The sequence below is a fragment of the Geodermatophilus sp. SYSU D00700 genome, from assembly GCF_054050255.1.
On record NZ_JBJGZA010000001.1, the window covers coordinates 1 to 56,801 of the forward strand.

General features: G+C 77.3%; 50 protein-coding genes and 1 riboswitch (1 of these 51 running past the window's edge). Of the genes, 25 read left to right on the top strand and 25 right to left on the bottom strand.

What is annotated here, in order from left to right; translation table 11 throughout:
- Window positions 1-173: 173 nt before the first annotated feature.
- From ACI79V_RS00005 to xylA, 5 genes are all read right to left on the bottom strand, one after another.
- Entirely contained in the window at window positions 174-1,454 is a 1,281-nt protein-coding gene (locus ACI79V_RS00005) for a hydroxyacid-oxoacid transhydrogenase (RefSeq protein WP_456885654.1), read from the bottom strand.
- 95 nt (window positions 1,455-1,549) lie between these two features.
- Window positions 1,550-2,455, bottom strand: a complete 906-nt coding sequence (locus ACI79V_RS00010) for a hypothetical protein (protein ID WP_456885656.1) — start codon at window positions 2,453-2,455, stop codon at window positions 1,550-1,552.
- Window positions 2,456-2,560: 105 nt separating this feature from the next.
- A complete protein-coding gene (locus tag ACI79V_RS00015; protein WP_456885659.1) occupies window positions 2,561-3,364 on the bottom strand; it encodes a sulfite exporter TauE/SafE family protein in 804 nt (267 codons plus the stop codon).
- A 105-nt stretch (window positions 3,365-3,469) separates the two neighbouring features.
- Complete coding sequence (gene xylB / locus ACI79V_RS00020) at window positions 3,470-4,867, bottom strand: xylulokinase (RefSeq protein WP_456885661.1); 1,398 nt, start codon at window positions 4,865-4,867, stop codon at window positions 3,470-3,472.
- The gene (gene xylA, locus ACI79V_RS00025) at window positions 4,867-6,054 is read right to left on the bottom strand and encodes a xylose isomerase (RefSeq protein ID WP_456885666.1); all 1,188 of its coding nucleotides are present in this window, start codon (window positions 6,052-6,054) and stop codon (window positions 4,867-4,869) included. The genes xylB and xylA overlap by 1 nt, the downstream gene beginning before the upstream one ends.
- A gap of 103 nt (window positions 6,055-6,157) precedes the next feature.
- On the opposite strand from xylA, the gene ACI79V_RS00030 reads away from it, so the two are divergent.
- Complete coding sequence (locus ACI79V_RS00030; protein WP_456885669.1) at window positions 6,158-7,390, top strand: ROK family transcriptional regulator; 1,233 nt, start codon at window positions 6,158-6,160, stop codon at window positions 7,388-7,390.
- Here ACI79V_RS00030 and ACI79V_RS00035 read toward each other — a convergent pair.
- The 3 genes from ACI79V_RS00035 to ACI79V_RS00045 form a co-directional block, all read right to left on the bottom strand.
- A complete protein-coding gene (locus ACI79V_RS00035; protein ID WP_456885672.1) occupies window positions 7,378-8,346 on the bottom strand; it encodes a hypothetical protein in 969 nt (322 codons plus the stop codon). The two genes, ACI79V_RS00030 and ACI79V_RS00035, sit on opposite strands and share 13 nt — an antisense overlap.
- Window positions 8,347-8,599: 253 nt before the next feature.
- Window positions 8,600-8,753: riboswitch (cyclic di-AMP (ydaO/yuaA leader) on the bottom strand.
- A gap of 127 nt (window positions 8,754-8,880) precedes the next feature.
- Window positions 8,881-9,477 carry a DNA-directed RNA polymerase subunit alpha C-terminal domain-containing protein gene (locus ACI79V_RS00040; protein WP_456885676.1) on the bottom strand — a complete coding sequence of 199 codons (597 nt, stop codon included), beginning with the start codon at window positions 9,475-9,477 and terminating at the stop codon, window positions 8,881-8,883.
- Window positions 9,478-9,502: 25 nt separating this feature from the next.
- Window positions 9,503-11,437, bottom strand: coding sequence for a protein kinase domain-containing protein (locus tag ACI79V_RS00045; protein ID WP_456885679.1), 1,935 nt, complete (start codon window positions 11,435-11,437; stop codon window positions 9,503-9,505).
- Between the two features lie 248 nt (window positions 11,438-11,685).
- Here ACI79V_RS00045 and ACI79V_RS00050 point away from each other — a divergent pair, with 248 nt between their 5' ends.
- Window positions 11,686-12,564 carry a bile acid:sodium symporter family protein gene (locus tag ACI79V_RS00050; protein WP_456885682.1) on the top strand — a complete coding sequence of 293 codons (879 nt, stop codon included), beginning with the start codon at window positions 11,686-11,688 and terminating at the stop codon, window positions 12,562-12,564.
- On the opposite strand, the gene ACI79V_RS00055 is transcribed toward ACI79V_RS00050, so the two are convergent.
- The 3 genes from ACI79V_RS00055 to ACI79V_RS00065 form a co-directional block, all read right to left on the bottom strand.
- Window positions 12,477-17,093: an HAD-IC family P-type ATPase gene (locus tag ACI79V_RS00055; RefSeq protein ID WP_456885685.1), complete on the bottom strand. Its 4,617-nt coding sequence runs from the start codon at window positions 17,091-17,093 to the stop codon at window positions 12,477-12,479. The genes ACI79V_RS00050 and ACI79V_RS00055 overlap by 88 nt on opposite strands.
- Window positions 17,094-17,206: 113 nt before the next feature.
- On the bottom strand, window positions 17,207-18,223 hold the full coding sequence (locus tag ACI79V_RS00060) for a serine hydrolase domain-containing protein (protein WP_456885687.1): 1,017 nt from the start codon (window positions 18,221-18,223) through the stop codon (window positions 17,207-17,209).
- Between the two features lie 130 nt (window positions 18,224-18,353).
- Complete coding sequence (locus tag ACI79V_RS00065; protein WP_456885689.1) at window positions 18,354-19,997, bottom strand: bifunctional 3'-5' exonuclease/DNA polymerase; 1,644 nt, start codon at window positions 19,995-19,997, stop codon at window positions 18,354-18,356.
- A 61-nt stretch (window positions 19,998-20,058) separates the two neighbouring features.
- Between ACI79V_RS00065 and ACI79V_RS00070 the strand changes: the two genes are divergently transcribed.
- From ACI79V_RS00070 to ACI79V_RS00080, 3 genes are all read left to right on the top strand, one after another.
- The gene (locus tag ACI79V_RS00070) at window positions 20,059-20,340 is read left to right on the top strand and encodes a hypothetical protein (RefSeq protein ID WP_456885691.1); all 282 of its coding nucleotides are present in this window, start codon (window positions 20,059-20,061) and stop codon (window positions 20,338-20,340) included.
- Between the two features lie 67 nt (window positions 20,341-20,407).
- Window positions 20,408-21,244, top strand: a complete 837-nt coding sequence (locus tag ACI79V_RS00075) for a helix-turn-helix domain-containing protein (RefSeq protein WP_456885693.1) — start codon at window positions 20,408-20,410, stop codon at window positions 21,242-21,244.
- A 98-nt stretch (window positions 21,245-21,342) separates the two neighbouring features.
- Entirely contained in the window at window positions 21,343-21,762 is a 420-nt protein-coding gene (locus ACI79V_RS00080) for a nuclear transport factor 2 family protein (protein ID WP_456885695.1), read from the top strand.
- Window positions 21,763-21,804: 42 nt separating this feature from the next.
- Here the strand turns inward: ACI79V_RS00080 and ACI79V_RS00085 are convergent, their stop codons facing one another.
- Window positions 21,805-22,704, bottom strand: a complete 900-nt coding sequence (locus ACI79V_RS00085; protein WP_456885696.1) for a hypothetical protein — start codon at window positions 22,702-22,704, stop codon at window positions 21,805-21,807.
- A gap of 166 nt (window positions 22,705-22,870) precedes the next feature.
- Here ACI79V_RS00085 and ACI79V_RS00090 point away from each other — a divergent pair, with 166 nt between their 5' ends.
- The 7 genes from ACI79V_RS00090 (at window position 22,871) to ACI79V_RS00120 (ending at window position 30,336) form a co-directional block, all read left to right on the top strand.
- Window positions 22,871-23,563, top strand: coding sequence for an IclR family transcriptional regulator (locus tag ACI79V_RS00090; protein ID WP_456885698.1), 693 nt, complete (start codon window positions 22,871-22,873; stop codon window positions 23,561-23,563).
- A gap of 112 nt (window positions 23,564-23,675) precedes the next feature.
- Entirely contained in the window at window positions 23,676-24,638 is a 963-nt protein-coding gene (locus ACI79V_RS00095; RefSeq protein ID WP_456885700.1) for an MBL fold metallo-hydrolase, read from the top strand.
- A gap of 5 nt (window positions 24,639-24,643) precedes the next feature.
- Window positions 24,644-26,248, top strand: a complete 1,605-nt coding sequence (locus tag ACI79V_RS00100) for an FAD-dependent monooxygenase (protein WP_456885702.1) — start codon at window positions 24,644-24,646, stop codon at window positions 26,246-26,248.
- Window positions 26,249-26,263: 15 nt separating this feature from the next.
- Window positions 26,264-27,469 (top strand): cupin domain-containing protein, encoded by a 1,206-nt coding sequence (locus ACI79V_RS00105; RefSeq protein WP_456885704.1) that lies wholly within the window; start codon window positions 26,264-26,266, stop codon window positions 27,467-27,469.
- Window positions 27,466-28,305, top strand: coding sequence for a hypothetical protein (locus ACI79V_RS00110; protein WP_456885706.1), 840 nt, complete (start codon window positions 27,466-27,468; stop codon window positions 28,303-28,305). Before ACI79V_RS00105 ends, ACI79V_RS00110 begins: the two co-directional genes overlap by 4 nt.
- The gene (gene fahA / locus ACI79V_RS00115; protein WP_456885707.1) at window positions 28,302-29,501 is read left to right on the top strand and encodes a fumarylacetoacetase; all 1,200 of its coding nucleotides are present in this window, start codon (window positions 28,302-28,304) and stop codon (window positions 29,499-29,501) included. The genes ACI79V_RS00110 and fahA overlap by 4 nt, the downstream gene beginning before the upstream one ends.
- Window positions 29,502-29,574: 73 nt before the next feature.
- The gene (locus ACI79V_RS00120; protein WP_456885710.1) at window positions 29,575-30,336 is read left to right on the top strand and encodes an alpha/beta fold hydrolase; all 762 of its coding nucleotides are present in this window, start codon (window positions 29,575-29,577) and stop codon (window positions 30,334-30,336) included.
- On the opposite strand, the gene ACI79V_RS00125 is transcribed toward ACI79V_RS00120, so the two are convergent.
- On the bottom strand, window positions 30,267-31,796 hold the full coding sequence (locus tag ACI79V_RS00125) for a peptide ligase PGM1-related protein (protein ID WP_456885712.1): 1,530 nt from the start codon (window positions 31,794-31,796) through the stop codon (window positions 30,267-30,269). The genes ACI79V_RS00120 and ACI79V_RS00125 overlap by 70 nt on opposite strands.
- A 134-nt stretch (window positions 31,797-31,930) precedes the next feature.
- Here ACI79V_RS00125 and ACI79V_RS00130 point away from each other — a divergent pair, with 134 nt between their 5' ends.
- Window positions 31,931-33,283 (top strand): cytochrome P450, encoded by a 1,353-nt coding sequence (locus tag ACI79V_RS00130; RefSeq protein WP_456885714.1) that lies wholly within the window; start codon window positions 31,931-31,933, stop codon window positions 33,281-33,283.
- Between the two features lie 12 nt (window positions 33,284-33,295).
- On the opposite strand, the gene paaZ is transcribed toward ACI79V_RS00130, so the two are convergent.
- From paaZ to paaK, 3 genes are read right to left on the bottom strand one after another with little or no spacing between them, the layout of a single operon-like run.
- A complete protein-coding gene (gene paaZ, locus ACI79V_RS00135; protein WP_456885716.1) occupies window positions 33,296-35,353 on the bottom strand; it encodes a phenylacetic acid degradation bifunctional protein PaaZ in 2,058 nt (685 codons plus the stop codon).
- Complete coding sequence (locus ACI79V_RS00140) at window positions 35,350-35,967, bottom strand: TetR/AcrR family transcriptional regulator (RefSeq protein ID WP_456876142.1); 618 nt, start codon at window positions 35,965-35,967, stop codon at window positions 35,350-35,352. The genes paaZ and ACI79V_RS00140 overlap by 4 nt, the downstream gene beginning before the upstream one ends.
- Window positions 35,964-37,304 (bottom strand): phenylacetate--CoA ligase PaaK, encoded by a 1,341-nt coding sequence (gene paaK, locus ACI79V_RS00145; protein WP_456885718.1) that lies wholly within the window; start codon window positions 37,302-37,304, stop codon window positions 35,964-35,966. The genes ACI79V_RS00140 and paaK overlap by 4 nt, the downstream gene beginning before the upstream one ends.
- A 222-nt stretch (window positions 37,305-37,526) precedes the next feature.
- Between paaK and paaA the strand changes: the two genes are divergently transcribed.
- From paaA to ACI79V_RS00175, 6 genes are all read left to right on the top strand, one after another.
- Window positions 37,527-38,492 carry a 1,2-phenylacetyl-CoA epoxidase subunit PaaA gene (gene paaA / locus ACI79V_RS00150; RefSeq protein WP_456885720.1) on the top strand — a complete coding sequence of 322 codons (966 nt, stop codon included), beginning with the start codon at window positions 37,527-37,529 and terminating at the stop codon, window positions 38,490-38,492.
- Window positions 38,489-38,857, top strand: a complete 369-nt coding sequence (gene paaB / locus ACI79V_RS00155) for a 1,2-phenylacetyl-CoA epoxidase subunit PaaB (protein WP_456885722.1) — start codon at window positions 38,489-38,491, stop codon at window positions 38,855-38,857. The genes paaA and paaB overlap by 4 nt, the downstream gene beginning before the upstream one ends.
- Before the next feature lie 102 nt (window positions 38,858-38,959).
- Window positions 38,960-39,871: a 1,2-phenylacetyl-CoA epoxidase subunit PaaC gene (gene paaC, locus ACI79V_RS00160; protein ID WP_456885723.1), complete on the top strand. Its 912-nt coding sequence runs from the start codon at window positions 38,960-38,962 to the stop codon at window positions 39,869-39,871.
- A 5-nt stretch (window positions 39,872-39,876) separates the two neighbouring features.
- The gene (paaD, locus tag ACI79V_RS00165; protein ID WP_456876147.1) at window positions 39,877-40,383 is read left to right on the top strand and encodes a 1,2-phenylacetyl-CoA epoxidase subunit PaaD; all 507 of its coding nucleotides are present in this window, start codon (window positions 39,877-39,879) and stop codon (window positions 40,381-40,383) included.
- Window position 40,384: 1 nt separating this feature from the next.
- The gene (gene paaE / locus ACI79V_RS00170) at window positions 40,385-41,461 is read left to right on the top strand and encodes a 1,2-phenylacetyl-CoA epoxidase subunit PaaE (protein WP_456885725.1); all 1,077 of its coding nucleotides are present in this window, start codon (window positions 40,385-40,387) and stop codon (window positions 41,459-41,461) included.
- Window positions 41,458-41,853 (top strand): thioesterase family protein, encoded by a 396-nt coding sequence (locus ACI79V_RS00175; RefSeq protein WP_456885727.1) that lies wholly within the window; start codon window positions 41,458-41,460, stop codon window positions 41,851-41,853. The genes paaE and ACI79V_RS00175 overlap by 4 nt, the downstream gene beginning before the upstream one ends.
- Before the next feature lie 77 nt (window positions 41,854-41,930).
- Here the strand turns inward: ACI79V_RS00175 and ACI79V_RS00180 are convergent, their stop codons facing one another.
- The gene (locus tag ACI79V_RS00180) at window positions 41,931-42,797 is read right to left on the bottom strand and encodes a DivIVA domain-containing protein (RefSeq protein ID WP_456885729.1); all 867 of its coding nucleotides are present in this window, start codon (window positions 42,795-42,797) and stop codon (window positions 41,931-41,933) included.
- On the bottom strand, window positions 42,794-43,918 hold the full coding sequence (locus ACI79V_RS00185; protein WP_456885731.1) for a globin domain-containing protein: 1,125 nt from the start codon (window positions 43,916-43,918) through the stop codon (window positions 42,794-42,796). Before ACI79V_RS00185 ends, ACI79V_RS00180 begins: the two co-directional genes overlap by 4 nt.
- 193 nt (window positions 43,919-44,111) lie before the next feature.
- On the opposite strand from ACI79V_RS00185, the gene ACI79V_RS00190 reads away from it, so the two are divergent.
- On the top strand, window positions 44,112-45,353 hold the full coding sequence (locus ACI79V_RS00190) for a globin domain-containing protein (protein ID WP_456885733.1): 1,242 nt from the start codon (window positions 44,112-44,114) through the stop codon (window positions 45,351-45,353).
- 100 nt (window positions 45,354-45,453) lie between these two features.
- On the opposite strand, the gene ACI79V_RS00195 is transcribed toward ACI79V_RS00190, so the two are convergent.
- Window positions 45,454-46,749 carry an FAD-binding oxidoreductase gene (locus ACI79V_RS00195; RefSeq protein ID WP_456885735.1) on the bottom strand — a complete coding sequence of 432 codons (1,296 nt, stop codon included), beginning with the start codon at window positions 46,747-46,749 and terminating at the stop codon, window positions 45,454-45,456.
- A 164-nt stretch (window positions 46,750-46,913) separates the two neighbouring features.
- Here ACI79V_RS00195 and ACI79V_RS00200 point away from each other — a divergent pair, with 164 nt between their 5' ends.
- Window positions 46,914-49,814, top strand: coding sequence for a BTAD domain-containing putative transcriptional regulator (locus ACI79V_RS00200; RefSeq protein ID WP_456885737.1), 2,901 nt, complete (start codon window positions 46,914-46,916; stop codon window positions 49,812-49,814).
- Window position 49,815: 1 nt separating this feature from the next.
- Here the strand turns inward: ACI79V_RS00200 and mug are convergent, their stop codons facing one another.
- Window positions 49,816-50,334, bottom strand: a complete 519-nt coding sequence (mug, locus tag ACI79V_RS00205; RefSeq protein ID WP_456886244.1) for a G/U mismatch-specific DNA glycosylase — start codon at window positions 50,332-50,334, stop codon at window positions 49,816-49,818.
- Window positions 50,331-50,690, bottom strand: coding sequence for a hypothetical protein (locus tag ACI79V_RS00210; protein WP_456886259.1), 360 nt, complete (start codon window positions 50,688-50,690; stop codon window positions 50,331-50,333). The genes mug and ACI79V_RS00210 overlap by 4 nt, the downstream gene beginning before the upstream one ends.
- A gap of 216 nt (window positions 50,691-50,906) precedes the next feature.
- On the opposite strand from ACI79V_RS00210, the gene ACI79V_RS00215 reads away from it, so the two are divergent.
- On the top strand, window positions 50,907-51,611 hold the full coding sequence (locus tag ACI79V_RS00215; RefSeq protein WP_456885739.1) for an alpha/beta fold hydrolase: 705 nt from the start codon (window positions 50,907-50,909) through the stop codon (window positions 51,609-51,611).
- A gap of 9 nt (window positions 51,612-51,620) precedes the next feature.
- Here the strand turns inward: ACI79V_RS00215 and ACI79V_RS00220 are convergent, their stop codons facing one another.
- Window positions 51,621-52,373, bottom strand: coding sequence for an alpha/beta hydrolase (locus ACI79V_RS00220; protein ID WP_456885740.1), 753 nt, complete (start codon window positions 52,371-52,373; stop codon window positions 51,621-51,623).
- Between the two features lie 62 nt (window positions 52,374-52,435).
- Between ACI79V_RS00220 and ACI79V_RS00225 the strand changes: the two genes are divergently transcribed.
- Complete coding sequence (locus ACI79V_RS00225; RefSeq protein WP_456885742.1) at window positions 52,436-53,638, top strand: MFS transporter; 1,203 nt, start codon at window positions 52,436-52,438, stop codon at window positions 53,636-53,638.
- Window positions 53,639-53,654: 16 nt separating this feature from the next.
- On the opposite strand, the gene ACI79V_RS00230 is transcribed toward ACI79V_RS00225, so the two are convergent.
- Both ACI79V_RS00230 and ACI79V_RS00235 read right to left on the bottom strand, forming a co-directional pair.
- Complete coding sequence (locus ACI79V_RS00230; RefSeq protein WP_456876157.1) at window positions 53,655-53,822, bottom strand: hypothetical protein; 168 nt, start codon at window positions 53,820-53,822, stop codon at window positions 53,655-53,657.
- Window positions 53,823-53,923: 101 nt separating this feature from the next.
- Complete coding sequence (locus ACI79V_RS00235) at window positions 53,924-55,117, bottom strand: FAD-dependent oxidoreductase (RefSeq protein ID WP_456885743.1); 1,194 nt, start codon at window positions 55,115-55,117, stop codon at window positions 53,924-53,926.
- A 130-nt stretch (window positions 55,118-55,247) separates the two neighbouring features.
- Between ACI79V_RS00235 and ACI79V_RS00240 the strand changes: the two genes are divergently transcribed.
- Window positions 55,248-55,991 carry a dienelactone hydrolase family protein gene (locus ACI79V_RS00240; RefSeq protein WP_456885744.1) on the top strand — a complete coding sequence of 248 codons (744 nt, stop codon included), beginning with the start codon at window positions 55,248-55,250 and terminating at the stop codon, window positions 55,989-55,991.
- Here the strand turns inward: ACI79V_RS00240 and ACI79V_RS00245 are convergent.
- Entirely contained in the window at window positions 55,981-56,460 is a 480-nt protein-coding gene (locus tag ACI79V_RS00245) for a VOC family protein (RefSeq protein ID WP_456885745.1), read from the bottom strand. The genes ACI79V_RS00240 and ACI79V_RS00245 overlap by 11 nt on opposite strands.
- Before the next feature lie 100 nt (window positions 56,461-56,560).
- On the opposite strand from ACI79V_RS00245, the gene ACI79V_RS00250 reads away from it, so the two are divergent.
- Window positions 56,561-56,801, top strand: the start of a protein-coding gene (locus tag ACI79V_RS00250) for an AAA family ATPase (protein ID WP_456885746.1). 2,573 nt of this gene lie beyond the right edge of the window; 241 of the gene's 2,814 nt are visible here — the first part of the coding sequence; its start codon is at window positions 56,561-56,563; its stop codon lies beyond the right edge, outside the window.

Sequence of the window (56,801 nt, forward strand, 5' to 3'; positions counted from 1 at the left end):
CCCCCCCCCCCCCCCCCCCCCCCCCCCCCCCCCCCCCCCCCCCCCCCCCCCCCCCCCCCCCCCCCCCCCCCCCCCCCCCCCCCCCCCCCCCCCCCCCCCCCCCCCCCCCCCCCCCCCCGGCGCGGGGTCGGGGCGCGGGGTCGGGGTCGGCCGCGCTCAGCCGGGCGGCGTCGTCACCACAGCGTCATCGAGCGGCGGAAGATGCCCGCGACGTCGTCCTCGGTCACCTCCCGGGGACAGGTGGCGAGCAGCCGCTGCTGCTTCATCGTCCCCGCGACCAGGTCGGGTACGTCGCCGTCGTCGAAGCCGACCGCGGCGATGCCGTTGGGCATGTCGATGTCGCGCATCAGGTCGGTGAGCACGGTCGGCAGGAACTCGGCGGGGTCGTCGGGCTCGCCGGCGTTGGGCGCGAGCAGCTGCGCGGCGCGCACGTGCCGCTCCGGCGCGGCCGCGAAGGTGAACCGGAAGGCCTCCGGCGCGGTCAGGGCCACCGACATCCCGTGCGGCACCATCGGCTCGCCGGCCGGGTAGTCCTTCGGGTGGAAGTCCTTCACCTGCCCGGCGATCGGGTAGGCGTTGGCGTGCGGGACGTGCACCCCGGCGTTGCCGAACCCCATCCCGGCGAAGGTCGCGGCCATCGCCATGTCCCCCCGCGCCTGCCGGTCGTCGCCGTGGCGGACCGCCCGGCGGAAGGACCCGGCCAGCAGCGACAGCGCCTTCTCCGACCACATGTCCGAGATCGGGTTGGAGCCGCAGTAGGGCACCCGTTGCTCGGCGGTCTTGCGGTCGTAGGTGGTGTACCAGCGCGCCGTGTAGCTCTCCAGCGCGTGGCAGAGGATGTCCATGCCCGACGCCGCGGTCACCCCCGGCGGCTGGGTGAGGGTCAGGTCCGGGTCGACGACGGCGAGGGTCGGGCGCAGCCGGGCGTGGCTGATGCCGGTCTTCACCCGCTGCGCGAGCACGTCCATCACGCAGATGGTGGTGCTCTCCGACCCGGTGCCGGTCGTGGTCGGGACGGCGACCAGCGGCTTGAGCGGCTCGGTCGGCGCCTTGCCCCTCCCCACCGGCACGTTGACGTAGTCCAGGAGCTCGCCGGGGTTGGTGGTGAGCAGGTCGACGGCCTTGGCGGTGTCGATGGCCGACCCGCCGCCCACGGCCACGAACGCGTCCCACGGCCCCGACGCGCGCGCCTCCTCCGCCGCCGCGGTGAGGCTGACGTCGGTGGGCTCGACGTGCACGCCGTCGTACACCCGCGCCTCGATGCCGAAGCGGCCCATCTGGTCGGCCACCCGCTGCGGCAGCCCGGTGGCCGCCACCCCGGGGTCGGTCACCACCAGCACGCGGCGCACGCCGAGCCGGCTGAGGTCGAAGCCGATCTCCTCCGACGCGCCGCTGCCGAACTTGAGCTGCGGCGCTCCGTAGGTGAAGACGGACTCGGGAACGGGGGCGCTCACGGGGACCTCCGGGACGGCCTGGATCGGGGACGGTCGTCGGTGCGTCGATGGTGCCCGCCGGTCGTGCCCGGCACCACAGCGCGGCGACGCCCCGGTCAGCCGGCCGTCTCCGGCGCCGAACTCGTACCGCCGCGCCGGGCGGCCCGGGCGGCGCGGGCGCCGACGGCGCCGGTGACGACGACCGCGACCAGGAACAGGCCGTAGGCCCACACCCACCCGTCGCCGGTGTCCATCTCGGGCAGGTACCAGACCAGCGCCACGAGCTCGAGCGACCCGAAGACGGTGTAGGTGACGCCCGCGACGAACAGCCGGCCGAGGTCCCGGTCACGGAGGACCAGCGCCGCGGCGACGCCGAGGGCGAGCAGCCAGGCACCGATCACCTGGGAGCTGAGCGGGGTGATCTCCCACGGCCAGAACGACGTGACGGTCTCGACGTGGTGGTGCACGAACAGCCCGCCGGCGAAGAGGACCCCGCCGGCCGCGAGCAGCAGCACCCCCTCGACGGCCAGCAGCCCGGCCAGCCAGCCCGGCACCGGCCGCAGCACCGCCGGCCGCCCGGTGCGGCGGACCTCCTGGGCGAGCACCACCGCCAGGCACAGCGCCGGGACGATCAGGTAGACGGCCAGCCAGGTCCAGGCCGTCACCCGGGCCACCGGCCCGCCGCTGAGCAGGTGCAGGCGGTGGGTGTGGACCAGCGTCGCGACGCACGTGACGACGGTGAAGACGGTGACCGTGAGCACCGGGATCCGGATCCGGCTCCAGCGGTCCTCCCGCAGCGACAGCGCCGACAGCACCGCGCCGACGCCGTAGGCCGCGCCGAGGAACGCGGCGGTCGGCTCGGTGCGGATCGTCCAGGCCCAGTAGCGGTCGGCCACGTCGGCGAGGACGAACAGCTGGTTGACGGCGAGCAGGGTGAGCACCAGGAAGGCGACCAGCAGGCGCCGGGTGCCGGGGCGGACCTCCTCGCCCGTCTCCCGCGCCCGCTCCTCGACCTGCCCCATCGGCTGCCGCCAGCCCCTCGGCCCGGGTCCCCCTCCTGCGCCGGACACCGCGACCGGCGCCCCAGGCTCGCGCGCCCGCCTCACCTGCGCCAGGGCCCATCGGCCTCAGCCGCGCACGTTCTCCGTCCAGACGTCCCAGCCCAGCCGCACGATGAGCGCGCTCACCACCACGAGGAAGACGACCCGGATGAACCCGGTGCCCCGGCTGGTCGCCGTCCGGGAGCCGACGTAGCCGCCCAGCGTGTTGGCCGCACCGAGCGCGAGGCCCAGGCCCCAGACCACCGACCCGTGCGGCACGAAGAACGCCAGCGCCCCGAGGTTGGTGGCGACGTTGACGATCTTGGCCTTGGCGCTGGCGTTGAGGAAGTCGTAGCCGAGCAGCGACACCAGCGCGAAGACGAGGAACGAGCCCGTGCCCGGCCCCAGGACGCCGTCGTAGAAGCCGATGACCGCCCCGACCGCCAGCGCCGTGCCGTGGTGCCGGCGGCCGGTGTGCCGCAGCGCCGTCACCTCGCCCAGCGACGGGCGGAGCGCGGTGAACAGCGCGATGCCCACCAGCGCGACCACGATGACCGGCTTGAACACCTCCGCCGGCAGCAGCGCCGCCACCGACGCCCCGCAGAACGAGCCCACCAGGGCGACCGCGGCCATCGGCAGCGCCGTGCGCAGGTCGGGGTGCACCCGCCGCTGGTAGGTGACCGCGCTGGTGGTGGTGCCGAACACCGACCCCAGCTTGTTGGTGGCCAGCGCCTGCACCGGGGACAGGCCCGGGACGAGCAGCAGCGCCGGCAGCTGGATCAGCCCGCCGCCCCCGACGACGGCGTCCACCCAGCCGGCCGTCAGCGCGGCGAGCAGGACGAGGGCGAGCAGCGGCCCGGTGAGGCCCTCCGGGAGGAACGCGTCGGTCACCGGCAGCCCGCCCGCACTGCCGGCGTCCCCGTCGTCACGGGGACCCAGTCTCCCCCAGGCGCGCGGCTGCGGAACGGGCGGGTCCGGCCGGGCCGCCGGCCGCGGTCAGACGCGGCCGGCGGTCAGGTCGCGGACCTCGGCGTAGCGCTCGCGCACCGCCGGGGTCGGGTCGGCCTCGTGCAGCTCGGTGCCCGGCCGCTCCCACGCCGGCGGCTCAGCGTCCCCGGACAGCACCCAGGCGGCCTGCCGGGCGGCGCCGTCGGCGACGTACTCCCCCGGCGGCGGCACCAGCACCGGCACGCCGAGCACGGCCGGGGCGATCGCCCGCACCGCGGCCGACCGGGCGCCGCCGCCGACCAGCAGCACCCGCCGCACCTGCGCGCCGGTCGCGCGGACGGCGTCCAGGCCGTCGGCCAGCCCGCACAGCAGCCCCTCGACCGCGGCGCGCGCGAGGTGCGCCGGGGTCGACGTCGCGAGGGTGAGCCCGTGCAGCGCGCCGGTGGAGTCCGGCCGGTCCGGCGTCCGCTCGCCCTCCAGGTACGGGACCAGCGCCAGCCCGCCGGCCCCCGCGGGTGCCGACAGCGCCAGCCGGGACAGCTCGTCGTGGTCGACGCCCAGCAGCCGGGCCGTGGCGTCGAGGACGCGGGCGGCGTTGAGCGTGGCCACCAGCGGCAGGTACCGGCCGGTGGCGTCGGCGAACCCGGCGACCGCACCGGTGGCGTCGGCGGCCGGGGTGTCGGACACGATCGACACCACCCCGGAGGTGCCGACCGAGCAGACGACGTCGCCGGGCTCGGCGGCCAGCCCGAGCGCCGCCGCGGCGTTGTCCCCCGTGCCCGGCCCGAGCACCGCGCCGGTGGCCGAGGTGCCCGCGGCCTCGGCCGGGCCGAGCACCCGCGGGACGGCCGGCGTGCGGCCGAGGGCCCGCTCGAGCAGGTCGGGGCGGTACTCGCCGGTGGCCGCCGACCAGTAGCCGGTGCCGCTGGCGTCGCCGCGGTCGGTGACCAGGGCGCCGAGGCCGGGCGTCCCGGCCAGCACCCAGGTCAGCCAGTCGTGCGGCAGGCACACCGCGGCGGTGCGCTGTGCGTTCTCCGGCTCGTGCTCGGCCAGCCAGCGCAGCTTGGTGACGGTGAACGACGCCACCGGCACCAGGCCGACGGCGTCGGCCCACGCCCGCGGGCCGCCGAGCTCACGGGTGAGGTCGGCGGCCGCGCCGGCGGAGCGGGTGTCGTTCCAGAGCAGGGCGTCGCGCACGACCCGGCCGTCCTCGTCGAGGCAGACCATGCCGTGCTGCTGCCCGCCGACGGCCACGGCGGCGACGTCGTCGAGCCCGCCGGCCTGCGCCACCGCCTGATCCAGGGCGGCCGCCCAGGCCGCGGGGGCCACCTCGGTGCCCTCCGGGTGCGGCGCCCGGCCCTCGCGCACGAGGGCACCGGACGCCGCGTCCCGGACGACGACCTTGCAGGCCTGGGTCGAGGTGTCGACCCCCGCGACCAGAGGCATCAGCGGGCGCCGAGCAGGTGCTCGAGGGCGAGCTGGGACAGCCGCACCTGGCCGCCCCGGCGGGCGCCGGCGGACTCGGCGTCGAAGTCCTCGAACGCCGAGCGGTCGGCCAGCAGCTGCTCGTGGGACTCGCCGTCGCCGAGGGTCGGCTGGGCGAGCTCCGGGACGGCGGCGTCGGCGAGGGCCTCCTGGACCTCCGGGTCGGCGCGGAACGCGGCGGCCCGCTCCTTGAGCAGCAGGTAGGTGCGCATGTTGGCCTCGGCCGACTCCCAGACGCCCTTCAGGTCCTCGGTGCGCAGCGGCTTGTAGTCGAAGTGGCGCGGGCCCTCGTAACGGGGACCCCCGGAGGGGAAGCCGTTCTCCAGCAGGTCGACGGTGGCGAAGGCGGAGAGCAGGTCGCCGTGGCCGAACACGAAGTCCTGGTCGTAGCGCGGGCCCTTCTGGCCGTTGAGGTCGATGTGGAAGAGCTTGTCCTGCCACAGCGCCTGGGCGATGCCGTGGGTGTAGTTGAGGCCGGCCATCTGCTCGTGGCCGACCTCGGGGTTCACACCCACCAGGTCGGCGTGCTCGAGGCCGTGGATGAAGGCGATGGCGTGGCCGATGGTCGGCAGGAAGATGTCGCCGCGCGGCTCGTTGGGCTTGGGCTCCAGGGCGAAGCGCAGGCCGTAGCCGCGGTCCTCGGAGTACTGGGCCAGGGTGTCGATGCCCTCGCGGTAGCGGTCCAGCGCGGCCTTGAGGTCCTTGGCACTGTCGACCTCGGTGCCCTCGCGGCCGCCCCACAGCACGTAGGTGGAGGCGCCGAGCTCGGCGGCGAGGTCCATGTTGCGCATGACCTTGCGCAGCGCGTACCGGCGGACGCCGCGGTCGTTGGCGGTGAGCGCACCCTCCTTGAACACCGGGTGGGTGAACAGGTTGGTGGTCACCATCGGCACGACCAGGCCGGTGTCGGCCAGCGCCTGCTTGAAGCGCTCGATGGTCTTGGCGCGCTGGTCGTCGTCGCTGCCGAACGGGATCACGTCGTCGTCGTGGAAGGTGACGCCGTAGGCGCCCAGCTCGGCGAGCTTCTCGACGGACTCGACCGGGTCGATCGCCGGACGGGTCGCGTCACCGAAGGGGTCGCGGGCCGGCCAGCCGACCGTCCACAGACCGAAGGTGAACCTGTCCTCACGGGTGGGCTGCAGGGGCATGGGGATCCTTCCGCCGGGCACCGGGGCGCTCGTCCGGGTGACGCGGGCCACCGCTTTTGTGCTGCGGTAGAACATAAACGATCCACCCGGCTAACCTCAACCCGTGTCCGACGGCCGCGTCCTCACCGGTGCCCGGCAGTCGACGCTGCGGGCGACCAACCTGGCGCTGGTCCTGCGCGCGGTGTGCGCCGACCCCGGCGAGCTGTCGCGGGCCGGCGTCGCGGCGGCGCTGGGCACCACGCGCGGCACGGCGTCCCGGCTGGTCGACGACCTGGTCGCCGGCGGCCTGCTCGACGAGGTCGAGCGCGGGCCGGCGTCGCGCCGGGGCCGGCCGGCCACCCCGCTGGCACCGGGGTCGGGGCCGGCGGGGCTGGGCATGCAGGTCGACGCCGGGCTGGTCGCGGTCCGGGTGGTCGACCTGCGCGGGCGGACGGTCGCCGAGCGGCTGCACGAGGAGGACCTGCGCGGCAGCGACCCGGTCGCCACGCTGGACCGGCTCGGCCGGCTGGGCGCCGAGGTGCTCGGGTCGCTGCCCGCCGGTGTGCGGGTGGTGGGCGCCGGGCTCGCGCTGCCCGGCCTGGTCGACGCCGGGCGGGGCCTGCTGCTGCGGGCGCCCAACCTCGGCTGGTCGCGGGTGCGCCCCGCCGACGTGCTGGCCGACCTGCTCCCCGACGGGCTGGTCCCGGTGCTCGGCAACGAGGCCGACCTCGCCGCGCGCTGCGTCGCGCAGAGCGCCCCGGGCCGGCCGGGGCCGCACCGGGACTTCGTCTACCTGTCGGGGCAGATCGGCATCGGCGGGGCCGCGGTGCTCGGCGGCCGGGTGATGACCGGCAGCTCGGGCTGGGCCGGCGAGATCGGCCACGTCTGCGTCGACCCGGCCGGGCCGGACTGCCCGTGCGGGTCGACCGGGTGCCTGGAGCGCTACGCCGGCCGGCTGGCGCTGCTGGCCGCCGCCGGGGTGCCCGCCGACGCCGGCCCCGCGGAGCTGCGGGCCCGCGCCGAGGCCGGCGACCCCGGCGCCCGCCGCGCGCTCGACCGCGCGGCGTGGGCGCTGGGCGTCGCGCTGGCCGGGGTGGTCAACGTGCTCGACATCCCCACGGTGGTGCTCGGCGGTCACCTCGCCGAGCTGACCGACCTGCTGCGCCCGGGGCTGGAGGAGCACCTGGCCCGGCGGGTGCTCTCGGCCCGGTGGCGCCGGCCGTTCGTGGCGGCGGGCGGCGCCGTGCCGGCCGCGGGGGCGACCGGCGCGGCGCTGCGCGCGCTCGACGCGGTGCTCGAGGACCCGGTGCGCTGGCTGGCGCCCGCGGCGCGGGAGGTCGCGGCTCAGCCCACGTAGTTGACGTGCACGTGGTCGTAGTGGTTGGCCGTGACGCCGCCCCGGTCGGCCATGGTCGACCACGAGCCACCCGGCGAGGAGAGCATCCGCTGCTCCCAGATGAGGTAGTCGACGCCGAGCTCGTCCCAGTGCTCGACGTGGTACTGCACGATCGCGTCGCCGAGGGCGGCGTCGGTCAGCACCATGTAGTCCAGCGCCAGGCCGGAGGGGTGCCCGCCCGGGTCGGCCGCGCTCGCGCGGGTGCCGCCGAGGGTGATCGACGCGGCGCCGGGGACGTTGCTGACCACGGCGTCGGCGGCGGCCTGCACCACCGAGCGCACCGGGCCCGAGGTGTTGGTGATCCGGGCGACGCGGGAGGCCGTGGTCCCCGACGACGAGGACGAGGCCGACGACGAGGCGGCCGGGGAGGACGCCGCCTCCGACCCGCCGGACTCCCCCTCGGCCTCCTCCGCCGCCGCCTGCGCCTCCGCGGCCTCCGCGGCGGTCTGGGCCTCCGCAGCCGCGGCCGCCTCGGCGGCGGCCCGCTCGGCGGCGGCCTGCGCCTCCGCGGCGGCCTGCGCCTCGGCGGCGAGCCGCGCGGCCTCGGCCGCCTGCGCGTCGCGCACGGCCTGGTCGGCACCGGCCTGCGCCTGCGCGGCGGCGGTCTCGGCGGCCTCGCGGCTGCCGCGGCTGGCCGCCAGCTCCTCGAGCACCTGCAGGTCCTGCGGCTGCACCTGCGGGACCTCGGTCGCGGTGCCGGTCTGCGCGGGCAGGCCCAGCGCCTGGGCGACGGTCACGGTCTCCGACGTCCCCGCCTGCGCCTCGGCGGCCGGGTCGGGGCCGACCAGCACGTTGGCCACCAGCGCGCCGGCGGCGGCGACGCCGAGCAGCAGCGCGGGGCGGCGGACGGGGGCGCGGCGGGACCGGCGGGCGGCGCCGGCGGCGGGCCGCGGGATCTCGGCGGTGGGGGCGTCCATCGGAGGGAGGTGCTCCAGGGGTACGGGCACGGCGCGGCCGGCGGCGGCGCCGTGGAGGGGTGCGGGGCAGTGGGCGGCACCGGCCGTCGGGGCGACGCGGGCGCACCGGCGGGCACCACCCGAGGAGCTCGGGTGGGCGCGGTGCGGCGTCGGGACGGCCGGGCGCGGTCAGATGCGGGAGCGCACCCGGGTGCGGCGGAGCCGGCGGGGTGGTGCGGTCGTGCTGCAGAAGCGCGCCATCCGGCGGGCTCTCCGTTTCTCCCGTGGGCCGCCTACCGGGTCAGCTGACGGGTTCGGGCGGGAAGCAGCCCTACCCGCGGCCGGACGGTGTCCGGCGGGCGGGATTCACCCCAGTGGTGCGGTGGGTCCCCGGCTCGCCCGGGAGGGCGACTCGGCGGCATCCGTCCGGACTCCCCGGACGGGGACTGACGGCCGGTCGGACGGCGGCCACGGTAACCGTCGTTACCGCACCGTGACAATCCCGCGGCGGCGGAGCGTGACGAGCATCGCGTGTCGCGGCGGCGTGTCGGGCCGTCAGGCGCCGAGCAGCCGCCGCAGCCAGTCGACCTGGGTGCGCACCGACCACAGCGCGAGGCGGCCGGGCACGGTCACCGCGGCGCGGGCCACCCGCACCCCGAGCCGCACCAGGTCGGCGTACTCGGCCGGCCGGGGTGCAGGCGCCGGGCGGGCGGCGCGGCGCGGGGCGGACGCGGGCGGGGCCGCCGCCGCCTCGGGCTGCGGACCGGGCGCCGTCCCCTGCTCCGGCGGGGGGGCCCCGGGCACCAGCAGGTCGAGGCCGCTGCGCCGGCGGGGGTCCCGCAGCGAGGCGAAGGAGGGGATCTCCGGCGCGTCGGGCGCCCCGTCGTCCTCGGCCGGCAGCGACAGCTGCCCGTCGCGCGCCGCCGTCCCCGATCGGGGCAGCGGCGTGGGCGGCTCCGGCACGACGCGGCGGATCGCCGTCACCAGGCCCGCGCCCAGCCCGGGCACGGCGGCGAGCTCACGGCGGCTGAGGGCGGCGAGCGCGGCGACGTCGGTGATGCCGGCGCGGGTCAGCGCGGTGACTGCCCGGGTGGGCAGGCCCAGCGTCTCGATCGTCCCCGCCGGAGCGTCCCCCGGTGACCTGGTCGGCATGGCGGAGGACCCTAACCGCCCGCGGTCAGCCGGCCGCACCCGTGTCGGGAGCCGCGCTGCCCCCGTCGGGTGCCGACGACGTCGCCGACCCCGGGGACGTCGCGCCCGACGACCCCGACGGCGCGGGCTCCGAGGGCTCGCTCGGGGCGGGCTCCGACGGCTCGCTCGGGGCCGCCCCGGTCGGGTCGGTCGGGGCCGGCTCGGTCGGGGCGCTGTCCGAGGGCGCCGGCTCGGTCGGCGCGGGCCCGGTGGGGTCGGTCGGGGCCGGCTCGGTCGGGACGCTGTCCGAGGGCGCGGGCTCGGACGGGGCGGGCTCCGAGGACACCGCGTCGGAGGGGGCCGCGTCGGAGGGGGCCGGGTCGGAGGGGGCCGCGTCGGAGGGGGCCGCGTCGGAGGGCGCGGGCTCGGCCGGCGCGGGCTCGGGGGACGCTGCGTCCGGGGACACGGCGGCGTCCGACGGTCCCGGTTCCGCGGGCGCGGGCTCGGCCGGCGCGGGCGCGGCCGGGCCGGACCCGGACGGCACCGACAGCGCCGCCTCGGGACCCTCACCTCCCGCGGGCGCACCGCCCTCGGGCGCCGGTGCCGGTGCTGCCGGGGTGACCGCGACGCGCAGCGTCACGGGGGCGCCGGGCTGCAGCGGGACACCGACCGGGTCGAGGCCCGAGACCGTGCCCGGCTCGACGGCGGTCGTCACCTCGTCCTGCCGCTGCACGGTGAGACCCAGCGCGGTGAGGTCCGCGGCGACGTCGTCAGCAGGGCGCCCGACGTGGTCGTTGGCGGCGAGGACCACCGAGCCGGCCGCCGCGGCGCCCTCGCCGGTGCCGGCGCCGGTCTCCGCGGCCTGCGCGGGAGGCTGCCCGCCGCCGGAGCCACCCGGCCAGAGGAGGACCGCGAGCAGGCCCGCGAGCAGCACCGCCAGCACCGGCACCAGCACCGCCGGGCGCCGGCGCGGCGACCGCGAGGCACCGGACACCTCCGCGGTCTCCCCGGGTGGCAGGTCGTCCGGGGACACCGGCTCCGGGGAGGGCACCGTGACCGCGGCCGTCTCGACCAGCGCGGCCGGCGGGGCCGCGGCGACCGCCCGGGAGGGCGACGGCGCCCCGGGGCGCGGCCGGGCGGTCTGCTCGATCGTCTCCTCGACGGCGGTCAGGAACGCGTCCGCGTCGGGCAACCGCTCACCGGGGTCCTTGACCAGGGCGGCGTCGATGAGGGAGCGGACGCCGGGCGGGACGTCCTCGGGCAGTGGCTCGGGAGCCTCGCGCACCTGCTTGAGCGCCACGGTGACCGGGTTGGTGCCGTCGAACGGCGCGTGCCCGGTGAGCGACTCGTAGCCGACCAGGCCGAGGGCGTAGACGTCGCTGGCCGGGCTGACCCGGTCGCCGGCGGCCTGCTCCGGCGACATGTAGCGGGCGGTGCCGATCACCTGCCCGGTGCCGGTCAGCGGCACGCTCTCCGCCGACCACGCGATGCCGAAGTCGGTGAGCTTCACCCGGCCGTCGGGCCGGACCAGGATGTTGGCCGGCTTGACGTCGCGGTGCACCAGGCCCGCGCGGTGGGCCTCGGCCAGACCCGCCGCCGTCTGCTGCAGCACCGAGAGCGCGGCCTCGGGTTCCAGCGGCCCGTCGGCCGAGAGCCGGTCCGACAGCGGCGCGCCGTCGACGAGCTCCATGACCAGGTAGGCCAGGTGCTCGCCGGTCGCCTCGTCGTCGGACTCGCCGTAGTCGAGGACGGCGGCGATGTTCGGGTGGCTCAGCGCCGCGGCGTGCCGGGCCTCGCAGCGGAACCGCTCGAGGAACACCGGGTCGTCGGCGTACTCGCTGCGCAGGACCTTGACCGCGACCGGCCGGAGGAGCAGCCGGTCGCGCCCCCGCCACACCTGGCCCATGCCGCCGCGGGCGATCAGCTCCTGGAGCTCGTAGCGGTCCCCCAGCGTCTGCCGGCCCGTCTCCAGCGAGGTCACGTCCCTGGCTCCGTCCCGTACTGCCCCCGAGGGGCTGTGTCCCCCAGGGCTCCGTCCCCCGATCCACGCGGCCCCCGTCCGGGGGCTCGTGCGGCGTGCCGGTGGTCTGACGCGCCGCTCCCCTGTGGTTCCCACCGGGCACCGTCCTCAACCCCCAGGTGGGACAGCCCTCGCCGTCCGGCAGCCGGTCGGCGAGGATCCCCGGGAAGCCGCGGCACCGGCGCCGCGGAGGCACCCGGAGGTCGCCCGTGGACTCGGCTCTCGCCACCGTCGCCCTGCCCGCGGCCCTGGCCGTGGTCATGCTCGGCCTGGGCCTGTCGCTGACCGTCGACGACTTCGTCCGCGTCACCCGCCGGCCGCGGGCCGCGGTGGTCGCGCTGGCGCTGCAGCTGCTCGTGCTCCCGGCCCTGTGCTTCGGCCTGGTGGTGCTCGCGGGGCTCGAGCCGGTGCTGGCGGTGGGCATGGTGCTGCTGGCCGCCTCCCCCGGCGGGACGACGGCGAACCTGTTCAGCCACCTGTTCCGCGGCGACGTCGCCCTCAACGTGTCGCTGACCGCGGTGAACTCGCTCCTCGCGGTGGTCACCCTGCCCCTGGTCACCAACCTGGCGGTCGCGGTGTTCGACCCGCCCGGCGCCGGGGAGATCGGCCTGCAGTTCGGCAAGACGGTGCAGGTCTTCGTGATCGTGCTGGTGCCGGTGGCGCTCGGCATGCTGGTGCGGCGCTGGTCGCCGGCCTTCGCCGACCGGATGGACAAGCCGGTGCGCGTCCTCTCGGCGGTCGTGCTCGCCCTGGTCATCGTCGGCACCGTCGTCGCCGAGCGGGAGAACGTGGCCGGCTACCTGCGCGAGGTCGGGCTGGTCGCGCTGGCCTTCTGCCTGCTGAGCCTGCTGATCGGGTTCGCCGTCCCCCGGGCGGTCGGCGTCGGGCACCGGCAGGCGGTGGCGTGCGCGTTCGAGATCGGGGTGCACAACAGCACGCTGGCCATCGCCGTCGCGATCAGCGTGCTCGGCAGCGTGGAGCTCGCGGTCCCGGCCGCCGTCTACGGCGTGCTGATGTTCCCGGTGGCGGCCCTCGTCGGGTGGGCCATCACCCGCTCGGCCCGCTCGTCGGAGCGCGTCCCCGCCTGACCGGACCACCGGCGCGCCAGCGCCGGGACGACCTCCGCGCCGGCGGTGCCGGCAGCGGCCCACCCGAGGACGACCAGCCAGGCCAGCGGGTCCAGCGGCGTGCAGCCGAAGAACCGGCTGACCCCCGGGGTCTGCACGACCAGGGCCAGCACCGCCAGCGACCCGGCCGCGGTGGCCAGCACCAGCGGGCTGCGGCGGCCGGCCCAGGCGGTCTGGCCCAGCTGGGTGGCGATCAACGCGGCGAGGCCCATGGTGCTCGCGCGCCGGCGCAGCAGCGGCGGCCAGCCGGTGGCCCACGCACCCACCGCGCCCGCCGCGGTGGCCGCGCCGCGGACGGCGACCTGGTGCCGCACCGCCTCGGTGAAGCCGCGGTAGGGCCCGGCGAGCAGCACCGGCGCCAGCGGGTGGCCGGCCAGCGGCCCGTCGTCCGCGCCCGGGGCGGCCGCCCGCGGCTGGGCGACCGCGACGGCCAGTGCCGGGAACATGTCGGTGAGCAGGTTGACCAGCAGCAGCTGGCGGGTGCCGATCGGCGCGCGCCCGCCCAGTGCGGTGCCGAGCACGGTGAAGGTGACCTCGCCGGCGTTGCCCCCGACGAGGATGGCGACGGCGTCGCGGACGCGGGACCACAGCGCCCGCCCCTCGGCGACCGCGTCGACCAGCCGGGTCAGGTCCAGGTCGGTGATCACCAGGTCGGCGGCGCTGCGCGCGGCGGGCGACTCGGCGCCGGCCACGCCGACCCCGACGTCGGCCAGGCGGATCGCGGCGGCGTCGTTGACCCCGTCGCCGGTCATCGCCAGCGTGGCCCCGGCGCGGCGCAGCGCGGCCACCAGCGTCACCTTGTGCTCGGGGGTGAGCCGGGCGAACACCGCCGACTCCCGCACCAGGCGGGCCCGCTCCCCCTCCGAGGCCCGGGCCAGCTGCGCGCCGGTGACCACCCGGTCGGCGTCGGGCACGCCCGCCTGCGCCGCGATCGCGGCCGCGGTCTCGGGGTGGTCGCCGGTGGCCACCAGCACCCGGATGCCCGCCGCGCCCAGCTGCTCGACCGCCGCCGCCGACGAGTCGCGCACCGTGTCGGCCAGCCCCACCAGGCCGCGCAGGGTGAGCCCGGCCGCCGCCGCCTCGAGGTCCTCCGGCTGCCCCTCGACCGCCCGGTCGGCGACGGCGAGCACCCGCAGCCCGTCGCAGGCCAGCTCCTGCACCCGGTCGGCGGCGTCCCCGGCGTCGGTGCACAGCCGGAGCACGACCTCGGGCGCACCCTTGACCACCAGCCGGCCCGAGCGCAGCGCCGCGGAGAAGCCGCGCCCGGTGGCGAAGGGCACCGAGGCCTCCGGCTCCCCGTCGCACGCCACGCCGCGGTCGTCGGCGGCGGCCACGACGGCGCGGTCGGTCTCGTGCGCGTCGGTGTCGCCGGTGCCCACCCCGGCCGCGGCGAGGCGGAGCAGGCCGTCCTCGCCGTCCCCGCCGTCGGCCAGCGGCAGCAGCCGCACCACCTGCAGCCGGTTCTCGGTGAGGGTGCCGGTCTTGTCGAAGCAGACGGTGTCCACCCGCCCGAGCGCCTCGAGGACGCGGGCGCTGCGGACCACGGCGCCGCGCCGGGACAGCCGCCGGGCCGCGGCCTGCTGCGCCACCGTGGCGACCAGCGGGAGGCCCTCCGGGACCGCGGCGACCGCGACGGCGACCCCCGCGCTGACCGCCTCGCGCAGCGGCCGCCGCCACAGCACGCCGAGCGCGGTCACCGCGCCGCCCCCGGCCAGGGTCAGCGGGAGCACCGACCGGGTGAGCTCGGCCAGGCGGGCCTGCACGCCCGCCGGCGGCGCCGTCCCCCCGGCCGCCCGCGCGGCCCGCCCGGCCTGGGTGGCCGGCCCGACGGCGACGACGACGGCGCGGCCGCTGCCGGCGACCACGGTCGTCCCGTCGAAGAGCATGCAGCGCCGGTCGGCCACCTCGGCGCCCGGCGTCGCGGCCACGGCCTTGGCCACCGCCAGCGACTCCCCGGTCAGGCTGGACTCGTCGACCTCGAGGTCCTCGGCGGCGAGCAGCCGCGCGTCGGCGGTGACGACGTCGCCGGAGCCCACGAGGAGCACGTCCCCGACCCGCAGCGCGCCCGCGGGCACCTCCTCGGACCCGCCGTCGGTCTCCCGCCGCACGCAGGCGTCCTGCTCCAGCAGCAGCGACTCCAGGGCCGTCTCCGCGCGCATCCGCTGGGCGGCCCCGAGCAGGGCGTTGCCGACGGTGACCCCGCCGACCAGGAACGCGTCCGCGGTCTCGCCGAGCACGGCCGTGGCCCCGGCGCCGGCGCCGAGGACGGGGGTGAGCGGGTCGGCGAGCTCGGCGGCGACCGTGCGCCCGAACCGGACCGGCACCCGGACCACCGCCACGCCGGTCCCCCGCCGCCACGCCCGCGCCAGCGGCCCGGGTGGCGCGTCGTCGGCCCGGGGCAGCTCGGCGAGCCGGCGCAGGACGTCGTCGGGGTCGAGGGCGTGCCACGGCGTGTGCACCGACGGCGCGGGCGGCGGGCGGCGCGCGGCCCGGACCCCCGTCACCGTGCCGTCGAGCATGGTCCAGACGGTCGCGGTCTTGCCCGGCGTCGTCGCCCGCTTCTGCCCGCCGCGGGCCGAGCCGACGGCGGCCAGCAGGCTGCCCAGGACGTTGCCGGTCACCGCGCTCTGCACCGCTCGCCGGGCCACCGCCCGCGCGTCGGTCACCGCCCGCACCACCCGGCAGGCGTCGGCCAGGCCGGACCCGGTGACCAGGTCCGCGCCCCAGGCGGGCGACCGGCCGGGCCGGACGGGGGCCACGGCGACGTCGGCGGCGAGCAGGGCGGCGGTGTCGGCGGCGGCGACGAGCAGCACGCCGGGCCCGTCGGCCTGCAGGCGGCGGACCACGTGCAGCAGCGACTCGTCCGCCGGGGCCACCTCGTCGGCGAGCCCGGCGACCTCGCGCGCTCCGGCGTGGGGGGTGAGCACCAGGCGGCACCCGGTCGCGGCCGCGGTGGTCAGCAGCGCCTCGGCGTGCGGGTCGAGCTCGGGGGCGACCAGCACGGAGCCGACCCGGCGGCGCCCGTCGTAGAGGGTCCGCAGCGACGCGCCGGGGGCGTCCGGGGCCTCCCGCGGGTCACCGAGCCGGGTCCCGCGCCGGCCCGCCCCGTCCGAGCCCCCGCCGGTGGCGAGCAGCCGGGCGGCGGCGGTCCAGACGGCGGCGTCGTCCCACCCCTCCGCCTCGGCGGTCGCCTCGAGGACGACCGGCGGGCCGGTGCACAGCGTGCCGCCGTCGACGACCACGACGCCGACGCGGTCGAGGCGGCGGTAGGCCATGCCGTCCAGCGGCAGGACGCCGGCGCGGCACATCAGCAGGTCCAGCGTGGCGGCGAAGCACTCCCGGCCCTGCAGCGCGGCCTTCGGCGAGAGCGCCTTGACCAGGTCGGCCGACCGGCCCGGCCGGCCGGTGAGGGCCAGCACGGTGAGCACGGCGGCGGTCGTCGTCGGCCCGAGCCGGGACTGGTAGCGGCCCACGAGGCCCGGGGCCAGCGGCACCGGCCGCTTCCCGGCGTCGGCGGGGCCGGGGTCGGGGTCGGCCGCGTCCGGCTCGGGGCGGCACAGCTCGTCCTCGCGCCGTTGCCACACCTGGCGCCGGGCGCGCACCTCCAGCACCTGCTGGGCGGAGGCGGCGGCGTTGATCGCGGGCACCGTGGGGCTCTGGGTGGCCGAGTGCAGCACCGCCGAGAGCCCCTCGAGGACCAGCCGGGCGCCGAACCGGCCGACCCGCCGGACGAGGAGGTCGGTGAACCAGTCCTGCGAGTCGAGCAGCGTGACCGCCAGCGTGGCGTGCCGGCTGAGGGCGGGGACGGGCAGTACCCGGCCCGTGAGCGCGGCGGCGACGCCCAGCGCGTCCACCGCCGCCGCGGCCGCCGCGGCCAGCAGCGGCTCGAGGTCGGCGGGGTGGTCGGCCGGCTCGTGGAGGACCCCGCTCCGGCGCCCGGCGGTCTGCACCGCCCGGACGCTCTCGACGACGTCCTCCACGTCGACCCGCCGCTCGTCGACGGCGACCAGCACCCGGCCCAGGACGTCGTTGACCGTCGCCCACTGCACGCCCTCGAGGCGCTCGAGCTGCCGGCGCATCGCGCGGCGGGCGTCGGGCGGGGCGTCCGGGGGCGGGGCGGGGACCTCGACCTGCACCAGCCCCCGGTCGGCCCAGACGCGCGGCGTGTGCCGCCCGCCCACCGGCTCGAACATGCCCGAGGCGACCTCGGCCAGTTCGCGCAGCCGGCCGGTGGGCAGCGGGTCGGCACCGGTCACCAGCGTGCCGACCGCCCGCACGCCGGAGGCGGCCGCCGAGGCGAGGTCGACCGGCCGGCCGGCCACCCGGGAGGTCAGCCCGGCGGCGGTCTTGACCGCGGCCCGCGACGAGCCGACGAGCAGCCCGGTGGTGAGCAGGGCCGGGGCGGCGGCCACCTGCGCGCCGGCGACCGCGAGGCGGGCCGTCGCGCGCAGGGCGCGCCGGGCCGTGGCGGCCCGGCGGAGGACGCTCACCCCGCCGTCCCCGTCCGGGTTCCCCGCCGTCCGGCCACTGTTCGCCTCCCCGTGCCCCAGGTCACAGCATCCACCGGACCGGGTCCGTCCGCATCCCCCTCGACGGATCGGGTTCAGGACCACACGCCGGGCAGGACCCGCCAGATGCGCTCGATGTCGGCCACGCCCGGCTCGTCGCCGTTGCAACTGGCCGCCACCGCCGTGTGCCGGTCGGCCGAGACCCGCATGATGCTGAGGGAGCCGGCCCAGTCGCCAGCGTGCTCGAGCGCGCCGCCCCGGGCGAGCCCGATGCCCGCGCCGTAGTCGACGGTGCCGTTGACCGGCGCCGGGTCGGCCAGCCGGGCGGCGAGCAGCGCCTCGCCCCCGAGCCGGGGCGCGCGGTACTCGTCGGTCCAGCGCACCAGCTCTGACGGCGTCGTCACGACCGACCCGGGGCCGAGGGCCTCGAACCGCGAGCCGGCGACCCGCCACGGTGCCGTGGCCGAGTCCCTGAGGTGGCCGCGCGCGGAGGAGTCGTCGGGCGAGTCGGGATCGGCGACCGTGGGATCGAGCTCCATGGCGAGGCCGAGGGGCTCGAAGACCCGGATGCGGAGGAAGTCCCCGAGCGGCTGCCCGGTCGCCGCCCGCACGACCTCGGCCAGCAGCACGTAGTTCGAGTTCGAGTAGGCGAAGCCCTCCGCCTCCGGCAGCTCCGGATGAGCGGCGATCGCCTGCACCGCCTGCTCCTGCGTGGTCACGTCGGTGGCCGCGGACCCGGCGGCCTCGAGGTCGGCGACGTGGTCGGGGATGCCGCTGGTGTGGTGCACGAGCTGGTCGAGCGTCACCTCCTGCGCCCAGGCGGGCAGGCCCGGCAGCCACCGGGACACCGGGTCGCCGAGGGTCAGGACGCCGTCCTGCGCGAGCAGGAGCACGGCCGTGGCGGTGAACTGCTTGCTCACCGACGCGACGTCGAACCTGGTCTCCGGGGTGAGCGGGCGCCCCGTGCGCACGTCGGCGACGCCCCGGGCGGCCGCCCACACCACCTCTCCGTCGACGCCGACCGCCAGGGAGCACCCGGGCTCGTCGTCGGCCAGCACCTCGTCGACGAGCGCCTCGCTGCGGGCGATCCGCTGCTCCAGGCCGGACGCCACCGTCGCCGCGGCCTCCTCCCCGGAGGTCCCGGTGGACGAGGTTCACGCCCCGAGGACCGCGACCGCGGCCGCCAGGGCGGCTCGGCGGAGCACGGGACGACGGTGGGCCCCCGCACCGGCCGCGGGGAGGTCATCCGGCGTCGGCCCAGGACCGGACGACGGCGACGTCGAGGGGGAAGTCGACCGGGAAGTCGCCGAACAGCAGCCGCCCGGCCGTGCCCGCCGCCGCCCGCACCTGCTCGGTGACCGCGTCGGCCAGGTGCGCCGGGGTGTGGACGACGACCTCGTCGTGGAGGAAGAACACCAGGTGCGGGCGCCGGTCGAGCCGGCCCTCGCCCAGCGACCACAGCCGGTTGCGCAGGTCGGCGAGCCAGCACAGCGCCCACTCCGCGCCGGTGCCCTGGACGACGAAGTTGCGGGTGAACCGGCCCCACGAGCGGCGGGCGCGGTCGGTGTCGCGGCCGCCGGGCTCGGGTGCCTCGCCGAGGTCGGCGTCCCGCTGCGCCCACGCGCCGCCGGGGGCCGGGGAGCCGCGGCCGAGCAGGGTGTGCACCACCGCGCCCCGCTCGCCGGCCCGCGCGGCGTCCTCGACCAGGCCGATGGCCCGCGGGTAGCGGCGGGCCAGGCGCGGCATCACCCGCCCGCTCTCGCCTCGGGTGCCGCCGTAGAGCGCGCCCAGCACGCCGACCTTCGCCTCCGCCCGCGTGCCCACCACCCCGGCGGCGACCATCCCGGCGTAGAGGTCGGCCGCCCGCGCCGCCTCGGCCAGCGCGCCGTCGCGGCTCATGCCGGCGAGCACCCGCGGCTCGAGCTGGGCGACGTCGGCGACGACCAGCCGCCACCCCTCGTCGGCGACCGCCGCCGGCCGCACCTGCACGGGCACCGACAGCGCGCCGCCGCCGGAGGAGGCCCAGCGCCCGGTGACCACGCCGCCGGGGAGGAACACCGGGCGGAACCGGCCCTCGCGCACCCAGGCGTCCAGCCAGCTCCAGCCGTTGGCCGCCAGCAGCCGGGCCAGCCGCCTGTACTCCAGCAGCGGCGGCACCACCGGGTGCTCGAACCGCTCCAGCGTCCACGACCGGGTGTCCTCGACCGGCAGCCCGGCGGTCTGCAGCGCGCGCAGCAGCGCGGCGGGCGAGTCGGGGTTGAGGTCGGGCGCGCGCAGGACCGCGCGCACCTCGCCGGCCAGCCGCTCCAGCACCGGCGGGCGCATCCCGGGCGGTGGCCGGTCGCCGAGCAGCGCGGTGAGCAGCCGGCCGTGTTCGTCGGCGCGCCAGGGCAGCCCGGCCCAGGTCATCTCCGCGGCCGCCAGCGCCCCGGAGGACTCCGCGGCCAGCAGCAGCCCGAGCCGGCCCCGGTGCGCCGACGCGGCGACGGCGGCCTGCTGGCGCCGGTGCTCGGCGACCGGGTCGAGCCGGTCGGCGGGGTCGGCGAGGCAGAACAGCGCCGGGTCGTCCGCGGTCACCGGTTCCAGCGCCGCCCAGCCCGGGTCCTCCGCCGGGCCGGGAGCGGCGAAGGGCGACCCGCGCAGGACGGCGGCACACAGCCGCAGGTCGGTGCACCGCTCCACCCGCACGCCGGCGTCGAGCAGCGCCGGGTACCAGCGGGTGGTGTCGTCCCACACCCAGCGCACCGGGGCCGCCCGCTCCCGCGCGGCGACCCAGCCCGGCAGCTCGCCGGCGGACAGGACGGTGACCGCGCCGGGCGTGCCGTCCTCGGCGCACGCGGTGGCCGTCACCGCCGCGCCGTCGCGGCGCAGCAGCACCCGGTCCACCCGCGCAGTCTCGCCGACCGGTGCGACAGCGCCCGGGACACCGGGCGCGCAGACTGGCGGCGTGCCCGTCTCCGCCGTCACCCGCCGGGGCGTGGTGCGCCTGCTGAACACCTCCGGCGGGCGGGTGCTGGTCCTGGCCGGGGAGGTCGACGCGGCGGCGGTGGAGGCGTTCTGGCGCTGCTATGGCCGCGAGCCGGTGCGGGTCGACGTCGTCGACGCCCGCTCGGTCACCGCGCTGTCGCCCTCGGGCCGGGAGCTGCTGGCCGGCACGCTCGAGTGTGCCGAGCGGTCCGGCCGGCCCGTGGCGCTGCGCTCCTCCCCCGCCGTGCCGGGACCCCGCTGACGGACCCGTCGACGTCGCGGACCGGAGCGGCCACGATCGGCGGCACCCCCGCCGCGAGGAGGTCCCGGTGACCGCACCGCTGCAGCTGCGCCCCGGCCTGACCGTGTCGTCGGTGCGCGGGCCGGTCGGCGAGCGCGCCCGCCCGCCGGCTCCCGAGCACCGGGTGCTGGTCAACGTCGGCCGCCCCTACCGGCTGCTGGAGACCCTCGCCGGGACCGAGCACCGCACGCCCGGCCTGCCCGGCGACGTCGCGGTGGTCCCCGCGGGCGCGCCGTTCGCCGTCCGCAGCCGGGACGGGACGCCGCAGCAGGTCGCCGCGCTCGTCGTCGCGGTGACGCCGGAGCTGCTGGGCGAGGTGCTCGCCGAGGGCGGGGTGCGGCGGGCCGCCGAGCTGCTGCCGGTGGTCGGCGCCCGGTCGCCGGCCGTCGCCGCCCTCGCGGGACTGCTGTCGGCCGGCCTCGACGACCGCACCGACGTCGGCCGGCTGGCCCTGGGGACGTTGGCGCAGGCGCTGGTCGCGGCGCTGGCCCGCGACCACACCACCGCGCCCCCGGCCGCCCCGCGCCCCGGCGGGCTGTCGCCGGCCCAGCTCGACCGCGTGCTGCGGCACGTCGAGGAGCACCTGGCCGGGCCGATCGGCGTCGCCGACCTCGCCGCCCGCGCGCAGGTGAGCGAGTTCCACTTCAGCCGGCAGTTCCGCGCGGCCACCGGCACCAGCCCGCACCGGTACGTGGTGCGGCGCCGCGTCGAGCGCGCCCGCGAGCTGCTCACCCGCTCCGACCTCCCGCTCGCCCAGGTCGCCGTCCGCTGCGGGTTCGCCGACCAGAGCCACCTCACCCGGCACACCCGCCGGGAGCTCGGCGCCGCCCCCGGTGCGCTGCGGGCCGCGGCCCGCGGCCGCTGAGCAGGAACCGACGACCGGACGGCAGGGACGTCCACGCGCACGGCCGGCGCGCCCGGCCAGGCTCGCTGCACCGACACCCGAGAGGACGGAGACCCGCCGTGCAGACCACGACCACCGACCCGCAGGCCGACACCGACGTCGTGGCGGAGGTGTACGCCGCGTTCGCGCGCCGCGACCTCGCCCGCATCGCCGCGCTGTTCGCCGCCGACGGCGTCATCACCCAGTCACCCGCGCTGCCCTGGGGCGGCACGCACACCGGTCCCGAGGGACTGGCGACCTTCCTCGGCACGCTCACCGCGCACCTGGACTCCACCCCGGTGACCGAGCGGCTGTTCGCCGACGGCGCGGGCCGGGTGGTGCAGGTCGGCCGCACCCGCGGCACGGTGCGGGCGACCGGCGCCGCCTTCGACGTCCCCGAGGTGCACCTGTGGACCGTCGCCGACGGGCGGGTGCGGCGGTTCGAGGCCTACGTCGACACCCCGGCCATGCTCGCGGCGCTCGAGCGGCCGGCGTCCTGACCGGCGGGTGCCGGGCACGTCCCCCGCGGGGACGTGCCCGGCTCAGGACCGGTGGCGGGCGGCGTGCGCCGCGCGCTCCGGTACCGGGGCCAGGCGCCAGCCGGCCGCCCCGGTGAGCACGATCGCGACGGCGAAGGCGACGTAGAGCCAGGCGGCCGGGCGGTCCCAGGCCACGTGCTCCCGGTGCAGCAGCACCACGAGCAGCTCGAGGGCGCCGAAGAGGGTGTAGGCGATCGTCGCGGTGCGCAGCCGCTCCAGGTCGCCGGCCAGCGCGGCCAGCGCCGTGGCGATGCCGAACGCGATCAGCCAGGCACCCACCACCCGCGCGGTGAGCGGGGTCAGCGTCCAGGGCCACAGCGTCTCCGAGGTCGTCGGCGACACCGAGATCGCGGCGCCGACGGCCAGGAGCACCACCGACTCGACGGCCAGCGCCGCCCGCAGCACCACCGGGACCGGGAACCGCCGGGGCGGGTCGGTGCCCGGCGCCCGCTCCTGGAAGGCCAGGACGACGAGGATGCCCACCGGGATGAGCACGTAGACGGCGGTCCAGAACCAGGCCGCGCCGCGCGCCAGGGCCGGGGCGTCGGCGAACTCGGCCGCGAAGTGCATGCGGTCGGCGTGCACCAGCGTGGCGACCAGCGTGAGCAGGGTGAACACCAGCACGGTGAGCACCGGCACCCGCGTGTGCGCCCAGACCGGGTCGCGCAGCGACAGGACGACGAGGGTGAAGCCGGCGGCGTAGCCCGCGCCGAGGAAGGCGGCGGTCGCCGGCGGCTGGATGGTCCACGCGAAGCTCTCGGCGGTGCGGCTCGACAGGACGAACAGCGCGCCGAAGCCGAGCGCGGTGAGCACGCTGAAGACGAGCAGCAACCCGCGCATGGCCGGCAGGAGCTCGCGACGACGGTCGGCCGCGGGGCGCACGGCCGTGGTGGCAGGGTCCACCGGGGACCTCCGTACTCGGTTGCCTCCCCCGTGCGCGGCCCATTGCAGCACCGCGGCGGGGCCCTGTCACCGGAGTTGCGCCCGCCTCGCGGACGTGGCCGACGACACGGCCGGCCGGGGCGGCGACCGTAGGCTGGACCGGACCCGACCGAGGAGGCACCCGGGGATGGCGGCCGACGACGGCGCGAGCGCGCCCCAGTCCCAGACGCTCGACCGCGGGCTGCGCATCCTCGAGCACCTGGCGACCGCGGGCTCGCCCCGGCCGGTCGCCGAGGTCGCCGCGGCCGTCGGGCTGCACCGTTCCATCGCCTACCGCCTGCTGCGCACGCTGGAGGACCACCAGCTCGTCGAGCGCGACGCCGCGGGCCACTACCGCCTCGGCCTCGGCATGGCCGCACTCGCCCGCGGGGTGCGCGCCGACCTGCAGACCGCGGCGCTCCCCCGGCTCGACGCGCTGGCCGCCGAACTGGGCATGACGGCGTTCCTCGTCGTCCGCGCCGGCGACGAGGCGGTGACCGTGGTCAGCGTGGAGCCGCACGACACCGCCGCCCACGTGGCCTACCGGCCCGGCACCCGGCACCCCGTCGGCCGCGGCGCCCCCGGGCTGGCGCTGCTCGTGCCGCAGCCGCCCGCGCCGGACGACCGCGCCGCGCTCGTCGAGGCGCGGCGCGTGGGCTGGGCCGCCTCGCACGGCGAGGTCGTCCCGGGCCTCCGGTCGGTCGCAGCACCGGTCCTCGGCCCCGACGGCGGGGCGCGCGCCGCGATCGCCGTCGTCTACGTCGACGACGGCGCCGACGTCGACCGGGTGGGCCGCCGCGTGGCCGCCGCCGCCGCCGAGGTCGCTGCCGCGCTGCGCTGAGCCTCTGCCCTGTGCCGAGTCGCCGCCCGTCCTTGTGCCGGCGACCGCGGCGATCTACGGTCGGACCACAACGTGAACGGTTCGTCCGTTTATCGAACAGCCGGGAGATCCCATGGCCGCCAAGCCCTTCGCCTCCTCCGCGGACCTCGGCGTCAAGGAGCAGACCCTCGAGGTGCTCGCCGACGGCGTCTACGCGCTCACCGCCGAGGGCGACCCGAACGTCGGGGCGATCGAGGGCGAGGACTTCCTCGTCTGCTTCGAGGCCCTGGCCACCCCGGTCGCCGCCCGCCGCTGGCTGGCCAGGCTCCGCGAGCACACCGACAAGCCGGTCCGCTACCTGGTGCTCAGCCACTACCACGCCGTCCGGGTGCTGGGCGCCAGCGCGTTCGACGCGCAGGTGGTCGTCAGCTCCGAGCAGACCAGGCACCTGATCGCCGAACGCGGGCAGCAGGACTGGGAGAGCGAGTACGGCCGGATGCCGCGGCTGTTCGAGGAGCCCGAGTCCATCCCCGGCCTGACCTGGCCCACGATGACCTTCCGCGACCGGCTGACCATCGAGCTCGGCGGCGACCGCGGCGAGCTGGTGCTCGAGTTCCTCGGCCGCGGCCACACCGAGGGCGACATCGTGGCCTGGCTGCCGAAGCAGGAGGTCCTCTTCGCCGGCGACCTCGTGGAGTCCCAGGCCGCGCTCTACACCGGCGACGCGTTCCACTTCGACTGGGCCGCCGGCACCCTCGACCGGGTCGCGGCCCTCGGGGCGCAGCAGCTGGTCGGCGGGCGCGGGCGGATCGCCCGGGGCCGTGAGGAGGTCGGCGCCGCGATCGAGCAGACCCGCGACTTCCTGCTCACCATGCAGCGCACCGTCGGCGACGTGCACCGCGCCGGCGGCACCCTCCAGCAGGCCTTCGAGGCCACCCACGCCGCGTTGGCCCCGGCGTACGGGCGGTGGCCGATCTTCGAGCACTGCCTGCCCTTCGACGTCTCCCGGCTGTGGGACGAGTTCTCGGGCATCGAGCGCCCCGTCGTCTGGACCGCCGAGCGCGACCGCGCCGTCTGGGACCAGCTGCAGGGCTGACGGCGATGACCACCCCGCCGGACGTGCCGGTGCTGGTCCTGGGTGCGGGCCCGGTCGGGCAGACCGCCGCCCTGCTGCTGGCCCGGTGGGGCCTGCCGGTCGTCGTCCTCGACGCCCGCGCCGAACGCGACCCGGTCGGCTCCAAGGCGATCTGCCAGCAGCGCGACGTCCTCGACGTGTGGGACTCCGTCGGCGTCGGCGCCGCGGTCGCCCGCCGCGGGGTCACCTGGACCACCGCGCGGACCTTCCACCGCGACGCCGAGCTGTTCGGCTTCACCTTCGCCGACCGCGGCCGCTCGCCGTTCCCGCCGTTCGTCAACGTCTCCCAGTGCGAGACCGAGGCGCTGCTCGACGAGCGGATCGCCGCCTCGCCGCTGGTCGACGTCCGCTGGGGGCACCGGGTCACCGGCATCGAGCAGGACGACGCCGGCGTCACCGTCACCTGTGAGACCCCCGGCGGCGAGGTGCGGCTGGCCGGCTCGCACGCCGTCGCCTGCCCCGGCCCGCGCAGCGACGCGATCCGCTCGATGCTCGGGCTGACCTTCCCCGGCGAGTCCTTCGACGACTCCTTCCTCATCTGCGACATCCGCACCGACCTGCCCGGGTGGCAGACCGAGCGCCGGTTCTACTTCGACCCGGCGTGGAACCCCGGCCGGCAGGTGCTGATCCACCCGTGCCCGGACTCCACCTTCCGCATCGACTGGCAGGTGCCGCCGGACTTCGACCTGGCCGCCGAGGAGGCCTCCGGCGGGCTGGACCGGCGCATCCGCCAGGTCGTCGGCGACCGGCCCTACGAGGTCGTGTGGAAGTCGGTCTACCGCTTCCACTCGCGGCTGGTCGACCGGATGCGGGTCGGCCGGGTGCTGGTCGCCGGCGACGCCGCGCACCTGGTCAGCCCGTTCGGCGCCCGCGGGCTGAACTCCGGCGTCCTCGACGCCGAGAACGCCGCCTGGAAGGTCGCCTTCGTCCGCCGCGGCTGGGCGCCCGAGGAGCTGCTGGAGAGCTACCACGCCGAACGGCACGCGGCGGCGCAGGAGAACATCGACGTCACCACCGCGACCATGCGCTTCCTCGTCCCACGCACCGCCGAGGAGGCCCGCCACCGGCTCGACGTCCTCGAGCGGGCCGCCGGTGACCCCGCGGCCCGCGCCCAGGTCGACTCCGGCCGGCTCGCCGAACCGTTCTGGTACGTCGACTCCCCGCTCACCACCCCCGACCCGGCGCGGCCGTTCCCCGGCCGGCCGGCCCGCGGCGACGTCCCGGTGCCGGCCCCCGGCGTCCTCGTCCCCGACTGGCCGGTGACCGTGCCCGGCCGGCCCGACGTCGTCCGGTTGCGGCAGCTGGCCCGCGAGGGCGTCACCGTCCTGCTCGGCGACGACGCGCCGGCCCCCGAGCTGCCCGACCTCGGCGGCCTGCCGGTGGCCGTCCACCGGATGGGCGACCTGGACACCGCCGGTCTGCTCGGCGAGGCTCTGGGCGCCCGGCCCGGGGAGGCCTGGGTGCTGCGCCCGGACGCGCACGTCGCCGCCGTGCTGACCCGCGCCGCCGACGTCGCCCCCGCGGTGGCCCGCGCGCTCGCCCGTCCGCTCCCCGCTACCGTCCCGGCCTGAACAGGGAGGCACCCGATGGCGTTCTACCGGCAGGTGGGCGAGGTCCCGCCCAAGCGGCACACCCAGTTCCGCCGTCCCGACGGCGGCCTCTACTCCGAGGAGCTGGTCGGCGAGGAGGGCTTCTCCTCGGACTCCTCGCTGCTCTACCACCGCGGCGTGCCGTCGGCGATCGTCGACGCCCGCCCCTGGGAGCTGCCCGACCAGACGCTCACGCCGAACGCGCCGCTGGTGCCGCGGCACCTGAGGCTGCACGACCTGTTCCCCGGCGAGGAGCACAAGGCCACCGACCCGGTCACCGGGCGGCGGCTGGTGCTGGGCAACGCCGACGTCCGCATCTCCTACGCCGTCTCGTCGCTGACCAGCCCGTACTACCGCAACGCCACCGGCGACGAGTGCGTCTACGTCGAGCGCGGCGCCGCCACCGTCGAGACGACCTTCGGCGCGCTGGAGGTCGGCCAGGGCGACTACGTGGTCATCCCGCGCACCACCACCCACCGCTGGATCCCCACCGGCAGCGAGCCGCTGCGCACCTACGCGATCGAGGCCAACAGCCACATCGCCCCGCCCAGGCGCTACCTGTCGCGGTACGGGCAGTTCCTCGAGCACGCCCCGTACTGCGAGCGCGACCTGCGCGGCCCGGCCGAGCCACTGCTCGCCGAGGGCACCGACGTCGAGGTCCACGTCAAGCACCGCGGTCCCGGCCCCGGCGGGCTGGCCGGCACGGTCCACGTCGTCCCGGAGCACCCCTTCGACGTCGTCGGCTGGGACGGGCACCTCTACCCCTACGCCTTCAACATCGCCGACTTCGAGCCGATCACCGGCCGCGTGCACCAGCCGCCGCCGGTGCACCAGGTGTTCGAGGGCGGCAACTTCGTCATCTGCAACTTCGTGCCGCGGAAGGTCGACTACCACCCGCTCGCGGTGCCGGTGCCCTACTACCACTCCAACGTCGACTCCGACGAGATCATGTTCTACGTCGACGGCGACTACGAGGCCCGCAAGGGCTCGGGCATCGGCAAGGGGTCGATCTCGGTGCACCCCGGCGGGCACAGCCACGGCCCGCAGCCGGGCGCCGTCGAGCGGTCGCTGGGCGTGGAGTACTTCGACGAGACCGCCGTCATGGTCGACACCTTCCGCCCGCTCGACCTCGGCGAGGCCGGCCTGGCCGCCGATGACGGGAAGTACGCCTGGACCTGGTCGGGCCGGGGTCCCTCGGCATGACGGCGCTGTTCGCCGGGCTGTTCGACGACGCCGCGCTGTTCCCGCCCGGCGACGCCCCGATGGCCGACGCCGTCCCCGCCCACCGGGAGCTGCGGGCGCGGCTGGGCGACCTGGTCGGGCCCTTCGTCGTCCCCGCCGCCCGGCTCGGCGAGCTGGCCGCGCACCTCGACGACGGCGAGGGGTTCGGCGTGTCCCTCATCGCCGCGGCCGGCGACCTGCCCGCGGCCGCGGCCCGGGCCGGCGCCGACCCGCGGCTGCGGGCGGCGGCCGTCGAGGTGCCCGTCGTGGCCGACGCCGGGGCCGCGGCCGAGGCGGTGCGGGTGCTCGACGGCGTCCTGCCGCCCGGGGTGCCCGCCGCGGTCGAGGTACCGCGCACCGGTGCCCGCGACGCCGTGCTCGACGTGCTCGCCGGCACCCGGTACCGGGCCAAGCTGCGCACCGGCGGACTGCGGGCCGACCTGTTCCCGTCCGCGGGCGAGCTGGCCGGGACGCTGGCCGCCTGCGTCGCCCGGGGCATCGCGGTCAAGTGCACCGCCGGCCTGCACTCCGCCGTGGCGCACACCGACCCGGCCACCGGCTTCGCCCACCACGGCTTCCTGAACGTGCTGCTCGCCGCGGACGCGCTGGCCTCCGGCGCGCCGCCCGAGGCGGCCGCGGCGGAGCTGGCCCGCACCGACGCCGCCGACGTGGCCGCGGCCGTGCGGGCCTGGCCGGCCGACCGCGCCGCCCGCGCCCGCGCCGTGTTCACCTCCTCCGGCACGTGCAGCGTGCTGGAGCCGGTCGACGACCTCGTGCGCCTGGGCCTGCTCCCGACCCTCGACAGGACCCCTGCATGAGCTGGCTCGACCTCCCTGCCGGCACCGGCTTCGGCGTCGACAACCTCCCCTACGGCGTCTTCTCCACCCCCGGCACCGCGCCGCGCACCGGCGTCGCGATCGGCGACTCCGTGCTCGACCTCGCCGCCGTCACCGGCGACGACGGGCACGGCACCGGCTCGCTCAACGCCTTCATGGCGCGCGGACCGCGGGCCTGGGCCGACCTGCGGGCGCAGCTCACCGAGTGGGTCACCGACGAGCGCCACCGCGACCGGGTGCGGCCGCACCTGGTGCCGCGGTCGGCGGTGACCCTGCACCTGCCGGTCGAGGTCGCCGACTACGTCGACTTCTACAGCTCGAGGCACCACGCGGAGAACCTCGGCCGGATGTTCCGCCCCGACTCCCCGCCGCTGACCCCGAACTGGCAGCACCTGCCGATCGGCTACCACGGCCGCTCCGGCACGGTGGCGGTCTCGGGGACGCCCGTGGTGCGGCCGAGCGGGCAGCGCAAGGCGCCTGCCGACGACGCCCCCACCTTCGGCCCGTCCCAGCGGCTCGACATCGAGGCCGAGGTCGGCTTCGTCGTCGGCGTCGGGTCCGACCTGGGCACCCCGGTGCCGCTCGCGGACTTCGCCGAGCACGTGTTCGGCGTCTGCCTGGTCAACGACTGGTCCGCCCGCGACGTCCAGGCCTGGGAGTACGTGCCGCTGGGCCCCTTCCTCGGCAAGAGCTTCCTCACCTCGGTCTCCCCCTGGGTCGTGCCGCTGGCCGCGCTCGATGCCGCCCGCGTCACCCCGCCGCCCCGCGACGTCCCGCTGCTGCCCTACCTCGACGACACCGGCGCCGACCCGTGGGGCCTCGACATCGCCATCGAGGTACGCCTCGACGGGGAGCTCGTGTCCTGCCCCCCGTTCGACCTCATGTACTGGACCGCCGCCCAGCAGCTGGCGCACACCACCGTCAACGGCGCGTGCCTGCGCACCGGCGACCTGTTCGCCTCGGGCACCGTCTCCGGCCCGGCGCCGGACCAGCGCGGCTCGTTCATCGAGCTGTCCTGGGGCGGGAAGGAGCCGCTGACCCTCGCCGACGGCTCCACCCGGACCTTCCTCGAGGACGGCGACGTCGTCACCCTCACCGCCACCGCGCCGGGCACCGGCGGCGGCCGGATCTCGCTCGGCGAGGTCACCGGCCGGGTGGAGCCGGCCCCCGCGCCCTGACCCCGGGGGATCGTGGCGTCACCGCCCGGGGCGTCGCCTTGTCCGGCTCCGGGGCCGACCTGAGACTCCGGCCATGAGCATCGACCCCGTGGTGATCGGTTCCGGCCCCCGACGCGTCCTGGCCCTGCACGGCTGGTTCGGCTCCGCGACGGGCTGGGGGCCGTTCGCCGACCTGGTCGACGGCGACCGCTACACGTTCGCCTTCCCCGACTTCCGCGGCTACGGCGCCCGGCGCGGCGAGCCCGGCGAGTACACGATCGCCGAGATGGCCGGCGACGCCGTGGCCGCGGCCGACGAGCTGGGCTGGACCGACTTCGCCGTGCTGGGGCACTCCATGGGCGGCAGCGTGATGGAGCGGGTCGCACTCGACGCCGGCGACCGGGTGACGGGCCTGGTCGGCGTCAGCCCCGTCCCGGCCTCGGGCGTGCCGTTCGACGAGCAGTCCTGGGCGCTGTTCAGCGGCGCGGCGGAGGAGCCGGGCAACCGCCGGGCGATCATCGACCTCACGACCGGCGGCCGGCTCAGCCGCACCTGGCTCGACCGCATGGTGCAGGCCTCGCTCGACACCTCCGACCCGGTCGCCTTCCGGGCCTACCTCGACGCGTGGTCGGGGACCGACTTCGCCGACGAGGTGCGCGGCCGGCGGGTGCCGGTCCTGGTCGTCGTCGGCGAGCACGACCCGGCGCTCTCGGCCGCGGTGATGGAGCAGACCTTCCTGCAGTACCACCCCGAGGCGACCCTCGAGGTGCTGGCCAACGCCGGCCACTACGCGCCGTTCGAGACGCCGGTGGCGCTGCTGACCTGCGTCGAACGGTTCCTCGACGGCCTGGGCTGAACCAGCCGGCGGGCCGCCCGGTCGACGGCGGCGTGGGTGCGCTCGAGCAGGTCGTCCGCCGCCGCGGTCGAGGGCGCGAGGGCGGTCAGGCCGAACCGGCCGTCGATCGCCAGCCCCGAGAGCATGTGCAGGACCACGCCGGACCGGGTCCGGCGGTCGAAGGTCAGCCCGGCTCGGGTCACCGCGTCGACCACGCGCGCGGGCGGCAGGCCCGTCCAGTCGGGGTCGACCAGGTTGTCGGTCGCCGCGTAGCACCGGACGGTGCCGTCGTCGGCGGTCCAGCGGGCCTCGGCCACGTCGTAGCGGCCGGGGACGAGGTTGCGCAGCACCGCGTACGGGTGGGTGGTGCCGCCCTTGCGGAGGTTGATCTCCAGGGCCTGCAGCCGCCACCCGTCCGGACCGCGGGTGGCGACGAAGTCGACGCCGTACCGCCCGCGCGCACCGCGGCGCGCCAGGGCCCGCCCGGCGGCCAGGCCGTACCGGCCGAGGTCGGCGGCGTAGGCCGGGTCGGCCGGGAAGCGGCACCCGAGGTAGACCTGCCCGCTCGGGCCGCCGAGCAGCTGCTCGTGGGTGGCCAGCACGGTCACCCCGCCGTCGGGCGAGATGTCGCCCGTGACGCTGGGGCTGGCCAGCCCGTCCCCGCTGACCAGCTCCTCGACGACGCCGCCGAGGCGCAGCGCCGCGAGGAACCAGGCCGGCAGCCGGCGGACGCGGTCGCGCAGGCCGCCCCCGGTGCCGGGCAGGCCCTCGCAGCGCAGCACCACGTTGCCGTCGCCGGCGCCGCTGTCGTCGAGCTTCAGCACCACCCCCGCGGCGTCCGGCCGCTGCCGCAGGACCTCCTCGATCGCCCGGTCCACGTCCTCCACCGTGCGCACGTCCTCGCAGCCCACCGGCACCGGTACGCCCGCGCCAGCGAGCAGCCGGCGTCCGGCGCTCTTGAACCCGAGCGGCCAGAGCTCGGGGGCGGTGCCGTTGACCGGCACGCCCAGGTGCAGGGCGACGGCGACCTCGTCGGCGGTCACGTTCCACGGCTCGACGAACGCCGGCCGGTCCCCGATGTGCCGCCGGAGCCCGTCGAGCAGGTCGGGCCGGTCGAGCAGCTTGCGGGCCACCGACCGGTGCGAGGCGTCGGGGACGACCAGGAGCTGCAACCGGCGGCGCGCCGACGCCCGGGCGGCGGGGGGCATCAGGGCGAGGTAGTGGTCCAGCAGCGCCACCGGCGGCGCGGCGCTGCCGACGAAGACCAGCTCGCAGCCGGGGACGCGCGGCAGCACCAGCACGGCGACGAGGTACCGGTGCTCCAGGGCCGGGATGCGGTCGGCGTAGTGCGACAGCAGCGACTCACCGATGCTGAACGAGGGCAGCGCCACCAGCACGTGCGGCCGGGAGGAGCCCGGCGCGTTGAGCGCGCATGCCGCCGCCAGTCGCCGCTGCAGCTCGTCGAACTCCTGCACGGCCACCACGTCCCACGCTGCCGGCCCCCGCGCGGGCGCCATCCTCCCGCGTCGCCGGCACCCGGACCAGGCTCCCCGTCGCGGCCGGCCGGCCCGCCGCCGCCCTTGTCCGGTCCCCGCACCGCCACGAGACTCCGGTCGTGAGCACCGAACCCGTCGTGACCGCCGGCGGGCCGGCGCCCGGGGACACCGTGGCCCTCGTCGACCCGGTGACCTACGAGCAGGGCCCACCCCTGGCGCTGCTGCGCCGGCTGCGCGGGCAGGCACCGGTGGCGTGGGTCGAGGAGCCCGCGCTGCACGGCCAGCCGGCCGGCCCGGGCTTCTGGCTGGTGCTGCGGCACGCCGACGTCGAGCGGGTGCTGCGCGACCCGGCGACCTTCTCCTCGTGGCTGGGCGCCACCCAGGTCCGCGACGCCGCCGACCTCGCGTGGGTGCGCCGGATGATGCTCAACACCGACCCGCCCGACCACTCGCGGCTGCGGCGGCTGCTGTCCCGGTCGTTCACCCCGCGGGCGGTCGCCGCGCTCACCGAGGCGATCGGGGCCGCGGCGGCCGGCCTGGTCGACCGCATGGTCGACGGCGCCCCCGAGGGCCGGTGCGACTTCGCGAAGGACGTCGCCGCCGACCTCCCGCTGCTCACCCTCGCCGACGTGCTCGGGGTGCCCGCCGAGGACCGGTGGCTGATGTTCGACTGGTCCAACCGGGTGATCGGCTGGCAGGACCCCGACTACGCCACCTCGGCCGCCTTCGACGGCACCGGCGGGACGGCGATGGCCCGCGCGGCGCTCGCCCTGCGGCCGGTCCCCGACGCCGACGGGCGGATGCCCGACCCGCGCACCCGCGCCGGCATGCCCGACCTCTACGCCTACGCCGGGCTGCTGGCCGAGGAGAAGCGGCGGGCGCCGGGCGACGACGTCATGTCGATCCTGCTGGCGCAGGTCGACGACGACGGCGGGCAGGTGAGCACCGAGGAGTTCGAGAACCTGTTCTGGCTGTTCGCCGTCGCCGGGAACGAGACGCTGCGCAACGGCCTGCCCGGCGGGCTGATCGCGCTGCTGCAGCACCCCGCGCAGCTGGCCGCGGTGCGCGCGGACCCGTCGCTGCTGCCCGGTGCGGTCGAGGAGATGCTGCGCTGGTGGACGCCGGTCATGGTGTTCCGCCGCACCGCCACCACCGACGTCGACCTCGCCGGCGTCCGGGTGCGGGCCGGCGACAAGGTCGTCGTCTCGTTCACCTCGGCCAACCGCGACCCGGCGGTGTTCGCCGACCCCGACGCCTTCGACGTCCGCCGGAGCCCCAACCCGCACCTGTCCTTCGGCCACGGACCGCACTTCTGCCTCGGCGCGCAGCTGGCGCGGGTGCAGATGCGCGCGCTGTTCGCCGAGCTGCTGCGGCGGACGCGCACCGTGGAGCTCGACGGGCCCCCGGCGCTGCTGCGGTCGAACTTCCAGCGCGGGGTCAAGCGGCTGCCGATCCGCTGGGCAGCCGCCTGACCCCGGAACGCCTCAGCTGCCGGCGGCCGCCGGCGGCCAGGTCTTCGCGACCATCGTGAGAACGTCGTAGGTGGCCACCGGCGCGCCCTCGCCGTTGACGACGACGGCGTCCCAGCGCACCTCGCCGTGGTCGGCGCCGCCGCGCGGGGTGATCTGCTTGGCCGTGAGCGTCACGGTCAGCTCCTCCCCCGGCTTGACCGGCGTGAGGAACCGCAGGTTGTCGACGCCGTAGTTGGCCAGCACCGGGCCCGGGTCGGGGTCGACGAACAGCCCCGCCGCCCAGGACACGATCAGGTAGCCGTGCGCGACCCGGCCGCCGAAGAGCGGGTTGGCGCGGGCGGCCTCCTCGTCCGTGTGCGCGTAGAAGGTGTCGCCGGTGAACTCGGCGAAGTGCTCGATGTCGGCCAGCGTCACCGGGCGCGGGCCGGCGGTCACGGAGTCGCCGATGCGCAGCTCGGCCAGCGACTTGCGGAACGGGTGCACGCCGTCGTCGGTGCGGCGCGCGCCGGTCACCCAGCGGCCGCCGACCGCGGTCAGCACGTCCGGCGAGCCCTGCACGGCGGTGCGCTGCATGTGGTGCAGCACGCCGCGGATGCCGCCGAGCTCCTCGCCGCCGCCGGCGCGGCCCGGACCGCCGTGCACGAGGACCGGCAGCGGGGAGCCGTGGCCGGTGTTCTCCCCGGCGTCGTCGCGGTCGAGGACCAGGATCCGGCCGTGGGCGTGCGCGGCGCCGAGCACGAACTCCCGCGCCACCGCCGGGTCGTGGGTGACCAGGGAGCCGACGAGGCTGCCCTGCCCGCGGGCGGCCAGCTCCACGGCCTGCGTCACCGAGTCGTAGGGCAGCACGGTGCTGACCGGCCCGAACGCCTCGACGTCGTGCGGCTCGGCGGCGGACAGGTCGTCGCAGCGCAGCAGCAGCGGCGGCAGGAACGCGCCGCGGTCGCGGTCGGCGCCGACGACGTCGACGTGCTCGGGGTCGCCGGCCACGAGCTCGGCGACGCCGCGCAGCGCCTTGACCGCGCGCAGCACCTCCTCGCGCTGGTCGAGGCTGGCCAGCGCGCCCATGGTCACGCCCTCGGCGCCCGGCGCGCCAACGACGACCTGCGCCAGCCGCTCGCGGGTGGCCTCCACCACGTCGCCGACCAGCTCCCGCGGCACGAACGCGCGGCGGATCGCGGTGCACTTCTGGCCGGCCTTGACCGTCATCTCGGTGACCAGCTGGTCGACGAACAGGCCGAACTCGGGGGTGTCCGGCGTCGCGTCGGGGCCGAGCACCGAGCAGTTGAGCGAGTCGGCCTCGGCGTTGAACCGCACGGAGTTGGCCACGACCGCGGGATGGCTGCGCAGCTTGCGGGCGGTGGCCGCCGAGCCGGTGAAGAAGACGAGGTCCTGTCCGGCGAGCCCGTCGAGGAGCCCGGCGGGGCTGCCGGCCAGCAGCTGCACCGACCCCTCGGGCAGGAGCCCGGACTCGACGATCGCGCGGACCACGGCCTCGGTCAGGTACGCCGTCTGGCTGGCCGGCTTGACGATGGTCGGGACGCCCGCGAGGAACGCCGGCGCGAGCTTCTCCAGGAAGCCCCACACCGGGAAGTTGAACGCGTTGACCTGCACCGCCACGCCGCGCAGCGGGGTGTACAGGTGCTGGCCGGCGAAGGTGCCCCGCCGGCCCAGGGGCTCGACCGCGCCGTCGAGCACGACGGTGTCGTCGGGCAGCTCGCGGCGCCCCTTGCTCGCGTAGGACAGCAGCGTGCCGAAGCCGCCGTCGACGTCGACGGCGTTGTCGCGGTCGGTGGCGCCGGTGCGGTGGGACAGCGCGGAGAAGGCGTCCTTGTCGGCCATCAGCCGCAGGCCCAGCTGCTTGAGCAGCCCGGCGCGCTGGTGGAAGGTCAGCTCCCGCAGCGCCGGCCCGCCCACGGTGCGGGCGTGGTCGAGCATCGCGGCGACGTCGAGGCCGGTGCTGCTGATCCGGGCGACGGTCTCGCCGGTCACGGCGTCGGGCAGCGGCGTGCCCTCGTCGGGCGCGGCGTACCACCGGCCGGCGGCGTAGCTCTCGAGCAGGGGGGCGGTCATCGCAGGTCTCCCGGGGTCGAGCGGGCCCGCAGGCCCTCGAAGGTGGTGGCGACGAGCGCGTCGGCCAGGGCGTCGGCCGACAGGCTGCCGCCGGGGCGGAACCACTCGGTGAGCGAGTTGACGGTGCCGAACAGCAGCCGGCTGGTGACGGCGGGGTCGACGTCGGGGCGCACGTCGCCCTCCTCCTCGGCCGCGCGCACCAGGTCGGTGACGATGCGGTCGAACTCCCGCCGGCGGGCGAGCGCGGCCTCCTCGACCGGGGAGTTGCCGCGCACCCGCAGCAGCAGGGTGACGAAGGGCAGCTCGGCGGCCAGCACCCGCACCGACCCGCGGACGACGTGCTCGAGCCGGTCGATCGCGCGGCCGGTGACCGCCGCCGGTTCCCGCGTGACGGCGAAGAGGGCGTCCAGCGCCCGGTCGAGCGCCATGCGCAGCAGCTCGACCTTGCTGGGCACGTGGTGGTAGATCGCCGACTTGGTGATGCCGAGCCGGGCGGCGAGCTCCTCCATGCTCGTGGCGTCGTAGCCGCGCTCGTTGAAGACGGCGACGGCGACCTCGAGCAGGCTGTCGAGCGAGTGCCCGGGCCGGCCCCGGCGGACCCGGAGCTCCGTCACGCCCGCTCCCGCCGGTCGGTCAGCCGCTGCAGCTTGCCCATCGACCGGGGCAGGGTCTCCGGGTCGACGACGAGCACCTCGATGCTCGTGCCGACGGTGTCCTTGACGCCCGTGGCGACCTCGCGGGCGGCCTCCTCGCGCCGCTCGGGCGGGCAGTCGGGACGCGCCTCGACCCGGACGACGAGGTGGTCCATCCGGCCGCGGGTCAGCAGCTCGAGGGCGAAGTGCGGGGCCAGCCCCGGCGTGCGCAGCACGACCTCCTCGATCTGGGTCGGGAAGAGGTTCACCCCGCGCAGGATGATCATGTCGTCGGTGCGGCCGGTGACCTTCTCCATCCGCCGCATGCCCGGCCGGGCCGTCCCGGGCAGCAGCCGGGTCAGGTCGCGGGTGCGGTAGCGCACGACCGGCATGGCCTCCTTGGTCAGCGAGGTGAACACCAGCTCGCCGACCTCGCCCTCGGGCAGCACCTCGCCGGTGATCGGGTCGATGACCTCCGGGTAGAAGTGGTCCTCCCAGACGTGCAGCCCGTCCTTGGTCTCCACGCACTCCTGCGCGACGCCGGGGCCCATCACCTCCGACAGGCCGTAGATGTCGACCGCCTGGATGCCGGCGCGCTCCTCCATCTCCAGGCGCATCTGCTCGGTCCAGGGCTCGGCGCCGAAGACGCCGATCTCGAGGCTGGACCGCCGGGGGTCGAGGCCCTGCTTCTCGAACTCGTCGAGCAGCGTGAGCATGTAGCTCGGGGTCACCATGATCACGCGGGGCTCGAAGTCGGTGATCAGCTGGACCTGGCGCGGCGTCATGCCGCCGGAGACCGGGATGACCGTGCAGCCGAGCTTCTCGGCGCCGTAGTGCGCGCCGAGCCCGCCGGTGAACAGGCCGTAGCCGTAGGCGTTGTGCAGCCGGTCGCCGGGGCGACCGCCGGCGGCGCGGATGGAGCGGGCCATCACGGTGGCCCAGGTGTCGATGTCGCGCCCGGTGTACCCGACGACGGTCGGGCGGCCGGTCGTGCCGGAGGAGGCGTGGATCCGGCGCACCTGCTCCTGGGGGACGGCGAACATGCCGAACGGGTAGGTGTCCCGCAGGTCGGCCTTGCTCGTCGTCGGGAACCGGGCGAGGTCGGCGAGCTCGCGGCAGTCGTCGGGGTGCACGCCCGCGGCGTCGAAGGCGGTCCGGTGGTGGGGCACGTTGTCGTAGGCGTGCCGCAGCGACCACCGCAGCCGCTCGAGCTGCAGCGCGCGCAGCTCGTCGACCGACATCCGCTCGGCGGCGTCGAGCGTCGCGGGGTCGGGGGCGTCCCCGAGGCGCCGTGGGGTCTCGCTGGACAGGACCGTCATCTCGGGAGGCCTCCGGAGGTGGGCAGGCGTCGTCGCCGGACGGCCGGCGGCGGCCGCCTGGGTACGCCATTACCGACCGGATGGTCAGGTATCGGACTCCCCTCCCTCGCCCGCTGTCAAGTCCTCCCCGGCCGCGCTTGTGCCTGCTCCCGGCGTCGGGCACACTGAAACCGACCGTCCGGTCAGTAATTGACCCCCGACGTCGCCCACGAGGAGTGCGAGATGTCCGCGCCCACCCTGGAACGGCCCGCTGCCGACCGCCCCGACGAGGCCGCGCTGCAGCAGCAGTTCGACGCGACCATCGCCGCCGAGCACCGGATCGAGCCGCGCGACTGGATGCCCGAGGGGTACCGCAGGACGCTGGTCCGCCAGATCGCCCAGCACGCGCACTCGGAGATCATCGGGATGCAGCCCGAGGGCGACTGGCTGCTGGCGGCGCCCAGCCTGCGGCGCAAGGCGATCCTGCTGGCCAAGGTGCAGGACGAGGCCGGGCACGGGATGTACCTGTACTCGGCCGCCGAGACCCTCGGCGCCGACCGCGCCGACCTCACCGACAAGCTCATCGAGCAGAAGCAGAAGTACAGCTCGATCTTCAACTACCCGACGCTCACCTACGCCGACGTCGGCGTCATCGGCTGGCTGGTCGACGGCGCGGCGATCTGCAACCAGGTGCCGCTGTGCCGCTCCTCCTACGGGCCCTACGCCCGGGCGATGATCCGGGTCTGCAAGGAGGAGTCGTTCCACCAGCGGCAGGGCTACGAGCTGCTGATGACGATGATGCGCGGCACCCCCGAGCAGCGGGCGATGGTGCAGGACGCCGTCGACCGGTGGTGGTGGCCCTCGCTGATGATGTTCGGCCCGCCCGACGACGACAGCCCCAACTCGGCGCAGTCGATGGCCTGGGGCATCAAGCGGCACAGCAACGACGAGCTGCGCCAGCGCTTCGTGGACATGACCGTGCCGCAGGCGCGGTTCCTCGGCGTGACGCTGCCCGACCCGGACCTGGTGTGGGACGAGGCGGCTGGCCGGCACCGGTTCGGCGCGATCGACTGGGCGGAGTTCAAGCGGGTGGTCAGCGGGAGCGGGCCGATGAACGCCGTCCGCATCGCCCGCCGCCGGGCCGCCCGCGACGACAACGCGTGGGTCACCGAGGCCGCCGCCGCGTACGCCGGGAAGCACGCGTCGTGAGCACCGACGTCACCGCCGAGGGCGGGCACGGCGCCGTCCCCACCGGGCCCGAGGTCCCCGTGGAGCCGAAGGCGTCCACCGCGCGGCGGGACTGGCCGCTGTACGAGGTGTTCGTGCGCGGCAAGCGTGGCCTCAACCACGTGCACGTGGGCTCGCTGCACGCCCCCGACGACGAGATGGCGGTGCACGCCGCCCGCGACGTCTACACCCGGCGCAACGAGGGCGTGAGCATCTGGGTGGTGAAGGCCGCCGACATCACCGCCTCGAGCCCCGACGAGAAGGACCCGATGTTCGCCCCGAGCGGCGACAAGGTCTACCGGCACCCGACGTTCTACGAGATCCCCGAGGACGTCCCCCACATGTGAGCAAGGACCTCCTCTCCCCCCACCGCCCTCGTACCTCGGGCGGCGGGGCCCTGAGAGGGGGCCGACCGGCTGGGCGCGTCCACCACGGAAGGAACGGTTGACATGGGGCACGAGGAGACCGTGTACGAGGCGCTGGACCACGCCCACGGGGGCGAGGGGCACTGGGCCTTCGGCACCGGCTTCGACGAGCCGCTGGCCGGCGTCGACACCACCGTCCCCGACGGGGTCGACCACGCCGACCTCGGCGCCTACTGCCTGATGCTCGGCGACGACGCCCTCGTGCTCGCCCAGCGCCTCACCGAGTGGGTGACCGCCGCGCCCGAGCTCGAGGAGGAGATGGCGATCGCCAACGTCGCCCTCGACCTGCTCGGCCAGGCCCGGCTGCTGCTGGCCCGGGCCGGCTCGGTGGGCGTGCTGGGCCGCTCCCGCGAGAAGGCCACCGAGAGCATCCCCGACGAGGACGCACTGGCCTACTTCCGCGACCCCGACGAGTTCCGCTGCACCGCGCTGACCACGGCGGAGAACGGCGACTTCGGCCGGACGATGGTCCGGCTGCTGGTGGCCGCCACCGTCCGGCTGGCGGTGTTCGCCCGGCTGCGGGACTCCCGCGACCCGGTCCTCGCCGCGATCGCCGCCAAGGGCGTCCACGAGCTCAGCTACCACCGCGACCACGCCGCCCGCTGGGTGCTGCGCCTGGGCGACGGCACGCCGGAGTCCCACCGGCGGGTGCAGGCCGGCGCCGACGCGGTGTGGCCGCTGCTGGCCGACCTGTTCACCGCCACCGACGTCGAGCGGCGGCTGGCCGGCGCCGGGGTCGCGGTCGACCCCGCCGACGTCCGCGACGAGGTGCGCGAGGTGCTCACCGCGGTGCTCGACCGGGCCACCCTGCGCACGCCGCCGTGGCCCGCCGACGTCCCGCCGCGCGGCCGGGCCGGCGAGCACGGCCCGGAGCTGGCCGCGCTGCTGGAGACGCTCCAGGGCCTGGCCCGCCGGCACCCGGCGGCCACCTGGTGACGGCGATGACCGGCCCCGCCACCACCGACCCGCGGGCGGTCGCCGAGACCGTCACCGACCCGGAGCTGCCCACGCTCACCCTCGCCGACCTCGGGGTGCTGCGCGACGTCCGCGTGCACGACGGCACCGTCGTCGTCGACATCACCCCCACCTACAGCGGCTGCCCGGCGATGGGCGTCATGCGCGCCGACCTGCTGCACGCGCTGCACTCGGCCGGGTACGACGACGTCGAGGTGCGCACCGTCCTCTCCCCGGCGTGGAGCACCGACTGGATCAGCGAGGAGGGCCGCCGCAAGCTCGCCGCGGCCGGCATCGCGCCGCCCGGCCGGGCGCCGGTCCGCCCCGCCGGCCCGGTCCCGCTGCAGCTCGGCCCGACCCGGCGCACGGCGGCCTGCCCGCTGTGCGGCTCCCCCGACACCGAGGAGCTCAGCGAGTTCGGGTCCACGGCCTGCAAGGCGCTGCGCCGCTGCCGCAGCTGCCGCGAACCGTTCGAGCACGTCAAGGAGATCTGAGTTGAGCGCACCGACCCGCCGCCGGCCGCAGTTCCACCCGCTGCGGGTCGCCCGCGTCGAGCAGCTCACCGACGACGCCGTCGCGGTCACCTTCGACGTGCCCGAGGAGCTGGCCGAGGACTACGCCTTCCGGCCCGGCCAGGCGCTCACCCTCCGCCGGGTCGACGGCGACCGCGACGAGCGGCGGTCCTACTCGATCTGCGCGCCCGTCGGCGCTCCGCCCCGGGTGGGCGTCCGCGAGGTCCCCGGCGGCTTCTTCTCCTCCTACCTGGTGCACGAGGTGCGGCCCGGCGACGAGATCGAGGTGCTGCCGCCGTCGGGGACGTTCACCGCCGACCTGTCCACCCCGGCCGACCACGTGTTCGTCGTCGCCGGCTCCGGCGTCACCCCGGCGCTGAGCCTGGCGAGCACCGTGCTCCGCGACGGCGAGTCGACCGTCACCGTCTTCTACGGCAACCGGCGCACCAACACGGTGATGTTCGCCGACGAGCTGGCCGACCTGAAAGACCGCTACGGCACCCGGCTGCAGCTGGTGCACGTCCTCTCCCGCGAGCCGCGCGACGCCGAGCTGACCACCGGCCGGCTCGACGGCGAGCGGCTGCGCACGCTGGTCGAGACCTTCGTCGACGCCGGGCACGTCGACCACTGGTGGCTGTGCGGCCCGCACGGGATGGTCACCGACGCCCGGGAGCTGCTCGCCGGGCTCGGCGTCCCGCCCGAGCGGGTGCACCAGGAGCTGTTCTACGTCGACGACGTCCCGCCGCAGCCGGTGCGCGGCGACGACCAGCTCGTCGAGGGGCCCAGCAGCCAGGTCACCGTGGTCCTCGACGGCCGCTCGACCACCCTCGCCCTCCCCCGCGACGTGCCCGTGCTCGACTCCGCCCAGCGGGTCCGCTCCGACCTGCCCTTCGCCTGCAAGGGCGGCGTCTGCGGCACCTGCCGCGCGCGGGTCACCGACGGCGAGGTGGAGATGCGGCGCAACTACGCGCTGGAGGCGGCCGAGGTCGAGGCCGGCTACGTGCTGACCTGCCAGACGCTCCCGCTGTCGGACGCGGTCACCGTCGACTTCGACGCGTGACCCCGATCCCCGCCGGCGAGACCGTCGTCCTCGACGTCGTCGTCACCGCGGCGATGACCGTCGACTTCGACGAGCTCGGCCCGGTGCACCCGGTCTACGCCACCTACGCGATGGCCAAGCACTTCGAGGAGGCCGGGCGCAAGCTGCTGCTGGCCCACCTCGAGCCCGGCGAGGCCGGCATCGGGACGGCGGTGGCGGTCGAGCACCTGGCCCCGGCGTGGCCGGGAGACCGGGTCCGGGTCACCGCCAGCTGCGTCGAGGTGCGCGGCAACCGGCTGACCTGCGCGCTCACCGCGACCGGCGCCGACGGCACGCTGCTCGGCCGCGGGACGACCGGGCAGGCGGTGCTGCCCGCGGACGTCGTCTCGGCCCGGCTGCGCCGGCCGGGCTGACGCGCGCGGTGCCCGACCTCGTGCTGCAGGGTGAGGTCGGGCACCGTGACGCGGGGTCGGCGGGAGGCCACCGCCGGTCACTGCCGGCGGGTGGTCTCCTCCGCGCGCAGCGACTCGTCGCTGAGCAGCACCGCGGCCGCCTCCACCGTCCTCGGCCCGGCCTGGCCGGACGCCTCCGGACCGGCCTTCGCCTCGGGCGCCGCGATCGCCGCGGCCGGCGCCGGGTCGGACGCCGCGCGTTGGGGCACCGCGACGGGCGCGGCCGGCGTCGCCGCCCGGCCGGCCCGCAGCGGCTCGGCCTGGGCGCGGAGCGCTCCCGGCACACCCTCGGGGTGCGCGGCGCCCCACTCGCGCTCGACATCGGCGAGCAGCGCCTCCAGGTAGGCGCGCAGCTGCGCGCGGCACGCCTGCCCGAAAGCCTGCAGGTACCGCACCTGCTCCTGCAGCTCCTCCTCGGTCCGGGTGTCGACGCCGACCGCGTCCCCCGCGGCGGCCGCGGCACCCTGCGCGGCGGCGATCCGGGAGGCGGTCTCGTGCGCCGCCTGGATCATCGCGCCGACCTTCTCGCGCGCCTCGCGCACCTGCTCCTCGTAGTGCTCGCGCGCCTCGGCGGTCATCACCCGGCTGATCGCCTCGGCCTCGGCGACGTACTGGTCGGCGGTCTGCTGGGCGGCCGCGAGGATGCCCACGGCCTGCGAGGAGGGGGCCTCGGGCCGCGGGTCGTGGTCGAGGCGGGCCTGCAGGTCGTGCACCCGGTCGCGCAGCTCCGCCTTCTCCGCGTGCAGCCGGGCCAGCTCCTCCCCCACGCGCTCGAGGAAGCGGTCGACCTCGACGTCGTCGTAGCCGTGGCGGAAGACCGAGGACCGGCCGAACCGCACGTCGCGGACGTCCGCCGGGCTCAGCCGCCGGCCGCTCCAGCCGGCGGGCTCGGTGGTCGTGCTCATGTCGTCACCTCTCCGTGCACATCGGGTCCCGGGCGGCTGGGGGCGAACACCTCGGTGCGGATGCGCTCCTCGGGTACCCCCTGCTGCCGCAGCCTCTCGACGGTGTCGTCGACCATCGCCGGCGGACCGGCGACGTAGGCCTCCCTGCTCCCCCACGGCCCCGCGCGGGCCACCACCTCACCGACGTCGCCGTGGGCGAACTGCGAGTGCCCGTCCTCGGAGACGGCGACGGTGACGGTGAGCCAGGGGTTGTCCTGCGTCAGGCGCGTCAGGTCCGCGCGGTCGTAGAGGTCCTCCTCGAGGCGGACGCCGACGAACAGGTCCACCCGCCGGGGCGGGCCGTTGCGGGCCACGTGGTCGACGATCGCCTTGAGCGGCGCCAGGCCCGTCCCGCCCGCCACCAGCAGCAGGTCGCGGTCGGAGTCGGGGTCGAAGCGCATGTGGTCGACCGGGGGGCCGAGGCGCAGCACGTCGCCGACGTGGACCTGCCGGACCAGCGCGGTGCTGACCGGCCCGCCCGGCTGGGCCCGCGCGTGGATCTCCAGCTCGCCGTCGGGCCGGAAGGCGTTGGCCGGGGAGTAGTAGCGCCACAGCCGGGGCCGCAGCTCGGTCTCCAGCGAGATCGACTCCCCGGGGCGGTAGGGCAGCGGGACCTTCGAGCGCAGCCGCAGGACGGCGGTGTCGACGGTGCGCCGCTCGTGCGCGACGACCTCGGCGTCCCACCAGGGCGGCTGGTCGGACATCTCGTCGGCGGCCTGCACCATCACCGAGGCGACCAGCTCGTAGGCCGCCGTCCAGTCCGCGGCCAGCGCCTCGTTCCACTCGTCGTCGAAGTGCTCGAGGGTGGCCAGCAGGCTCGCGCCCACCGCGGGGTAGTGCTCGGCCACGGTGCCGAACTTGCGGTGGTCGCGCCCGAGCTGCTGCAGGATCGGCACGAGGGCGTCGAGGTCGTCGACCCGGGCCACCACCTCACCGAGTGCGGCGAAGAGCCGGTCGCGCTGGTGCGCCATCGAGACCGGGAACAGCTGCCGGGTCTCGGGATGGGCGAGGAACAGGTGCGCGTAGAACCACAGCGGCGCCTCGTCCCCCGCCGCGGCCGCCTTGGCGAAGTTGGCGCGCATCGCAGGAATGTCCACGCAAGCCCCCCGTGCAACGGTCCCGTCGGCCGACCGGGTGGCCGGACCGCCGTCCGGGGCACTGTAACGACGATCACGGCCAGCGGCCAGGGCCGTACCGGTACGGCCGCAGTCGCCGTCCGCAGTCCCTCCTGGCAGGGTCGGTGGCCGCGTCCCGTCGACCGTCCGAGGAGGACCGATGCTGTCCGACCGATCACGACCCGTCATCGAGGCGACGCTGCCGGTCGTCGCCGACCACATCGGCGAGGTCGCCGAGCGGTTCTACGGGCACCTGTTCGGCGCCCACCCGGAGCTGTTCGACGGGGTCTTCAACCGCGGCAACCAGGCCACCGGTGAGCAGCAGGTCGCCCTCGCGGGGTCGGTCGCGGTCTTCGCGAGCACAATGGTGCAGACGCCCGAGCAGGTGCCCGAGCGCCTGCTGTCGCGGATCGCGCACAAGCACGCCTCGTTGGGCGTCACGCCGGCGCAGTACGACGTCGTGCACGAGCACCTGTTCTGGGCCATCGCCGACGTCCTCGGCGACGCGGTCACCCCCGAGGTCGCCGCCGCGTGGGACGAGGTCTACTGGCTGATGGCCTACGCGCTGATCAACCAGGAGCGCGGCCTCTACAGCGCCCGCGGCGTCCGCCCGGAGACGGTGTGGCGCGAGTGGGAGGTGGCCGAGAAGGTCCAGGAGACCCCCGAGGTGGTCACCTTCCGGGTCCGGCGGGTCGACGACCGGCTGGTCAAGACCTCGCTGCCGGGCCAGTACGTGACGGTGCAGGTGCCGATGCCCGACGGGGTCCGCCAGCCGCGGCAGTACAGCCTGACCCGGGCCGACGACGGCGAGCACCGCCAGTTCTCGGTCAAGCGGGTCCGCGGCGGCGGCAAGCCCGACGGCGAGGTCTCCAACCACCTCTGCGACCGGGTCGGGGTGGGCGACCGGCTGACGATGTCGCTGCCCTTCGGCGACGTCGTCCTCGACGACTCCGGCCGCCCGGTGGTGTTCGCCAGCGCCGGCATCGGCATCACGCCGATGGCCGGGATGCTCTCCCACCTGACCGCCGCGGGCTCCCACCTGCCCATCACGCTCCTGCACGCCGACGTCGACGAGGAGTCCTTCGCCCTGCGCGAGCAGGTGCTCGCCGACATCCGGCAGCTGTCCGGCGCGCGGATCCACACCTGGTACGAGCGCGGGGCGACCGGGACGCTGCCGGTCGACGGGGTCCACGCCGGGGTCATGGACCTCGACGCGGTCGACCTCCCGCCCGACGCCGTCTACTACCTGTGCGGTCCGCTGCCGTTCATGCGGGCCGTGCGCAGCGCGCTGCTCGACCGGGGCGTGGCCGCGCGGGACGTCCAGTACGAGGTCTTCGGCCCCGACCTGTGGCAGGCCGACTTCCAGACCGAGCCGGCCCCCGACGCCGTGCACGCCGGCTGACCGGCCGGCACCCCGGCCGCACCGCGCGGTGCCCGACCCCGCGCTGCGGGGTGAGGTCGGGCACCGCGGGACGGGGTCGGCGCGCCCGCCCGGCCGGGGCTCAGGCGCCGCGCCGGTCCCCCGGGACGGCGCCCTCGAGGATGCGGTGCGGGTCGGCGCCGGCCGCCAGCGCGGCCAGCCGCTCGCGGACCGGCCCGGTGGGCGTGCGGGCCAGCACGTCGGGCACCGCGGCGAAGCCGTGGGCCGGGGGCCGGCCGGCGAGGTCGGCACCGAACGCGGCCGCCAGCTCCTCGGCGCAGGCCCGGGTGGCCGCCCGGTCCTCGACACCGGTGCCCCCGACGAGCCGGACCGCCAGCCGGGCGTCGCGGTGGCAGACGGCGCTGGGCCGCTCGGGCACCCAGCCCAGCGCCCCGCCGAGCAGCCGCACCTCCACCGTGCGCGGCCGGGCACCGCGGACGGCCCGCAGCAGCGCCGCGGCCGCCCGGTCGGGGATCCGGGTGGGCAGCAGCGAGGAGCCGGTGCCCAGCTCCTGGTCCCGCGTGGCCAGCCCGGCCGGACCGCGCGGGGCGATCTCGGAGTCCAGGGGGCGGACGGTGGCCGCCAGCGGGCGCAGCAGCCCGTCGAGCACCTCGACGCCGTCCTCGGTGTCCCCGGCCCACGCGAACCGGACCGTCACCCCGCACTCGCCGTGCCGCGGGTGGGTCAGCAGCAGCGAGGTGCCCGCCTGCGACGGCAGCGTCGCCGTCCACGCGCGCCAGGCGTCGAACACCCGCGCGGCGTCGGACGCGGCCCAACGCAGCTGCCCGCCGTAGCGCGGGCCGGCGGCCAGCAGGTCCAGCTCGACGGCGGTGACCACGCCCAGCGCCGCGCCGCCGCCGCGCACGCCCCAGAACAGCTCGGGCTCCTCGGTGGGGGTGACCCGCCGCAGCGCGCCGTCGCCGGTGACCAGCTCCACCGCGCGGACCCGGTCGCAGGCCAGGCCGTAGGTGCGCGCCAGCGGCCCGACGCCGCCCCCGGTCACCGTGTCTGCCACCCGCTCGGCCGCCGACGCGCCGGTCAGCGGGGTCAGGCCGCGCCGGCCCGCCTCCCCCGCCAGGTCGCGCCAGCGCACGCCGGCACCCACCCGCGCCCACCCGGCGGGCGACACGGTCACCTCCGCCAGGCCCGCGGGGTCGACCACCAGCCGGCGCGTCGGGGCGGTGCCGCGCCCGGGTCCCTCGACGGCGAGCGCGACGCCGTGCCGGCCGGCCAGCCGCACGGCCGCGACGACGTCGGCGGCCTCGGCCACCTGCACCACCGACCCCTCGCTCAGCCCGGCCCCGGGCGTGAGCCGGGACCGCAGGGCGGCCGACAGGTCGGGCGGGAGGACGGCGGGCAGGACGGTTCCGGACGTCACGGGAGGTCTCCAGGGTGCGCGGCGACGGTGCCCCAGGAGGGTCGTCCGCCGTCCTTGGTGTCCCCTTGCCGGGCGCTTGGGCGCCAGGTCAGCAGGTCACGGAACCGACTCGATGGAGTGGCTCCAGCACCACGGCGGGGTTCCGGATCCTAGGCTCCCGCGCGATGACCGGCACCTCGTTCCGCGTGCTGGGACCCGTGGAGGTCCGGCGCGACGGCTCCCTCCTCGCCCCCCAGTCCCCGAAGCACCGCGCGGTCCTCGCCGCGCTGCTGGTCGACCCGGGCCGCACCGTGCCGGTCGACCTGCTCGTCGACCGCGTGTGGAGCGGCCAGCCCCCCGCGGCGGTGTCGGCGACGCTGCAGTCGATCGTGTCCCGGCTGCGCCGCGAGCTCGAGCCCGACGTCACCGGCGGCCGCTGGACGCTGCTGGTCACCCGGGAGCCCGGCTACCGGCTCGAGGTCGCCCCGGAGGACGTCGACGCCGTCCGCTTCGTGCAGCTGCTGCGCACCGCCCGCGACCTGGCCGCGCGCGACGAGGTGCAGCAGGCGCGGGAGGCGGTCACCGAGGGCCTGGCGCTGTGGCGCGGTCCCGCCTACGCCGACGTGTCGGCCACCTTCGCCGTCGAGGAGTCCGAGCGGCTCGAGCAGCTGCGGCTGGCCGCCCGCGAGCTCGCCGCCGAGCTGGACCTGCGGCTGGGCCGGCACGCCGAGATCGTCGACGACGTCCGGGAGCTGCTGCGGGCCGAGCCGCTGCGCGAGGGCCTGCGCGCCTCGCTGATGCTGGCGCTGTACCGGTGCGGCCGGCAGGCCGAGGCGCTGGAGGTCTACGAGGAGGGCCGGCGGCTGCTCGCCGACGGCCTCGGCGTCGACCCCGGCCGGGCGCTGCAGACCCTGCACGGCCAGATCCTGCGCCAGGACCCCGCCCTGGCCGGCGCCGGCCGGACCCGCCCCGCGCCGGCCCCGCCCGCCGCGGCCCCGGCGCCGCCCGCACCCGAGCGGCCCGCGGTCCGGCCGCTGGGCCCGCTGCCGGTGCCGCTGACCGCGTTCGTCGGCCGCGAGCGCGAGCTGGCCCAGGTGGCCGCGGCGCTGGCCGGGCAGCGGCTGGTCACGCTGGTCGGCCCCGGCGGCAGCGGCAAGACCCGGCTGGCGCTGGAGGCCGCCCGGCGGCGGCCGGCCGACGCGCCGCCGGCCGCGCTGGTCGAGCTGGCCGGCGTCACCGACCCCGACCTGGTCGCCGCGCAGGTGGCCACCGTCCTGGGCGTCACCCTCGCCGGCGGCGACCCGCTGGGCGCCGTCGCCACCGCCGTGCAGGACCGGCCGCTGCTGCTCGTCCTGGACAACTGCGAGCACGTGGTCGAGGCGGCCGCGACCGTCTGCGCCGAGCTGCTGCCGCGCTGCCCTGAGTTGCGCGTGCTGGCCACCTCGCGCGAGCCGCTGGGCCTGCCCGGCGAGGCGGTGCTGCCCTGCGGGCCGATGCCGGCCGGCGCCCCCGGCAGCGACGCCGAGCGGCTGTTCCTCGACCGCGCCCGGCTGGTCGCCCCGCACCTGGCCGAGCCGTCGGAGGAGGACCTGGCGCAGGTCCGCGAGCTGGTGGCCGCCCTCGACGGGCTGCCGCTGGCCGTCGAGCTGGCCGCGGCCTGCCTGACCACGCTGCCGCTGGCGGAGGTGGCCGGCCGGGTCGACGACCGGTTCGCCCTGCTCTCGGGCGGCTGGCGGACCGCGGTGCCGCACCAGCGCACGCTGGCGGCGACGGTGCAGTGGAGCGTGGACCTGCTCTCGCCGCCGGAGCTGGCGGTCTACCGCGCCGTGGCGGTGCTGCCGGGCACCTTCGGCCCCGACCTGGTCGAGGCCGTCGCCGGGCCGGAGGTCGACGGCGGCGCGCTGGAGCTGCTGCGCGTGCTGGTGGCCAAGTCCCTGGTCGAGCTCGACCACGGCGCCGGCCGCTACCGCATGCTCGAGACGCTGCGGCAGTACGCCGAGCAGGGCCTCGACGAGGCGCAGTCGCGGCGGCTGCGCGACCGGCTGACCGGCTTCGCCGTCGAGCTCAGCGAGCGGCTCGAGCCCACGCTGCGCCGTCCGGAGTGGACCGCCAGCGCCCGCCGGCTCGACACCGAGCAGCCCGCGCTGCGCGCCGCGCTCGGGCACGCGCTGGCCACCGGCCAGGGCGAGCTCGCGCTGCGGATCGGGTCGGCGCTGTCGTGGTGGTGGTACCGCCGCGGGCACGTCGCCGAGGGCCGCCGCTGGCTGGCTGCGGCGCTGGAGGCGACGCCGGACGCGCCGCCCCGGGTGCGCAGCGGCGCCCTGCTCGGCGACGCGCTGCTCGCCTATCTCTCCGGCGACGTCCCCTCGATCTGGGCGCGGACCAACGAGATCGTCACCGCGGCCACCGACGAGTCCGACGGCGTGCTCGCCCTCGCCCTGGTCCTGCGCGGCTTCGTGCGGGCGCTGACCGGCCAGCCCGACCCCGAGGGGCAGACGCCGCACGACATCGCCCGCGGCCTGGAGCTGGCGCAGGCGTCGGGCATCGAGTGGGTGCAGGTCGAGATCGCGATGACCCTCGGCCAGTTCTCCCGGGTCGCCGGCGACGTCGACGGCGCGCTGGACCACCTCGCCCGCGCCGAGCGGCTCGCGGTCGACCTGGGCCACTCGTGGGCGCACTCGTCCGTGCTGTGGATCCGGGCCAAGGTGCTCACCGACGTGGGCCGGCCGGCCGAGGCGCTGGCGGACCTGTGGCAGATGCTCGACCTCACCCACCGCGAGGGCGACCTCACCGGCACCCTCGCCGGGCTGCTGGCCGCCGTCGGCACGGCCACCGCGGCCGGGGAGCCGCGCGCCGCCGGGGTGCTGCTCGGCGCGGTGCAGGCCAACGCCCGGCTGGTCGGCTACGACCCGCTGCGGATGGACCCCATGGACGGGCAGCGCTACGTGGCGGCCACCCGGGCGGCGCTGCCGGCGGACGAGCTGGTCGCCGCGCAGGCCGAGGGCGCCGGACTCGACCTCGGCGGCGCGGTGGCCCTGGTCGGCCGGCTGGCGGAGCAGGCCCGCACCGCGGCGGCCGCCGGCTGAGTCACGGCCGCAGGCCCGCGTACAGGCGGGCCAGGTCGGGCAGCTGGAAGTGGGCGTTGAGCCCGCTGGGGTTGGGCAGCACCCACGTCTGCGCGCCGGCGATCGCGGCGTCCTGGCGGCCCCACCCGTCGCGGGGCCGGCCGGTGGCCAGCCGCCAGGCCGTGATGCCCAGCACCGCCACGACGCGCGGGCGGTACCGCGCCACCAGGTCGCCCAGCGCCGCCGCACCCGCCCGCAGCTCCGCGGGCGTGAGCTCGGCCGCCGTCCGGGTGGGCCGGTCGACCAGGTTGGTCACCCCGAGCCCGTAGCGCAGCAGCTCGCGGTCCTCCTCCGGCGCCAGCCGCCGGGGGGTGAGCCCGGCCAGGTGCAGCGCCGGCCAGAACCGGTTGCCCGGCCGCGCGAAGTGGTGCCCGCGGGCGGCCGAGGTCAGCGACGGGTTGATCCCGCAGAACAGGACGTCGAGGTCCGGCGCGACGACGTCGGGCAGCGGCTTGCCCGCGGGCTCCGAGTCCGCGGTCAGTCCCGCATCGAGCGGACCGCCAGGGCCGCCCCGCCGTAGACGGCCGAGCTGGCCACCGCCCGCACCGTCGTGGCCCGGCCCGACCCGGCGGCCGCCCCGAGGGCGGTGACCACGTCGAGGAGGTTCGCCGCGGCGACCAGGGCCAGGTTGCGGTCGACCTCCTCCGGGGTGCGCGCGGTCAGCGCGGTGACCGAGAGAGCGAGCGCGCGGCTGCCGAAGAGGCGCTGCAGCTGCAGGCCCTGCGGCGTCGGCGGGACGCCGTAGCCGGTCGCGACCGCTCGGGGGGCGAGGACGCTCAGCGCCCCGAACGCCGCGCCGGCGGCGCCCAGCGCCCGCGCCGCCGTCTGCTTGGACATGCCTGCGATGGTGGTGACCACGTCGTCTCCCGGTCGGTGGACCGGGCGGCCGGACTGCTGGGCCGCCCGTCGGGGAGCCAACCAGCCACCCGGACGCCGCGCACCCGGGGGCCGCCGCGACGACACTGGACCCCTGGTGCCGCACCGTCCGGCCGCTGGAGGTACCCCCTGTCGACCGACCTCGTCCCGACCGACCGGGACACCCCGTTCGGCCGGGTGCACAGCCGCTCGGTGGGCCGGCCGCGCGGCGGCGTCGCCGAGGTCGTCGTGGTCCAGGGCATCGGCGTGTCCGACTACCTCGTCCCCGGGCTGCGCGCTCTGGGGACGTGGACCCGTGCCCACCTGGTCGAGCTGCCCGGCTTCTCCGGCAGCGGCGAGCCGCCGCACGAGCTCGACGTCGTCGAGTTCGGGGACGCCGTGGTGGCCTGGCTGGCGGCCGCCGGGCTGGACCGGGTGGTCCTGGCCGGGCACTCCGGTGGCACGCAGGTCGCCGCGCGGGCGGCGCTCCGCCGGCCGGCCGGCGTGCGGGGCCTGGTGCTGGCCGGCCCGACCGTCGACCCGCGCTACCGCAGCCTCGGCGGCGTGCTGCGGGCCTGGTACCGCAACCACCGCCTGGAGCCGCCGGACCTCGACGAGGCCCACCGGCCGGAACGGCAGCGGGCCGGCACCCGCCGCATCGTGCACGCCCTCCGGGTGCACCTGACCGACCGCCTCGAGGACGTCGTCCCCCGGGTGCCGGTCCCGGTGCTGGTGCTGCACGGCGCCGACGACCGGCTGTGCACCGAGGAGTGGGCCCGCGCGTTGACCGGCCGTGCCCGGGACGGCCGGTTCGCGTCCGTGCCCGGCGCGCACAGCTTCGTGTGGACCGCGCCGGCCGCCTGGTCCGACCCGATCCGCGCCCTCGCCGAGGAGGCCGGCTGACCCGCTCGGTCAGCCCAGGAGGTCCACGGCCTCCCGGGCCAGCTCGGGCGGCACGCCGTGGCCGCCGTCGAACTCCCGGTAGGTGACGTCGTACCCGTCGTCGCGGAGGGCGGGCACGATCTCCCGGCTGGTGCGGTCGATCGGCAGCACGTCGTCGGCGGTCCCGTGGGACACGAACACCACCGGCCGGCCGGTGCGCGGCCCCGGGGGCACGAACCCCGGCGAGAACGCCAGCACCCGCCGGAACAGCCGGCCGTTGGCCAGCCCGAGGCCCAGCGCGTAGGACCCGCCGTCGGAGAAGCCGGCGACGGCGATCCGCCCGGGATCGACCGGGACGGTCCCGAGGACGGCGGCCAGCGCCCGGTCGAGCACGGCCACGTCAGGCCCGTAGCCCCGGGAGACGGCGTCCCAGGTCGCGCCGCGGGAGGCCGGCGCGAGGAGCAGCAGCCCCCGCTCGTCGGCCGGCCCGCGCAGCAGCCCGAGCCCGGCCTCGGCGTCGCCGCCCGCCCCGTGCAGGACGACGACCAGCGGGGCGGGCCCGGGGACCCCGGCCGCCGGGACGTGCAGCAGGGGGTCGCGGGTCTCCTCCAGCCCGAGCGGGCGGGTGCCCGGGAGCGGCGGCGGCCCGGTGGGCCGGGCGGTCGGGCGCGCGGTCAGGACGGCCGGGTCCCCGGCCTCCGGCGTCGCGGTGGGCGACCGCACGCCGCACCCGGCCAGCAGTCCGGCGCCGGCGGCCCCCAGCACCTGGCGGCGGGTGGGCACGGCCCCCCGGTACCCGGGGTCCGGCGGGCAGGCACGCCGGGCGACCTGACAGCATCGGCCGCGTGCGGCGACGGGGGGCGGACGAGCTCCCCCGCGAGGTCGGCGTCCTGGCCGTCGTCGCCTTCGTCGTCGCGCTGGGCTTCGGCATCGTCGCGCCGGCCATCCCCCTGTTCGCCCGCTCCTTCGGCGTGGGGACGACGGCCGTCGGCCTGGCCGTGAGCGCGTTCGCCTTCTTCCGCTTCGTCTCCGCGTTCGGCGGGGGCTCGCTGGTCGAGCGGCTCGGGGAACGGCTGGTCCTCGCCGCCGGGCTGGTGCTGGTCGCGCTGACCACCGGCCTGGCCGGGCTGGCGACGTCGTTCCCGGTCTTCCTGGTGCTGCGCGCCGCGGGCGGGATCGGCAGCGCCATGTTCACCGTGGCCGCGCTGGCGCTGCTGCTGCGGGTGTCGCCGCCGACGCACCGGGGCCGGGCGGCGGCCACCTACCAGGGCGGGTTCATCCTCGGCGGCATCGCCGGGCCCGCGGCCGGCGGCCTGCTCACCACCCTGTCCCCGCGGCTGCCGTTCCTCCTCTACGCCGGGTTCCTGCTGGTGGCCGGCGCGGTGGCGATGGTGCTGCTGCGGTCCCCCGACGACGAGGGCGTCGGCGTGGCGGTCGCGGCGCCCGACCTGTCCGACCGGCCGCTGCCGCTGCGGGCCGCGCTGCGCTCCCGGGCCTACGTCGCGGCGCTGGTGGCCAACCTGGGCATCGGCTGGGTGCTCTTCGGCGTCCGCAACTCGCTGGTCCCCCTCTACGTGACCGAGGAGCTCGGCCGGACCGCGGCCTGGGCCGGGGCCGGGCTGCTGGCCGGGTCGGCGGCGCAGGCGCTGGGTCTGCTGCGCTCGGGCCGGCTGGCCGACACCTGGGGCCGCCGGCCGAGCCTGGTGCTGGGCGCGGCGGTCGGGACCGCGGCGATGGCGGTCCTGGTGCTGCCGCCCGCGACCGGGGCGTTCCTGCTGTCGATGGCCACCTACGGGCTGGCCGCCTCGCTGCTGGCCAGCGTGCCGGCGGCCCTGGTCGGCGACGTGAGCCCGGCCCGCGGCGGCCGGGTCGTGGCGGTGTTCCAGATGTCGGCCGACCTCGGCGCGGTCGCGGGCCCACTGGTGGCCGGCTGGCTCACCGACGTCGCCTCCTACCAGGTGGCCTTCGCGGTCAGCACCGCGGTGGTGGCCGCGGGGCTGGTCGCCGCGCTGGCCATCCCGCGGTCGGCGCCGCCCGCCGGGCGCTGACCCGGCCGGGCTCCGGTCAGCCCTGCGGCTCGGCCTCCTGGCCCATCGCCTCGTCGACCGACGTCTCCCCGCCGGTGCGGCCGCCGCCCTCCCGCGCGGGGTCCTGGCCCACGCTGGCGTGCGAGCCCTCGTCCTCGGTGCCCGGCTGGGTCCCCGGCTGTTCGCCCGGATCGGTGCCGCCCACGACCGCCTCCTCGTCCCGTTCGGCCCGCCCGTCCGGCGGAGCCGTGCCGACGGCTCCCCGGTGCCCGCCCGGGGCCGCCGCCACACGCGCCGCCGCGGACGTCAGCCCGCCGGGACCGGCGCGGGCACGGCGGGTGCGTCCCAGTCGACCGAGTGGGCCCGCATCCAGGCCGTCGGGTCGCGGTGGCGCAGCACCAGCGGCATCACCAGGTCGCGGACGAGACGGCCCACGGCCGGGGGCGACTTGGCGCTGCTGGTGGCGAAGCCCTGCGCGACGACCCGCTCCGCGCGCGCCCGGCGCAGGCCGACGAAGGTCCGCAGCGCCTCGCCGACGGGCAGGTCGCGCAGGCAGCGGGCGAGCACGACGGCGTCCTCCACCGCCAGCGACGAGCCCTGCCCGGCCGCCGGCGACGTCGCGTGCGCGGCGTCCCCGACCAGCACCGTGCGCCCGCGGTGCCAGTGGTCCACGCGGGGGACGTCGTGGGTGGTCCACCCGCGCAGCGGACCGGGCGTGGCCTCCACCAGCGCCACCAGCGGCGACCGGTCGCCGCGGTGCAGGTCGTAGAGGCGAGCCCGCCACTGCAGGTCGGAGGTGCCGGCGACCTCCTCCGGCGACGGCTCCGCGGACAACGGCGGATTGGCGAACCACCAGGTCCCGCCGGTGGGCGCGGCGAGGTAGCCGGCGAAGCCGCGCCGGCCGAAGACCATGGTCAGCCGGCCGACCTCGGCGTCGTCGGGTGTGTGCTCGGAGTACCCGGCGGTGTTGAGAACGGGCACGAAGCGGGGCGGCGGGCAGCCGGGGTCGACCAGCGCCCGCACCGTCGACCGGACGCCGTCCGCGCCGACGAGCAGGTCGGCCGTCTCGGTGCGGCCGTCGGCGAACTGCGCGGTGACGCCGGAGCCGGTGTCCTCCGCGCCGGTCAGCCGGGAGCCGTAGCGGACCTCGATGCCGCGGCGCAGCGCCTCGGCGTGCAGGGCCCGGTAGAGGTCCGAGCGCCGCAGCGAGATGCCCGGCGGCCGCCCGGGGTCCCCGGTGGGGAGGACGCCGAGCACCCGGCCGGCCGCGTTGCGGAACTCGATCACGGGCGTGGGGAACCCCGCGGTGCGGACGGCGTCCTCGGCGTCGATCGCCCGCAGCGCGTCGAGGCCGTTGACCTGGACGCCGAGCCACGCGCCGACGTCCCCGGCCGGCGCGGGGTGCGCCTCGTGCACCGTCGCCTCGATGCCGGCCCGCTGCAGCGCCATGGCCGCCACCGGGCCGGCGACCCCGCCGCCGACGACGATCGCCCGTGTCATCCCCCGCACCTCCGGTCCGGCGCCCGCCACCGGGCGCGTACCGGCATCCCCTCACACGGCGCGGCCGGATCCAAGCCCTCCGTGCGCGCAGCCGGTGTCCGGCGGCGCGCCGCTCTGCCAGCATCGGCGCATGACCGGTCTGCAGCCCGCCACGCTCAGCGACGTCGCGATCCCGGCGGCACCGGACGGGACACCCGGGCTGCGGGGTGTCCTCGGCGTCCCGGAGGGGCCCGGTCCCTGGCCGGGGGTGGTGCTGCTGCACGAGGCCTTCGGGATCGACGGCGTCATGCGCCGGCAGGTGCAGCGGATGGCCGACGCCGGCTACCTGGCGCTGATGCCGGACCTGTTCACCGACGGCGGCGCCCGGCGCAGCCTGGTGCCGACCTTCAAGGCGGTCGCCGCCGGGCGTGGGCGCCCGTTCGCCGACGTCGAGGCGACCCGCGCGCACCTGGCCGCGATGCCCGGCTGCACCGGCCGGCTGGGCGTGCTGGGGTCCAGCGTCGGCGGGGGCCTGGCCCTGCACGTGGCCGCCCGCGGCTTCGACGCGGCCGCGGTCTTCTACGCGCGGCTGCCGGCGGACCCGCACACCGCGCTCCTCGGGTCCTGTCCCCTCGTCGCGGCCTACGGCGGCGCGGACCCGGGCCTGCGCGGCACCGCCGCGGAACTCGGGACCGTGCTCACCCGGCTCGGGGTCCGGCACGACGTGCGGGAGTACCCCGGCGTCGGCCACGGGTTCCTGCACGACGCGCCGGTCGGCCCGCGGCCGCTGCGCCCGCTGCTGCGGAACGTGCTGCGGATCCGGCCGGACGCGGCGGCCGCGGCCGACACCTGGGCCCGTACCGGCGCCTGGTTCGACGAGCACCTCAGGGGCTGACCCCCGCCGCGGCCAGCACCTCGCGGGCCCGCGCCTCGATCCCCGCCGGCGGCAGGTCGGTGTCGCGCAGTTCGGCGTACGCCTGCTCCAGCAGCGCGTTGGGGGCGACGAACTCCAGGGCGATGCCGTCGGGGTCGCGGAAGTTCAGGTGCCACCCGAGGGGCATCTCCCGGACCGGCGTGTACGTCGCGCCCAGCGCCGCCAGCTGCGCCTCCCGGGCCGCCAGCTCCTCTCGGGAAGCGGCGGCGAACCCGAGGTGGTCCAGCCCGGTGCGGGTCTCGTCGAAGCGCCCGCCGCCGGCACCGTGGCGGGCCAGCGAGAGAGTGAAGCCGCTGGCCGGGTGCACCAGCACGCGGACGTCCCCGAAGTCGGCGAGCCGGACCAGGTCCAGGACCGCGCAGTAGAACCGCTGGCTGCGGTCGAGGTCGGTCACCGTCAGGGTCAGGTGGTCGACCGCCGGGGCGGTCACCGGGGCCTCCGGCGCGGCAGCAGCCGCGGATCCAGCGGCGCTCCGAACCAGGCGGCGATCCACCTCAGCTGGGCCTCGCGCGGCGTTAGGCTGCGCCCCGGTGTCGTGGTCATGGCGTCCTCCCGATGGGCTCCTGCCGGACGAGCGTGCGGCCGGCGGGCAGGCCGTCGCGTCGGGGGAAACCCCCGACCTGGTCGGCCGGACGGCGGAGCTGGCACGCATCGAGCGGCTCCTCGACGACGCCCGGTCGGGCCGGTCGGGGCTGCTGGTCGTCGAGGGCGAGGCCGGCGTCGGCAAGACCGCGCTGCTGCGGGCCGCGGCCGCGCGCGCCACCGGGTCCA

Bases quoted from the DNA above. Each gene is read 5' to 3' on its own strand.
- ACI79V_RS00010 (WP_456885656.1), bottom strand. From the start codon at position 2,455: ATGGGGCAGGTCGAGGAGCGGGCGCGGGAGACGGGCGAGGAGGTCCGC.
- xylB (WP_456885661.1), bottom strand. From the start codon at position 4,867: ATGCCTCTGGTCGCGGGGGTCGACACCTCGACCCAGGCCTGCAAGGTC.
- xylA (WP_456885666.1), bottom strand. From the start codon at position 6,054: ATGCCCCTGCAGCCCACCCGTGAGGACAGGTTCACCTTCGGTCTGTGG.
- ACI79V_RS00035 (WP_456885672.1), bottom strand. From the start codon at position 8,346: ATGGACGCCCCCACCGCCGAGATCCCGCGGCCCGCCGCCGGCGCCGCC.
- ACI79V_RS00040 (WP_456885676.1), bottom strand. From the start codon at position 9,477: ATGCCGACCAGGTCACCGGGGGACGCTCCGGCGGGGACGATCGAGACG.
- ACI79V_RS00090 (WP_456885698.1), top strand. From the start codon at position 22,871: ATGGCGGCCGACGACGGCGCGAGCGCGCCCCAGTCCCAGACGCTCGAC.
- ACI79V_RS00095 (WP_456885700.1), top strand. From the start codon at position 23,676: ATGGCCGCCAAGCCCTTCGCCTCCTCCGCGGACCTCGGCGTCAAGGAG.
- ACI79V_RS00100 (WP_456885702.1), top strand. From the start codon at position 24,644: ATGACCACCCCGCCGGACGTGCCGGTGCTGGTCCTGGGTGCGGGCCCG.
- ACI79V_RS00105 (WP_456885704.1), top strand. From the start codon at position 26,264: ATGGCGTTCTACCGGCAGGTGGGCGAGGTCCCGCCCAAGCGGCACACC.
- ACI79V_RS00110 (WP_456885706.1), top strand. From the start codon at position 27,466: ATGACGGCGCTGTTCGCCGGGCTGTTCGACGACGCCGCGCTGTTCCCG.
- fahA (WP_456885707.1), top strand. From the start codon at position 28,302: ATGAGCTGGCTCGACCTCCCTGCCGGCACCGGCTTCGGCGTCGACAAC.
- ACI79V_RS00120 (WP_456885710.1), top strand. From the start codon at position 29,575: ATGAGCATCGACCCCGTGGTGATCGGTTCCGGCCCCCGACGCGTCCTG.
- paaZ (WP_456885716.1), bottom strand. From the start codon at position 35,353: ATGACCGCCCCCCTGCTCGAGAGCTACGCCGCCGGCCGGTGGTACGCC.
- paaK (WP_456885718.1), bottom strand. From the start codon at position 37,304: ATGACGGTCCTGTCCAGCGAGACCCCACGGCGCCTCGGGGACGCCCCC.
- paaA (WP_456885720.1), top strand. From the start codon at position 37,527: ATGTCCGCGCCCACCCTGGAACGGCCCGCTGCCGACCGCCCCGACGAG.
- paaC (WP_456885723.1), top strand. From the start codon at position 38,960: ATGGGGCACGAGGAGACCGTGTACGAGGCGCTGGACCACGCCCACGGG.
- paaD (WP_456876147.1), top strand. From the start codon at position 39,877: ATGACCGGCCCCGCCACCACCGACCCGCGGGCGGTCGCCGAGACCGTC.
- ACI79V_RS00180 (WP_456885729.1), bottom strand. From the start codon at position 42,797: ATGAGCACGACCACCGAGCCCGCCGGCTGGAGCGGCCGGCGGCTGAGC.
- ACI79V_RS00185 (WP_456885731.1), bottom strand. From the start codon at position 43,918: ATGCGCGCCAACTTCGCCAAGGCGGCCGCGGCGGGGGACGAGGCGCCG.
- ACI79V_RS00190 (WP_456885733.1), top strand. From the start codon at position 44,112: ATGCTGTCCGACCGATCACGACCCGTCATCGAGGCGACGCTGCCGGTC.
- ACI79V_RS00200 (WP_456885737.1), top strand. From the start codon at position 46,914: ATGACCGGCACCTCGTTCCGCGTGCTGGGACCCGTGGAGGTCCGGCGC.
- ACI79V_RS00210 (WP_456886259.1), bottom strand. From the start codon at position 50,690: ATGTCCAAGCAGACGGCGGCGCGGGCGCTGGGCGCCGCCGGCGCGGCG.
- ACI79V_RS00235 (WP_456885743.1), bottom strand. From the start codon at position 55,117: ATGACACGGGCGATCGTCGTCGGCGGCGGGGTCGCCGGCCCGGTGGCG.
- ACI79V_RS00240 (WP_456885744.1), top strand. From the start codon at position 55,248: ATGACCGGTCTGCAGCCCGCCACGCTCAGCGACGTCGCGATCCCGGCG.